The following is a 51,635-nucleotide window of genomic DNA, read 5'->3' on the forward strand; positions in this document are numbered from 1 at the left end:
ACGACTACCAGGGCGAGATCGCCGTACAGCGAAAAGCGTTGAGCGACATCGATATCACCGCCGGTAGCGCCACGCCCGGGGGCCCGGGCCTCAACCCCGTCGCCGTCGTGCTGCGGCTGCGTGAAGAACTCGACGACACCGCTACCATTACCTGCGATGTCGGCTCGGTCTACATCTACCTGGCCCGGCATCTCCGCGTCTATGAGCCGCGGCGGCTGCTGTTCTCCAACGGGCAACAGACCTTGGGCGTGGCGCTGCCCTGGGCGATGGCCGCCTGCCTGGTGCGGCCCGGAACGCCCGTGGTGTCCGTCTCCGGCGACGGCGGGTTCCTGTTCTCCGCCCAGGAACTCGCCACCGCTGCCCACCTGGGGCTGACGTTCACCCACATCGTCTTCCGGGACAACAGTTATGACATGGTCGGCTTCCAGGAACTCCTCAAGTACGACCGAAAATCGGGTGTCGAACTGAGCGACTACGACCTGGTGTCCTACGCGGCGGCCTTCGGCGCCCGCGGCTACCGGGTCAACACGTTGGACGAGTTCACCACCGCCCTGCGCCAGGCGTTGGCCGAGGACGGGCCGTCTCTGATCGACGTGCCCGTGGACTACAGCCGGAACACCGACCTTGCCGCACAGCTGCACGACGACCCCTTCGAATAGGACCATGGACACACATATCGGCGCCTACGAGCGCTTCCGCCGTTGGGCGACAACGCTTCTCACCCACCAACGCGCGGATGATGCCGAGGTGTATCAGTTCTCGACGATCAGCGCGCTGCTCGAGGGCGTGTACGACGGCGACGTCACCGTTGCCGAGATCCTGCGCCACGGCGACTTCGGCCTGGGCACCTTCAACCACCTCGACGGCGAGATGGTCGTTCTCGACGGCGTCTGTTACCGGTTGCGCGCCGACGGCACCGCCAGCCGGGCCGCGCCGACCGATCGCAGCCCCTTCGCGGCGGTCACCCGGTTCCACAGCGACTTCGAGATCGCGATCCAGGCCCGCACCGGCCGCGCTGATGTGACAGCCGCGATCGACCGTGAAATCAAAAGCGCCAACCTGATTTATGCGATCCGGATCACCGGGCACTTCGCCGAACTGCACACCCGCACCGTGATGGCGCAGCAGCCGCCCTACCCGCCGCTGACCGAGGCCACCGAAGAGCAGGCCGAGACCGTGTTCACCGACGTGTCGGGCACGGTGGTCGGATTCCGCACGCCCGACTTCGAGCAGGGCATCTCGGTCGCCGGTTATCACCTGCACTTCCTCAACAGCGAACGCACCGGCGGGGGCCACATCCTCGATTTCACACTCGAACGCGGAGAGGTCGCGGTCAGTGGGGCTTCGCAGCTGCATCTGAGCCTCCCGACCTCCGGCGACTTCCTCGGCGCGCGGCTTTCCGGCGCCGACGTCGACGAACGGATCAACAAAGCCGAGGGCCCCAAGGGCTAGCCGGTTCGGCGGAATTCATGGACTGTTCAGGTCAGCGCCAAGTCCACATTGTTGAATGCACACGCGCACCGCGTGTCCTCACGTTATGCGCGTTGTACAGGTCGCCAACTTCTATGGCCCTCGCTCCGGCGGCCTTCGCACCGCGGTGGACCGGCTGGGCGCCGAATATTGCGCCGGCGGGCACGAGGTGTTCCTGATCGTTCCCGGCCAACGCGCCGAACGCAGCCGACTGCACACCGGTGTGGTGCGAATCACCCTGCCCGCCCGGCTGATTCCCCTCACCGGCGGCTATCGCGCGGTGCTGCCCGGGCCGGTCAAGGCGCTACTGGAGGCGTTGCGGCCCGACGCCCTAGAGGTCTCCGACCGGTTGACGCTGCGGTCACTGGGGCGATGGGGGCGCGACCACGGCGCCACGACGGTCATGATTTCCCACGAACGGCTGGATCGGCTTGTGGGACAAATCCTTCCGCGCCGCGCCGCGGTGAAATTCGCCGACCTGGCCAACGCGCGCACCGCGGCCGATTACGACACGGTGGTGTGCACCACCGGTTTCGCGCGCGAGGAATTCGACCGCATCGGCGCGACGAATACCGTGACGGTCCCGCTGGGCGTGGATCTGCAGACCTTCCACCCGCGCCGGCACTCGTACCTGGTGCGGCGGCGCTGGGCCGACCCGGCCCAGCTGTTGGTGGTCCATTGCGGCCGGCTGTCGGTGGAAAAGCGGGTCGACCGCAGCATCGACGCGATTGGCGAGTTACGCCACGCCGGGGTCGATGCCCGGCTCGTCGTCGTCGGCGAGGGGCCGTTGCGGGCCAGGCTGGAGCGGCAGGCCGCGCGCCTACCGGTGGACTTCACCGGTTTCGTCTCCGATCGATACACGGTGGCCGGGCTGCTGGCGTCGGCCGACGTGACGCTGGCGCCCGGGCCGCACGAGACCTTCGGGCTGGCCGCGCTGGAGTCGCTGGCCTGCGGGACACCGGCGGTGGTTTCGCGCACCTCGGCGTTGACCGAGATCATCACCGCGGACAGCGGCGCTTCGGCGGACAACCACCCGGCCGCCATCGCGCGGGCGGTCAGCGCCATCACCAGCCGCCCCGAGCACCATCGCCGAGTCTCCGCACGACGCCGTGCCGAGGACTTCACCTGGCACCGGGCGGCGACGGGCATGCTGGCCACATTGGGGGCGCCGGCACTGCACGATGACCCCGACGACGCCGAGCACACGGCTTAACTATCCCCGGAACGCTCCGGCTTCCAGCCGACGTACGTCAGGTACAGCCCGGCGGAGGCGAGGCAACCGAACAACACCCAGATCGCCGCGGACATGCCCGAGGTGTAGATCGCATCTCCGGCCGCGTCGTAGGCGCGGGGCACGGTCAACAACAGCACGCCGCGGATCACGAAAAACCAGCCCACACCCGACACAATGACGGCCGCCAGGCTGCGCCAATACTGGTGAAACGCGATGATGAAGATCCCGCCCATCAGCAGAATCGCCCCATAAAGCCAGGGCCACATGGGATTTGCCTTGAACTCCGTGAACAGCTCCCGCATGTACGAGCCGCGGACGGCGACGGTGATCGGCACGATCGTGAGGTAGGGCCCCAGCACGCGGGCGAACATGCGGGTACGGGTCTGCGATTGCTCGGGGGTGCTCATTTGCCGCTGAACTCCTCAAAAGTCGGAGGCAGCCCACGATCCGGGCGGATACGGCGGAACCACGCCGGCGAGGGCGCCATCGGTGAGCTTGCACAGGGTGTCGGAAATCGTTCCGGCGTTGGCCAATACCTTTACGTCGCTGCCCGGCGCGACGCGCGCAATCACCGCCTGCCAGAAGTAACCGACGCCGCCGTGTTCGTACCAGACGAACCAGTCGGCGTCGCGATTGCCGGCGCGAATCAGCCGGCGGAACGGCAACGTCGGATCGCTGACAGCGTCGGTCGCGTTGAACGGCGCGCCGATGTCGGCGATGGGCGGCAGAAGCTTGGTCAGCTCGGGCGGCAGTTGGGACAGGTGCTGCACTTCTCGGACCGGTGTCGTCAACGCGCACTGGGTGTTTGGTGTCGCTTCCGCGGGCACGGCCGTCACCAGAGCCAACGCGGCTGCCAGACAACCGCTGAACAAAATATCAATGCGCGCCACGACCTGCTCCATCTGCTTGCCGCTCACCCCGACGCTACGCCACCGTTTGCTGATGAGAAACGACTTTGCGCGGCCGCTAGGCTCTGTGCTGACGATCAGGGAGGTGAATCGGTGAGAGCCCGGAACCAGGTGTTGATCACTGTCGCGGAGTTGGCGGGCCTCCTGGAGTCCGGTGATCCGGTAACCATCCTCGACGTGCGGTGGCGCCTCGACGAGCCCGACGGGCGGCCGGCCTACCTGGACGGCCACCTACCGGGCGCGGTGTACGCGTCCCTCGAAGACGAACTCAGCGATCACACGATCGCCGGACGCGGCCGTCACCCGCTACCTTCGGGAAGCGATCTCCAGGTCGCAGCCCGCCGGTGGGGAATCCGGGACGACGTGCCGGTGGTGGTTTACGACGACTGGAATCGCGCAGGTTCGGCGCGCGCCTGGTGGGTGTTGACGGCGGCCGGCCTGCCCGACGTCCGCATCCTCGACGGCGGCCTGGCCGCCTGGCGATCGGCCGGGTGCAGCCTCCAAACCGGGGAGGTGACACCGCAGCCCGGGAATGTGACTGTGCCGCACAATGATCTGTATGCCGGAGGCCGACCCACCCTGACCGTCGAGGACGCCGGTGACGGCGCCGTCACGTTGCTCGACGCGCGTGCGCCCGAACGCTTCCGCGGGGAGGTCGAACCGCTCGACCCCGCCGCCGGGCACATCCCCGGCGCCACGAACCTGCCCAGCACCGCCGTCCTGGCGGCCGACGGCACCTTCGTCGGCGTCGACGCGCTCGATCAGCTTCTGGCCGAACGCGGCGTCGACCACGCCGGCCCGTTGGGCGCCTACTGCGGGTCGGGCGTGACCGCCAGCGTCACGATCGCCGCGCTCGCGGCGCGTGGTCGGGAGGCGGCGCTGTTTCCCGGTTCGTGGTCCGAGTGGTGTTCGGACCCCGCCCGCCCCGTCACCCGCGGTCCCGAGTAACGGTCACACACCGCCCCAGCTCTGCAGGAAGGCGGCGGTCACCCGGGCGGCGTTATTCGCCGCGATCCGCTTGTAGCAGAAGAACTGAAACGGAAAGCCCGGCAGGTGAAGCGGATCGCCCGGCCCGTCCGTAATCCCCCGAATGCCCAGGAACGGGACACCGTGCGCATCGGCGACGGCCTGCGCCGCCGCGGTCTCCATGTCGGTCGCATCGAAGGCCGGGTCCGACGTCGAGACGATGTTCAGATTGCTGATCAGAGCGCTTCTGAGCCAGCGACCGGCCGCCTGCCGGAAATTGCCCGTGTACCGCAGCGACCGGTCGGGCGCGCGGCGGGGCTGGCAGCCGAAAACGTCGCCGCCGTTCGGGATACAGGGAAACGCCACGCCGTTGTTGTTGTCCCAACTGCAACCGTCGCCACCGACGACGATTCGCGGCCGGCGTCCCAGATCGATCCTCCGGGTGACGCTTTCCAATGCGACGGAGAGTTTCTCGGCCGCGGCCAGCATGCCCGGATCAACCGGGCGAAACGTCGTGCCGTCGTCCAATGTCCAGCGCGCAGGTACGGCCACGTCCGCGATGCTGGTGCGCGCCGCCCCGCCGGCGACACCCGAAAACACCACCGCGCCAATCTCGAGGCGGGCCAGGGCAGCCTCGGTGGTGTCGACGGCGTTCACCAATCCGATCCCTGTCATCGCCACGATCACCTTCTTGCCGGCGATCGAGCCGAGGTAGAAGTGCCGACGGTCGACGATCACCACCGGTTCGGGATCGAGCGTCGTGTGCGATAGCACCGCGTCTGCTTCGGCCGGAAAGGCCGACAGCACCAGCGTGCGCCCTTCGCCGTCACCCGCGACACCCACCGCACCAGTAAACGCCACGTTGACCGCGGCCGGACACGGCGGCTTTGCTGATTCCGGCCCTTCGCGCGCGGACCGGGGTTAGTCTCAGCGGCGTTGCAGGCAACCCGGGGGCGCGCCACAGAGGAGCACGTTCATGCTCGAAGTTATCGAAAGGACGCCGCCCCGCGAATCCCACAAGCCGCCGGTACTATTCGTCCACGGCGCGTGGCACGGCGCCTGGTGTTGGGACGAGCATTTCCTGGACTTCTTCGCGGACAAGGGCCACCGCGCGTTGGCGCTGAGCCTTCGCGGTCACGGAAAGAGCCCGGCTCTGAAGTCGATGCGGTTCTGTTCGATCGCGGACTTCGTCGCCGACGTCGCCACGGTCGCGGACGGCTTGCCCGAACCACCGGTGATAGTCGGCCATTCGATGGGCGGCTTCGTCGTCCAGAAGTACCTGGAGTCGCACGACGCTGCGGCGGCCGTGCTGCTGGCGTCGGTACCCCCGAACGGCATCCGCGGATTCTTGGCGCGCAGGTTCAAGCGGCACCCGTGGTACACCGCCACCGGCCTGGCAAGGACCAGGTCGCTGCGCGGTGTCGGCGGCACACCGGAATTGGCCCGCGAGACCTTCTTCTCGCAGTCGCACTCTGGAGCCGACGTGGCGCGCTATACCGCCGAACTCTGCGAGGAGTACGCCCTCAAGATCGCGCTCGACATGTTGTGGCTCGACAGACCCAGGCCACACCTGGTGAGCACACCGCTGTTGGTGTTGGGAGCCGAAGACGACGTGTGCTTCACGACGCGAGAAGTCCGGGCGACCGCGGCCGCCTACGACACCGAAGCGGAAATCTTCCCTAAGATGAGCCACGACATGATGCTCGACCCCGGGTGGCGCGCCGTCGCCGAGAGAATCCACGCCTGGCTCGAAACGTGCGTGCCCGCAAGATGACTGCGCGATGACGGGACGGCTCGACGGCAAGGTCGCGATCATCACCGGGGCCAGCACCGGGCTGGGGCCCGTGCTGGGCGCGCTGTTCGTCCGAGAGGGCGCCAAGGTGCTGCTGGCCGCGCGACGCGAAGAGCTGGTACGCGAGGCCGCCCGCGCCGCGGGGCCCGGAGCCATCGCGATGCGCGCGGATGTCACCGACGAAGATGACGTCGCGGCCATGGTGGCGCGAGCCGTCGCCGAGTTCGGCGAGGTCGACATCCTGTGCAACAACGCCGCCGCGCCCGGAGAAGACCGCTGGATCTGGGAGCAGACCCTGGACAACTGGAACGCCACGATCGCCATCGACGTCACCGCGGCGATGCTGTGCACCCGGGAAGTGCTCAACCAGTCGATGCTGGCGCGCCGCCGCGGCGTCATCCTCAACTTCTCTTCCACGGCAGGCTATTCCGGCATCGTCCGCAAGACCCACTACGTCACCGCCAAGGCATCGCTTCGGGCGTTCACCAAGACCGTCGCGCTGGAGGTCGGGCCCTACGGCATCCGGTGCAACTGCATCGTGCCCGGGGCCATCGATACCGAGCTGTGGCGGCGATGGGTGCAACGCACGGCCGACGAGCGGGGAATCGATTTCGCCACTCAGCGGGCCAAAACCGTCAACGGCGTTGCCCTGCAGGATATTTCCACACCCGAAGACGTCGCCAACCTGGCATTGTTCCTGGCCAGCGACGAAAGCCGCACCATCACCGGCCAATCCATCCCCGTCGACGCCGGAGGGTACATGCAGGGATGAGCGCCCCACGCCTCTCGGTGGCCACGCCTGTGGTGACGATGTTTCCGAAGACCAGCGGCGACTGGGAGCAAGACGCTTCCATCGACGATCTGGCGCGGATCGCCGAGGCCGCGGATCGGCTCGGCTACCACCATCTGACCTGCAGCGAACACATCGCCCTGCCCGCGGCCGAGACGCTCCGGCGCGGTACCCGCTATTGGGATCCGCTGGCCACCTTCGGCTACCTGGCCGCCCGCACTCAACGAATTCGGTTGGCCACCAATGTGCTGGTGCTCGGGTACCACCATCCGCTCGAGATCGCCAAACGCTACGGCACGCTGGACAAGGTCAGCGGCGGCCGGCTCATCCTCGGCGTCGGCGTCGGCAGCCTCAAAGAGGAATTCGAGCTCGTCGGCGCACCCTTCGACGACCGCGGACCGCGGGGTGACGACGCCCTCAAGGCGCTGCGCGCCTCGCTATCCGTGCCCGAACCCGCCTACCACGGCGAGTTTTACTCGTTCGACGGCATGGTCGTCGACCCGTGCGCGGTGCAGGACCGCGTCCCGATCTGGATCGGCGGCCGGACGCTGCGGTCGCTGCGCCGCGCCGCGACCCTGGCCGACGGTTGGGCACCCTTCAACGTGACGCTGTCCCAGGCGCGGAACTGGTTGCGCCGCTTCGATCTTCGATCCGGGTTCGAGGTCGTCCTGCCACCGTCGACAGCGCTGGACCCGATCAACGAACCGGAACAGACCCGCGACGCCATCGGCGAGGCCGCCGCGCACGGCGCCACCATCGTGCCCGCCGTCTTCCGCCACACCTCGCTGCAGCATTACCTGGACAACCTGCAGGCGCTCGCCGAGCTACACTCCCCCGGCGGCGCCGCGTGATCCGCGTCAGGGCAGGCATATTCAGCCTCACCGCCGCCGCGCCGGCCGACGACGACGGCAGCTATCTGCGCTGGCACCTGCTGGATCACATGCCGGAGCAGTATCAACTTCCCGGCATCGTGCACGGGCTGCGCTGGATCGCCGACGGCGACTATCCCCAGCACCGGCTGGCGGCCCACGGCCCGCTGGGTGAGGTCGGCAACGCGGTGCACTATCTGGTGAGCGACCCCGTCGAGCAGACCTTCGACGACTTCGTCACCCTCGGCCGCGCGCTGCGCGAAAACGGCCGGTTTCCCGTCGTCCGGTCGTCCCTGCAAGTCGCCGGCCTGCGCTTGCTGCAGTGGCAGAGCGCCCCGCAGGCGCTGGTCTCCGCCGAGGTGGTGCCGTTCCGGCCGCACCGCGGCATCGTGCTGATCGTCGAAGAACCCGTCGGCGGGCGCCGCCCGGATGAGTGGCTGCAGTGGTTGCATGCCGAGCACCACCCGGCGCTGCTCGGCGTGCCGGGCACGGCCGGCGTCTGGACCTTCGGTTCCAGCGCGGGCTGGAGCCACCTACCGCAGGGCTGGCGAACGGACCACCAATACATCACCGTCGTCTACCTCGACGACGACCCGCTGACCACGACCCGCGCCCTGGCCCCCGTCATCGAAGAGCGGTGGCGATCGGAGGCGGTACGGCCCATCTTCGCCGGACCGCTGCGCAGCATGGTCGGGTGGGAAGCCTGGCGGTAAACCCCGCGGTTGACTGGCCGCCAGAGAAATGAGACCTTCCCGAAACGAAGGGAACCTATTGTCCTCGCTGACGAAGGAGGTGAGATGACGAATCGGTATGTGCTGGCGGCCGCCGGGATCGTGCTGGCGGCTGGTTTGTCCGGCTGTTCGGGCAAGGGCGGCCAGCCGGCGTCCACCCCGAGTTCGAGTCCGGTTGCCGTGACCACGACCGTCATGATCGACGGGAACAAACACACGATGACCACGGGGGTCAACTGCGCCAGTTCGGCGGCGCAACCGAACGCGTCCCCACCCGAATCCGGGGATTTGACCACCCGCATCACCGTGCACGACGACACGGCGTCGGTGTCGCTGGCCCTGTCCGACGAGAAGCCGCCCATGGTGGACGGATTCGCAATTTCTCTCACGCTGGCCAACGGTCAGTACCAACTGCCCTACCAGTCGACCAATTCGGCCTCCCAGGTCCAGGCAACCAAGCAGGGCAAGAGCTACACGGTGACCGGGACCGGCCAGGCGACGACGCCCGGCCAAAGCGGCACGCGCCCGGTGACTTTCGGGGTGCACGTCACCTGCCCGTGACCGCGGCGCCGCGGGAGTGGTTGTCCACCGCGACCAGCTCTGCGATGCTGGCAGCTTGGACATCTTCGCGCAGTGGCAAACCGGCGGCACTGAACTGCATTGGCGGTCAACGACCGCCGCCAACGGCGGGCACGAAGTCGCGGTGTTCAGTCGCCGCTGCGGCACGCCCGGCGCCCCCGCCCTGGTCCTGGTGCACGGCTTCCCGACGTCGAGCATCGACTTTTTCGCCCTGGCCGGCGAATTGGGTTCCGAGTTCGACATCTACCTGCTGGACTTCCCCGGTTACGGCCTGTCCGACAAGCCGGCCGAGCCGTACGTCTATTCGCTCTACGACGACGCGCGGCTGCTGGTCTACGCGATCACCCAGGTGTGGAACCTGAGCGAATACCGCATGCTCACCCACGACCGCGGCAGCAGCGTCGGCATGATCGCAATGGAGATGCTGGCCGCCCTCGATCCGCCGGTCGTGCCCGTCGACCTCATCGTGACGAACGCCAACATCTACCTGCCGCTGTCCAACCTCACCGCGTTCCAGACCGCGCTGCTCGACCCCGCGACCGGCCGGCCCACCGCGGAGGCGACGACGCCGGAGCTGCTGGCGGCCGGCCTGGGGGCCAGCACCTTCATGCCAAGGCGAACGCTGGACGACCCGGAGATCGCCGCGCTGGCGAAGTGCTTTGCCCACAACGACGGAATCCGCGTGCTGCCCGACACCATCCAGTACCTGCACGAGCGTGCCGCTGACGAAACAGGTTGGCTGGAGGCACTTTCCAAGAGGCCGGTCAACACCACCGTGGTGTGGGGGCTGCACGACAACGTCGCGCCGCTGCGCGTGCCCAATCATGTCTGGCAGATGTATCTGAAGAACAAGCCCGGCCGCAACCGCTACTGGGTGGTGCCCGGTGCCGACCACTACCTGCAATGCGACGCGCCCGGCCAACTGGCCGAGATCGTCCGGCTCACGGCCCAGGGCGGGGACATCCCGCTGCAGACGCTCGGCAATCAGCCCGACGGCGCGGTCTTGGTGGACCAAAGCGCGCCCTAGCCTTGCGCCGAGCGTCACGCCAGCGTGACGGTCGAGCCCAAGCGCCACGCTGGCGTGACGCACGAAGCGATCAGGGCCGGTTGCGTCAGCCGGTGGCGACGGGCAGGCGCGCCCACCCGCGGACGCTCGCGGTATGCGCCCGCTGGGCGCTGGCGTAGTCGACTTCCCAGTCGGGCCAGCGCTTGAGGACCTCTTCGAGGGCCACGCGGCCTTCCATCCGGGCCAGCGCGGAGCCCAGGCAGAAGTGCAGGCCCTGCCCGAAACTCAGGTGGCCGCCACCGCGGTGGATGTCGTAGCGGTCCGGATCCGTGAAGCGGCGATCATCCCGATTGGCAGAACCGTTGAGCAGCAACATGTATGAGCCCTCGGGCACGACGCGACCGTAGAGCTCGGCGTCCTGCGCCACGTAGCGGGCCTGCACCGGTGACGGCGGCTCGTAGCGCAGCGTCTCCTCGACGGCGCCGGGGATCAGGGACGGGTCGGCAACCAGTTCCCGGCGCTGATCCGGGTGGTCGGACAGCAGTTGTCCCATGAAGCCGATCAGCCGGGCCGTGGTCTCGTTCCCGGCGCCGGCGATCATGGCGGTGTAGGCCAGCACCTCGGTCCGCGACAACGGCCGCCGGGTGCCGTCCGGTTCCTCGATCTCGGCCCGCAACAGGTCGGTCATCAGGTCGTCGGACGGGTGATTGGCCCGCCATTCGATGTACTCGGCGAACACGACGATGCTCTCCTCGAACAGCTTCGCGTTCACCGCGGCCGGGTCGCGCTCCTCGGACAACTCGATGTAAGCCCCGCCGCGATCGCGGATCTTGGCCTGATCCTGCTCGGGAATACCCAACAAATAACCGATGGTCCGCATCGGCATCATCGCCCCGAGATCGGCGATGAAGTCGAAGCCGCCGGAACCGACCAGCGGATCCAGCTCCCGAACACAGAACCCACGCACCAGGTCCTCCACAGCCAGCATCCGGCGCGGCGTGAAGACCCGGGACAGCAGGCGGCGGTGCAGGTCGTGTAGCGGCGGGTCTTCGAACAACAGAATGCCCGGCGGCACTTCGATATTGGCGAACAAGATGTCGGCCGTGGTTCCGCGGCCGGATCGGTACGTCTGCCAGTTCGGCAGTTCGCGCGCCACGTCGTCGTAGCGGCTCAGCGCGTAGAAGTTGTACTTCTCGTTGTAGTACAGCGGCGCCTCTTCGCGCATGCGCTTCCACACCGGGTACGGGTTGTCGTCGATGTCGGAGTCGAACGGGTCGTAGTACAAGTCGATCGTGCTGGTGCCTGCCATTTGTCAGTCCCTTCGCTCAGTCGTTTCGGTGTAGGAAGCCGTGCAGGATCGCCTGGGTGAGTTCTTCGACGATGACCTCTCGAGATGGCGGCTTGGCGCCGAAGTAGGTGGAGCGCAACGCGGCCATGCCCGCGACCATCGCCACCGTCGAGTGAGCGGGCAGGTCGGGATGGTCCGACCGCAGTCCCCGCAAATGCATGCCCTCCGCGCTGATCTCCCCGAGCGCCGTGATCGCCTGCCTGATCTCGGCGATGCCGGCGTCGGCCTTCTCCTCCTCGCTGAGTGCCTCCGACGCCATCAGCGTCAGCAGCAGGCCCTGGTGTTCGACGAACACGTCGTAGAGCTGTCCGACGAAATGCCGGGCCAGCTCTTGCTCGCCGGTCTCCTCGGGCACCACCGATTGCCAGGTCCGGCCGAACTCGGCGACGAAGTCGGTGAACGGTTGGACGAGCGCCTCGCGAAACAGTGCCGCCTTCGAACCGAAATGCCGAAACAACAGATGCTCGGTAACGCCTGCGGCCTGGGCGATTTCACGCGTGGTCGTGCTGCGGTAGTCCTGGCGGGCGAAGCGCGCCCGCGCGGCGTCGAGGAGCAGCCCCCGCGGGGCACCACGGGGGCGGCGAGTCGTCGCCGCCGGTGGGCTGCGCTTGGTGGGTGGCCGCTGGGGCACAGTTTCGCTCCTGATCCGACGGTTGACTGCCTTTAGGATAGTGTGCACTATCTAATCAGTCGAGCGTTGGAAGGGGTGCGACCGTGGGCGCCGTCATCATGCTGGGCACGTTGTTCGGGCTGATCGTCCTGATATTCGGGCTGGTGCTGCGCTTTGACCCGCAGGCACGCCGGACTCAAGGCCACGACCGGTGAGCTCCCAGATGACGCCCGTGATGCAGGCAGCCAGTGACTTCGCGCTGATCGGGGGTATCGGGTTCACCGCCCTCGGCGTGTACCTCAGCGTTCGGCGCCGCCGCCTCCACCCCCTCCTGCTGCTGTGCATCTCGGCGATCTCGTTTTCGTGGATCGAGGCGCCCTACGACTGGGCGATGTACGCACAGTTCCCGCCGGCCATCCCCCGCATGCCGGCGTGGTGGCCGCTGAACGTGACGTGGGGCGGACTGCCGTTGTTCGTTCCCGTCGGCTACATCTCCTACTTCGTGCTGCCGGCCGTTACCGGCACGGCGCTCGGGCGATGGTTGAGCGGACGGTTCGGATGGCGAAGGCCCCCAACGCTGTTGGTGGTCGGTCTTGTCGTCGGCTTCTGCTGGGCGCTGTTCTTCAACGGGTTCCTGGGCGCCAAGCTCGGCGTGTTCTACTACGGCCGCGTGATTCCCGGACTGGCGATCCGCGAGGGCACCGTGCATCAATACCCGCTGTACGACTCCCTCGCGATGGCGATCCAGATGATGGTCTTCACCTATCTCCTGGGCCGCACCGACCCGCAAGGACGAAACGTCATCGAGATGTGGGCCGAGAACAGGTCGAAGAGCCGCCTGGGCTCGTCGCTGCTGTCCGTCGTCGCTGTGATTGTCGTCGGAAACATCCTCTATGGCGCGGTTTTCGCACCACACCTCGTCACAAAGCTGGGCGGCTGGGTGACCGCGGGCCCGACGGAGCAGTTGTTCCCGGGCGTGCCGAATCAACCCAAGTAGTTCACCCAAGAGCCTGCGGCAGCACGACCTCGCCGACGCGCTCTAGATAAGGCCACGCGACGTCCGGCGGCAGGCCGCCGCACAACGGTGACAGGTTGAGCACCTGGCCGGCGCGGACCCGCGAAACAGCCTCTGGCACAGAGATAATGATGTGCGACGATCCCGTCTCGCGCAGTTCGTCGACGGTGTTGACGTGGCTGAAGCCGGCCGTGGTCTCGTCCCCGGGGTTCCAGGCGGCGTAGGTGCGCACATCGTGCAGCAGATGCTCGCCGATCTCTTTCCACGCCTGATCCACGTCGTCGGCGACGAAGACGACCGAGGGCGTGTCGCGGTCGGGAAAGAAGGTGGGCCCGGGCTGATGGCCGTGCTCGCGGCAGGCCTCCTCGTAGGCCTCCTGCATGCCTGGTGCGTTGGCGTTGCCCAGCATGCCCAGGCCGTACCTGCCGGCCCGGCGGGCCGCCGCCAACGTTCCGCCGCCCCACATCAGTCCCGGCCCGCCGGGAGTCAGCGGGCGCGGTGTCATGGTGATCCGCCGTCCGTCCTCGACGACGGTCTCACCGGCAAGCAGTCGCCGCAACAGCGCGAGTTTCTCGTCGCAGACGCGGCCACGCGTCTTGATCGGCACTCCGAAGTGCTCGAACTCCTCGGGCCGATAGCCCAAAGCCAGGATGTAGGACGCCCGCCCGTTGCTGATGATGTCGAGGACCGCCATGTCCTCGGCGAGACGCACGGTTTCGTAGAACGGAAGAATCAGGATCAGGCTCAGCGCCAGACGCTGCGTTCGCGCGGCCACCGCTGAGGCCAGCAAGAGCGGTGACGGCAGGTAGCCGTCCTCGGACCCGTGGTGCTCACAAAGCACGGCCGCCAAACCGCCGTGTTCCTCGGCCCAGGCGCACATTTCGGGTGCCGCGGAGTACAGATCGGTTGGGGGCGCTGCCCATTCAGGATCGCGCATGTCGAAACGCAGTGTGTACACGGCAGACTCCTAGGAGACCTAATCTTTGTGCTGCACGTTACACCTTCAGTCGAAGACGTAAAGCGGTAGCGGCGTGGGGATGTCCAGCGACTCAGCAGGCCCGGCGGCGCGGCGTGAACGCCGTACCGTATGTCGTTGCGGCAGAACCGGGATTGCTCAGTGCGGTGGGCCTGCCGTTGACGATCCCGCAGCACGCGTTTGTCGGCGGGTAGCTGGGGCCGGTTACTCTGCGGGCGTGACCTTCAACCCGCTCGAGGAGCTCACGCTGGAGCAACTGCGGCTCCGCACGAGCATGAAATGGCGCGCGCATCCGGCCGACGTTCTGCCGCTGTGGGTCGCCGAGATGGACGTCATGCCGGCCCCCACCGTGGCCGAGACCCTGCGGACGGCCATCGACAACGGCGACACCGGATATCCGTGCGGCACCGCGCTGGCCGAAGCGGTCAGTCAATTCGCCTCCGAGCGGTGGCAGTGGCACGACCTGGACGTCACTCACACCGCGATCGTCCCGGACGTCATGCTCGGCGCCGTCGAGCTGTTGCGTCTGGTCACCGACCGGGGCGACGCCGTCATCGTCAACCCGCCGGTGTACGCCCCCTTCTACGCGTTCGTCACGCACGACGGCCGCGAAGTCGTCGAAGCGCCACTGAACGCCGAAGGCCGAATCGATCCGGACGCGTTGGCGGACGCCTTCGCGCGCGCCCGGGCAAAGGGTGGAAACGTCGCGTACCTGTTGTGCAACCCGCACAATCCCACCGGATCGGTGCACACGGCCGACGAACTCGGGGCCGTCGCCGAGCTCGCCCGCCGGTTCGGCGTCCGGGTGGTATCGGACGAGATCCACGCGCCCGTCGTCTTGTCGGGATCGCGGTTCACCCCCTACCTCACCGTGCCCGGCGCGGAGAACGCCTTCGCCCTGACGTCCGCATCCAAGGCCTGGAGCCTGTCGGGGCTCAAGACGGCGCTCGCCATCGCCGGACCGGAGGCGGTCGCGGACCTGCGCCGGATGCCGGAAGAGGTCAGCCACGGGCCGAGCCACCTCGGCGTCATCGCCCACGCGGAAGCCTTCCGCACCGGGGGTGAGTGGCTCGACGACCTACTGCGCGGCCTGGATCGGAACCGGACGCTGCTCGGCGACCTCGTTGCAGAGCACCTGCCGAAGGTGAAATACCAATGGCCGCAAGGAACTTACCTCGCGTGGCTCGATTGCCGGGAGCTCGGCTTCACCGAAGACGCCGCCGACGGCCTCGCGGTGGTGGCCGACCTGTCCGGGCCCGCTCGGTGGTTCCTCGACCACGCCCGGGTGGCGCTCAGTTCCGGCCATGTCTTCGGCACCGGCGGCGCGGGGCACGTCCGACTGAACTTCGCGACGTCGGGGGCGATCCTCACCGAGGCCGTGTCCCGGATGGGCCGCGCCCTCGCCCACGCCCGCTAGGCCGGCATCTCCTCGGCGCCGCGGCCCAAGTTGCGGAAGCCCTCGGCGGGCCGCTTGAAGCCGAGCACGAACGGCAGTGAGCTCAACTCCAGCTTGACCGTCGCCCCGAGCCGGCGCAGGAACGTGGACTCGGCCGGTGCCAGCGAAACCTGCGACGTCGCGAGGTCGAGGTAGTGCGTCGGGGTCTCCCCGATCTCGTCGAAGACGTGGGTCAGCGGTATGCACAGTGAGCGCACCGGTTCGTCGAGGCACGCCGCGACGGGGTCGGTCATCAGCACGTATTCGACCACGGGCACCAAGTTTTTCAGCATGCGATGCACCAGGATGACATCGAAGCCCGCGAGCTCGGTGTGGCGCTTCACCCGCTGCTCGGCCACCTCACCCTGGTGGACGACGAACTTCAACGAGAGCTTGTCCAACTGCGCACAACTCGCACATTCGCAGGCCAGATCCTTTTGGAAGCGCTCACGCCGGGCGATGAACGCCTCCCGCATCCGAGATAGCCGGTCGCACACCAGCACTTTGGCGTCGCCGTCGGGCGCCCAGAAGAACGCGGCATCACCCTCGAGCTTCGCTAGCTTCAGGCCTCTGCCGGCGTCGATCACCGATTCCAGCAGACCCGCAACCGTCAACTGCGCATGGGCCAGGTGGGTGCGGTTCCACTGCATGTAGTGGGTATAGCCGCTGATGTCGGCAATGATCAGGACCGCGCGCCGAATCGCCATGAACAAACGAGTTTAATGTCCGCCCAACGCCTAGCCCAATGAAATCTCCCACTAGACGAACTCGCGTTGTCGAGAGAGGCTAACTCAAGGCGCCCGCCCACCGGAGGAGCTGAATATGCATGTGCTACGAACCCCGGACTCCCGATTCGAAAACCTGGAGGGCTATCCGTTCGTAGCGAACTACCTCGACGTGGCGGCGAGCGACACCCAGCCGCTACGGATGCACTTCCTCGATGAGGGCCCGGCCGACGGACCGCCGATCGTGCTGCTGCACGGGGAACCCACGTGGAGTTACCTCTACCGGACGATGATCCAGCCGCTGGCCGACGCAGGAAACCGCGTGCTCGCGCCCGACCTGATCGGTTTTGGTCGCTCCGACAAGCCCAGCCGGATGGAGGACTACACGTACCAGCGCCACGTCGAATGGGTGACCGCCTGGTTCGAGCGCCTGAACCTCAAGGACGTGACGCTGTTCGTCCAGGATTGGGGATCGCTGATCGGGCTGCGCATCGCCGCCGAGCACGGGGATCGCTTCGCTCGACTCGTGGTGGCGAACGGTTTCCTGCCCACCGCGGATCGCCCCACGCCGCCCGCCTTCCACGTCTGGCGGGCTTTCGCGCGCTACTCCCCCGTGCTGCCCGCCGGCCGCATCGTCTCCGTGGGGACCGTCCGCCGCGTTTCCGCCCGGGTGCGGGCCGGGTACGACGCGCCGTTTCCCGACAAGACATATCAGGCGGGGGCCCGCGCCTTCCCGCAACTGGTGCCGACATCACCGGACGATCCGGCGATCCCGGCGAATAGGGCCGCCTGGAAAGCGCTGGGCCAATGGGACAAGCCCTTCCTCGCCATCTTCGGGGCCCGGGACCCCATCCTCGGCCAAGCGGACCGGCCCTTGATCAAGCACATTCCCGGCGCCGCGGGCCAGCCGCACGCCCGCATCCGCGCCAGTCACTTCATTCAAGAAGACTCCGGACCCGAACTGGCCGAACGCATTCTGTCCTGGCAGCAGGCGCTGCGCTGACAGCGTCGGCGTCAAACCCGGCTTTTCTCAACAACTCTCGGCAGACGGCCGGTATGGCGTGGTGGTGAGTGTCGATCCGCAACATCGCCGCTCCCCTGTCGATCAGTGGTCTGGGATGCCCGCCCCTGACAGAGCCGGAACTGCGTCCTCGTCGTGTAGCAGCGACGCGGCGCCCGTCTTGAACTGGGTGAGCTTGTCGATGATCGTCTGTCCTTCTGGAGTGTGGCCCCAGATGCTGATGCCCTGGTGTGTGGTGGGTTCCCAGGTGGCCTCGTCGACGACGACCGGATTCCAACCAACTTCCCATTCGAACCCCGACGGCGTGACGGCGTAGAAGGACAGCTCCTTGTCGTTGGTGTGCTGGCCCACCCCGAGCGCCATCCGGAAGCCCAGTTGCTTGACCCGCTGGTAGGCGGCGGTCATGTCGTCGAGTTCGGCGACCTGGACGTTGACGTGCTGGACCCGGGTGCGGATAGGGTTCAGCCGCAGTCGGTTGACCGAAGCGATCGCCACGGTGTGGTGCCGCTCGTTGAACCGCAGGAAGCGAATCTTGAATCTGAGGCCGCTGATCGTCTCGTCGATGTAGTCGGACAACCGCGCGTCCAACACCGCGTCGTAGTAGCCCCGAAGCTGATGAGGCTTTGTGGTGGCGACCGCAACGTGCCCCAAACCTGCTGCGCCCGTGACGAACCCGCCACCCGCCACCATGCGCAACGGCGCCGCGCCGGGACGTGCGCGGGTGAAGACCTCCTGGGTCAGGCCGTTCGGTCCCCGAAACCGGACGAGCCGCTCCACGCCGCGCAGCGCCGCCTCCTCCTCGGTGCCCTCCGTCACGGGCACACCATGCTGGGTCACCCGCGCGAGCACGGTGTCGAAGGCGTCGTGGTCGTCCAGCTGCCAACCGACCGCGGTGACGTCCTCCGCGGGGCCGCGTTGCAGCAAGAACCGGCACTCGTTCTCGTCGAGGCGGAACCGCATGGCATCGTCGGTCGTCGCGTCGTCACAGTGCATGCCGATGGCGTCACGGCCGAATCGTCGCCAATCGCCGAACCTCTGCGTCTCGATCACCACGTAACCGAGGTGGACCCGGCCGAAAACCGACGGGCTCATCGCTCGTTCTCCAGGAAATCGATGACCAGCCGGTTGAACAGTTCGGCGCGTTCCCATTGCATCCAGTGCCCGGTGTGCGAGGTCATCACCAGGCCCGCGTTCGGCAGCGCGTTGAACAGCAGGGGGCCGCCCGACGGGCGGTTCACCTTGTCGTCGCGGCCCCATAGGACGAGCGTCGGTGTCGTCAGGCTGCGCAGCCGGCCGTCTCGGGTGAGGTCCATCCGCCACAGGGTGCGCAGCGCCGTCGGGCCGGAGGGGCGGCGCAGCGGCGGGTCCGCGACCACCTCCGGATCGATCGACGCGCGGTAGCGCAGGTCGATCAAGTCGTCGGGCACCTCGGCACCGTCGTAGACCAGATAGGTGCGGATGAACTCTGCGAGCTTCTCGCGGCTCGGGCCGTCGCCGCCGTAGTAGGACAGCAGGCTCCGCAATCCGGGTGTGGGCAGGCCCCTCGTGGTGCCGATCCCGCCCGGCCCCATCAGCACCAGCTTTCCGACGCGGTGCGGGGTGTCCAGGGCCAGCCGCAGGGCCGCCGCGCCGCCATACGAGTTACCGACGAGATGGGCGGTATCGATGCCGAGCTCGTCGAGCAGGCCGCGCATCATGTCGGCCAGGTAACCGAACGGATCGTCGTGGTCGACGCCCTTCACCGACCTGCCGTAGCCGGGCATGTCGGGAACGATAAGCCGGAAATGCGTTGCGAGGGCATCGATATTGCGCGAATAGTTCGACACTCCCGACGCACCGGGGCCACCGCCGTGCAGCATGACAACGGCCGGTCCGTTTCCCGTCTCGGAGACGAAGATGGGTTTCCCGGCGACGCTGACGGTCCGCTCGTCCAACTGCCTGGTGATCATGCGGTGACTCCGATCGGGGTGGCCGGGACGGGTGGCGTCAGGTCGGTGAAGCCTCTCGGCGGTGCCGGCAGCGAACGGCCCTCGCCGGCGGCGGCGAAGACGAATCCGTCGGGGCGCAGCACCACCGCCACCGCCTTCTTGCTGCGAAGCCACCGGGTCAGCGTGCCGTCGTCGTCGCGGATCGCACCGGCCTGCGGCGCGCCGGCCTTGATGGCCAGAACGCGAGCGCCCAGCCGCGCCCACCGATCGGCACCCGGCGGCGCCGCACCGAGATGCAGGACCGCCCAGCCCCCGCCGAGAACGTCGTCCGCCCGCAACGTCCTACCGGTGGCGTCGGTGACCCAGGGTTGCGGCAGCTGCCAACCGACCGCGGCGTGCGCCTCGGACGTGAAACACCCGTCGGGGTAGTGCGCGGGCGGAATCCAAATCAGGCTCTGCCCCGCTTTGAGCACGCCGGGGAGCCGGATCAGCGCGCGCAGTAAGTGGTTTCTCAGGAATGCCAACGACTTTCGGCGCTCGGTGATGAGACGTCCGTTGCGTACCGCCCGACGGGTGACCTCGGTGACGTGGGGTTTGCGCTCGGCCTGGTAGCTGTCGAGCAGTGCGTCGGGCGCGTGCCCGCGCGCCACCGCGGCTAGCTTCCAGCACAGGTTGGCCACGTCGCGCACGCCCGCCGACATGCCCTGGCCGATCCAGGGCGGCATGGCATGCGCCGCGTCACCGGCCAGGAAGACCCGCCCGACGCGCCAGCGGTCCGCGACGCGCACGTGGTGGCTGTAGATGACGGCACGCAGGATCTTCACCTGTTCTTCGGTGATGCCCTGCTCGTGCAGGACCTCCCACACGGCCTCATGGGTGACGAGTCGCTTCTCGTCCTCTCCGGCTCGGGCCGGGTACTCCCAGCGGTGATGCCCCAGCGGAGTCGGGCAGTCGACCGTCGGACGAGCGGGGTTGCAGTGAAAGCGCAACCGGTCGTGACCGTCCCACTCGCGGATCACCTTGGTGTCGATGACAACCCAGCGTTCGGCGTAGGTGCGTCCTTCGTATCCGACTCCGAGTTGGCCGCGGGTCGGCGACGCTCCGCCGTCCGCGGCGATCACATATGAGGCCTTCACGCGTTTGAAGGTGTCGGTGCGCAGGTCGGCGAGCATCAGTTCGGCCGTCGAGTCGCCATTGACCACGCGCAGGCATTCGTGTTCGAGCAATACCTCGACGTTGGGGTACCGGGCGACGCCCTCCCGGAGCACGTGATCGACCGCGGGCTGGTACAGGAACTGTTGCGGCGGGTGCCCGCAGCCCCGGGATGTCATGGTGGTCTCGACGAACGGCACCCCGTCGGCGTCGACCCACGCCAGCGGCCGGTCGGGCAGCATGTCCCGTTGCAGCCGGTCCGCCAAGCCGACGGACTGCCAGATCCGCATCACCTCCTCGTCGGTCGAGATCGCCCGCGCCCGCCCGTACACGTCGGGGTCGCGCTCGATGACGACGACGTTAAGCCCCATGCCACCAAGGAGATTCGCGGCGGTGGCGCCAGTGGGCCCATAGCCGATCACCGCTACGTCATAGGTCGGGTGCTCGTTCATTGCCCTCTCGCCTTCGTGTCGGGCTTGTTATGTAGTGATCGCTACGGTAATGTAGCGATCACTACAGAGTCAAGGACCTCCAGCGAGGAGTTTCAGTGGCCGCTAACGACAAGCCGCAAAAGTCGAACAGGCGCCGCCGCGTCGACGGCGAAGCGTCCAGAAACCGCATCCTGGACGCAGCCACCGAGATCGCCAGCGAACGCGGCTACGAGGGCACCAGCATCGGCCTGGTCAGCGCCAAGTGCGGCCTGCCGGCCAGTTCCATCTACTGGCACTTCAAAGACAAGGATGATCTGATCGCCGCGGTCATCGAACGCAGCTTCGCGCACTGGCTTTCGGCATGGCAGATGCCCGCCGAGGGGACCGCGCGCGAGCGCTTGGTTGCGGTGGCGATGCAGATCGCCAAGGCGCTGCTGGACTCACCCGATTTTCTGCGACTCGGCTTGATGCTCGCCCTGGAGCGACGGCCCGTCGAACCGCGCGCCCGGGCCATGTTCCTGGAGGTCCGCGACCGGGCCTTCGAGACGCTGACGCCCGCCATCCGCGATCTCGCGCCCGGGTTGACCGATGCACAGGTCGGCCAGTTGGTCACCTACGGGATCGCCGGGGCCGATGGCCTGTTCGTCGCCAAGGAGATCGGCGGGGATTCCGTCGACCTGCCGGCGCTCTTCGAGTTGCACGCGGCCGCCCTGCACGACGGCGCCCTCCGCATGGCCGCCGAGAACACCAAGTGACCCCCGTCGAGCAATGGCCGGTGGCCATCATCGGATCGGGCAACATCGGCACCGACCTCATGCTCAAGATCCTGGGTGCCGACGGCCCGCTCACCGTGGCCGCCATGGTGGGAGTCGACCGTGACTCGGACGGGCTGGCCCGGGCGCGGCGAATGGGCGTGCCGGTCACCGCCGAAGGCGTCGACGGGTTGCTGGGCATGCCGGACTTTGCCCGCATGAAGCTCGCCTTCGACGCCACCTCCGCCGACGCGCACCGCGCCAACTGGGCGGCGTTGCGAGACAGCGGGATACGAATGCTCGACCTCACGCCCGCGTCGGTCGGCCCGATGTGCGTGCCCGTGGTCAACCTTGACGACCACCTCGACACACCCAACCTCAACATGGTGACCTGCGGCGGGCAGGCAACGGTGCCGATCGTTGCCGCCGTCGCCAGGACGGGAATCGTCTCCTACGCCGAGATCGTCTCGTCGATCTCGGCGAAGTCCGCGGGCCCGGGCACCCGGGCCAACATCGACGAATTCATCGAAACCACCTCCGCCGCAGTACAAGTCGTCGGTGGTGCGCAGCGCGGCAAGGCCGTCATCATCGTCAACCCCGCCGAACCCCCGGTGCCCATGCGCAACACCGTGTACTGCCTCGTCGACGGGGACGTCGACCACCGCTCGATCGAGAACCAAATCCTCGACATGGTCGCCCGGGTCGCCGCGTACGTGCCCGGCTATCGGCTGAAGCAAGACGTGCAATTCGAGGTGTTCGGCCATGACGATCCGCTCTGCATACCTGAAACCGGCAAGTTCACCGGCACCCGTGTCACGGTGATGCTCGAGGTGGCCGGCGCCGGCGACTACCTGCCCGCCTACGCCGGGAACCTCGACATCATGACCTCCGCCGCCAAGGCCACCGCCGAGCGCCTGGCTCTGCATGCCATGCGGCCCGCCCAAACTGCCGGTGCCACAACATGACCCAACGCATCTATGTCAGCGACGTGACCCTGCGCGACGGCATGCACGCGGTGCGCCACCAGTACAGCATCGAGCAGGCCACGATCATCGCCCGGGCACTCGACGAAGCGGGGGTTGACTCGATCGAAGTCGCTCACGGTGACGGGTTGTCGGGTTCGAGCTGCGTGTACGGGTTCGGGGCGCACACGGACGACGAATGGATCGAGGCCGTCGCCGCCGCCGTCGATAACGCGAAGATCGCGACGCTGCTCCTGCCGGGTGTGGGCACCCTGCGCGACCTCAGGGACGCGCAGCGCGCCGGCGCAACCGTCGTGCGTGTCGGCACCCACTGCACCGAAGCCGACATCGCCGCCCCTTATCTCGCCGCCGCCCGCGCCCTGGGCATGGACGCCGTCGGCTTCCTGATGATGAGCCATATGACCAGTCCCGCCGGCCTGGCCGCCCAGGCCAAGCTGATGGAGGGATACGGCGCCACCTGCGTCTATGTCGTGGATTCGGGCGGCGCGATGACGATGCGCGATGTCGGTCACCGAGTCTGCGCCCTGCGCCAAACCCTTTTGCCCACAACCGAGATCGGCATCCATGCCCACCACAACCTGGCGCTGGGCGTCGCCAACTCGATCACCGCCGTCGAGCACGGCGCTTACCGCGTCGACGCCTCCCTGGCGGGCATGGGAGCGGGTGCCGGGAACGCGCCGCTGGAGGTCTTCATCGCCGCGGCCTCCCGCCTTGGCTGGAGCCATGGCTGCGATCTCCATCTTTTGCAGGACGCGGCCGACGACCTCGTCCGGCCCTTGCAAGACCGGCCCGTGCGGGTCGACCGCGAGACGTTGACCCTCGGCTACGCGGGCGTGTACTCCAGCTTTCTGCGGCACGCGGAGGCGGCCGCCACCCGGTTCAACATCGACGCCCGCACGCTGCTCGAAGAGGCCGGGCGGCGCGGGATGGTGGGCGGCCAGGAGGACATGCTCGTCGACATCGCCCTCGACCTCACCGGCGCTGATGGGCCTCAGCGCGTGACGGCCAGTACGGCTTCCGCCAGCTCGGGCCGGCAGACCACCAAATCCGGCAACTTCGGGTCTGATCGGTTGTAGGCCAGGGCTGACCCGTCGATCCGCGAGGTATGCAGACCGGCGGCTCGGGCCACGGCAACTGGGGCGGCCGAATCCCACTCGAATTGGCCGCCGGCATGCACGTAGACATCCGACAACCCCTGGATGAGCGAAGCCACCTTGGCGCCGGCGGAACCCATTTCGACCAGCACCCCGTCCAGCGCGTCGCGGACGGTCAGGGCGATGGCAGGCGGCCGGGTGCGCGACACCACGATGCGCGGCTTGCCGGGCACCGAGGGAGGCGACTCGACCTCGGGGGTAGCGAGGGTGATGCCCTGCGCCGGCAGCGCTACCGCGCCGGCAACCAGCTCGCCGGCCTCCCACAGCGCGACGTGCACGGCCCAGTCGTCGCGCCCGAGCTCGGAGAATTCCCGCGTCCCGTCGAGCGGATCCACGATCCACACGCGCTCGGAGCGCAACCGGACCGGATTGTCGATACCCTCTTCGGACAGCACGGCGTCCTCGGGCCGCTCGTCGGCGAGAGCCGCCATCAGGTAGTCATGGGATCGCTTGTCCCCCGCGGCTTTCCGCTCGCTCGCTTCCGCGCCGGCGAACTCTTCCCGGACCGAGAGCAACAGCCGGCCCGCCTCGGTGGCCAACCGTGCGGCCAGTTCGTGGTCGTCCGTCAGTTGCAGGGCCATCACAATCCTTAAGTTGGTAGCGTTGACCAACTTTACCCTGCCAAGACAACGCTGACGGGCCCCACCCCGGGTGGGAGGTTTCGGCCGTAATCTGGTGATGTGAGCGGGGGCAACGTTCCTTTATTGAGCCGGTTGCGACGCGTTCCACGGGGGCGTCTGATCGTGGTCGGCATCGTGTCGGTGGTCGCGCTGGGCGGCGTCCTCGCCTTCGTGGGGGCGAAGCTGGCCGAGGACGACCACGGCGCCGGGCCACCCAGCGCCCAGCCGCCACCACCGCAGAGCTTTGCCATCCCGGGTTGTTACAACCTGTCCGTCCCGCCGGTCGAGCGCCCGAAGCGGCTCAACGTGCTGGGCTGCGCAAGCGTAGCCGTTGCGCTGCAAGACATGTCGTGGAGCTCGTGGGGGCCGCAGGGCGCCGACGGGACCGGCACGGCCGTGTTCAAGGTCTGCGACCCGAATTGCGCAGCGGGGTATCAACTGACCGAACCGGTCGTCGTACACGCGTGGAATCCGCAACCGCCGCGGCGCGAGGCCATCTGCCAGGTCGGCTTGAACATCTTCGCCGACATGATCCTGGCCTTCCCCAAGGGCGTCCCGCCACCGAATGTGCAGAAGATGAACGCCCAATACAACGGGCAGCCGGCGGTGCACTTCGCCAACTACTCGAGCGGCGACACGCGCGGCACCCAATTCATCGGCTACACGTACTGCAACTAGCCGCTAGACGTAATGGCGGCGACCCGCCGCGCTCGCGATCGCCGCTAGACCTCGATCACCACGGCGCCGCCCTGGCCGCCGCCCGCGCACATGGCCGCGACGCCGATGCCGCCGCCCCGGCGGGCCAGCTCATAGGCCAGCGTGGTGACCATGCGCGCACCCGATGCCGCGATCGGGTGGCCGAGGCTGCAGCCGCTGCCGGAAAAGTTGACCTTCTCCTCGTCGATGCCGTACTGCCGGCACGCCGCGATCGGCACGGAAGCGAATGCCTCGTTGATCTCCCACAGCGCCACGTCGTTGACGGACAGACCGGCCCGCTGCAGCACCTTGCCGATGACCTTGACGGCCCCCAGGCCCGTGTCCCTGGGTGCGACACCCGCGGCCGCCCACGCCCGTACCGTGCCCATCACGTTCAGGTTCTCGGCGGCGGCGTAGTCACGGTCGACGAGCGCCACCGCCGCGGCGGCGTCATTGGTGCCGCTGCTGTTGCCCGCCGTGATCGAGAATCCCTCGATCTCGGGGTGCAGCACCTTGAGCCCGGCGAGCTTCTCGACGGTGGTGTCCCGGCGGGGATGCTCGTCGACGGAGAACTCGGTCACCGAACCGTCGAACTGCGTGATCTTCAGCGGGACGATCTCGTCGAGGAACTTGCCGGCGTCCATGGCCGCGATGGCGCGCTGATGGGACCGCGCGGCCCAGGCGTCCATCTCTTCACGAGTGATGCCAACCGCCTGTGCGGTATTCCAGCCGACCGTGATCGACATGTCCTTAGCTGGCGCATCGGGGGTCTCGACATGGGTCGGCGGCATCCAGCGCTCCTCGAACTTCAGCTCGGGGCCGGGGATGCGCCAGTTCGTCAGCGGCGTCATCGACAACGACTGCACCCCGCCGGCGATGAGCACGCGTTCCATCCCGGAGCCGATCTGGGCCGCGGCGTTGCCGATGGCGGTCAGGCTGCCCGCGCAGTGCCGATTCACCGACTGACCGGGAATGTCCTCCATACCGGTCGCGGTGGCCGCATACCGCGCCAGATCACCACCGCCATAATGTGATTCGGCGAAGATGATGTCGTCGATCGCGGAGGGGTCAACGCCGGATCTGCGCACCACCTCGGGAAGCACCGCGGTGATCAGCGTCTCGGGCGGTGTGTTGACGAGCGTGCCCTTGAAGGAGCGGCCGATCGCCGTCCGAACGGCTCCGACGATGACGGGTGTAGCCATGTTTTCAACCTCGACGGGTCTGGCTGCGATGGGCAGCGCGGATGTCAGCAGATAACGCGAATCGTAACAAATACCGTATGGCCAATAGTAAACGGCCTAAGTTCACCGGGCGCGGGAGGACGACGAGAGCCGACCGGTCGATGTTCTGACACAGGACACAATGGGCCCATGACAACCAGATCAGCCGCCGAGCGTGACACCACCCAGCTGGCCGCGTACCGCGTCGCTGCGATGCTCCTCGGCGTGGGGACGCTTCACTTCCTAGCGCCCAAACCGTTCGACACCATCGTTCCCGCCGAGCTGCCCGGAAACCCGCGGTTCTACACCTACGCGTCCGGTGTGGCCGAGGTGGGCGTCGGGGCGGCGTTACTGCCGCGACGCACCCGGCGATTGGCCGCGCTCGCGGCGGCCGTGTTGTTCATCGGTGTGTTCCCGGCCAACGTCAACATGTGCCGGTTGTGGTGGAACAAGCCCTGGCCGATGCGGATCGCCGCCCTGGCGCGGCTACCCCTGCAGATCCCGATGATCACCACCGCGCTCAAGATCAGCCGTAACAGCTGACTTTCACGGTGGTCACGCGTGCCACAGCCGTCCCCAGCCCGAGGGATGCTCGAAGTGCCCGGCTCTCAGCGACACTGTGCGCGTGTCGCGGCTCCACGTTCCGTCGCCCGCTGTTGTCGCTCGGAGGCGGGCAATTTGTGCGGCTCCCGGCGCGGGGACTGGTGTGGCCCCTGTGACCGATGCGGCCGACGTGATCAGACCAACCACGTTGTGCCGCAAGCGCAGTCACGCCACGGCATCGACTGAACGCCCGAGGAACGCCATCAGCCGGGCCGTCGGCGTCGCATCCGCCGGTGCGGCCTGGGCCGGACCGAAGCCACCCGGCCGCCGCAACATCTGCTCCGGCACCGACTCCACCAGCGCGCGGCTCAGCGTCAGCAGGTCCTCGGGCAGCTCGATCAGCCGCCCTTGTGAGCGATGGATGTCCCAGGCGTGCATGGCCAAGTCCGAGACGGGATAGGTCAGCGCACGATGCAACGAAACCTCGCCTTCCGGCGATGTCCGCATCCCGTCGAAGTCGGTGCCTGGCAGCGCGTCCCGTAGTCGCGTCGCCAGCTCACGAAGCCGCGCCGCCGGCTTGTCGCACATCCATTCCGACGGCTGTGAGGGGCCTCCCCAGATCTCGCCGTTCTCCACGAGCGTCACGACTTTCGCTGCGCTGCCGGTGGCGTGACCAACCAGCTCGCGCAGGCTCCAGCCCTCGAGGTTGGATGGCTGGTCCCAGCCGTCCGGTGAAATGCGGTCGACGGCCTCGATGAGGAGATCGAGCGCCTCGGTAGCCATCCCGCCGATCGTGGATGTCGTGTCGTCCATTGCGTGTATCTCCTTGCCAGAAGACAGCTTCGAATCACTGCGCGGCCGCGGTCCGTCCAACGTCTCAGCGCGATGCAGCCACACAAACTTGTTCTGTCCCGCGGCGCCTGCCAGGAAAGGCCGCACCAGGCGTGGGTAGGCCCTTATCGCTTCCGCACGCGGGATCAATTCGGGCCTTTCGAGCGCATACTGGCCGCCGTTCCATGTCAACCGGCACTTACCGGCGTCCAGCACATTCTCCAACCAGTCGACATGGGGGTACGCCGCCGCCAGCACGAAGCCATCTCCGAGCGGATAGGCGCTCAACGGCGTCACATACGTTCGGCCGCTGCGCCGGCCGACGTGCCGCAGTGCGCTCAGGTTGAAGTACAACATTCCCAGTCGGGTTCCGGCGACGGTGCGTAGATAGGGATTCCCGCGCTTGGTCAGTTGGCGCGTCCAGTCGCTGACACGTTGGATTCGCATCAGCATTCCCCAGCCGAGCAAGAGCAGATAGAGGACTGCGAAGACAGCTGCCGCGATGGCGGGCAGCACCACGAGCACACGCCACAGTCGCCGGCTGGTCATGCGGCAGCCTCCTAATGTCCTAGCAGGAAAAATTTCCGCTACCGTCGGCCGCGTACCGTCCAGAAGTCTAGGCTCGCAGCGCCGGTTACACAGGAGGTCCGCGTGGGCAAGACAGATATCGCAGCGCTTCTCGCGGTCGCCGCCGCCCTGATGGTTGGTATCGGAGACGTCATCCAGCAGCGATCCGCCCAGCAGGTCACCGATAAGCCGGTCGGCACCCTTGCGCTGTTCCGCCGGCTGCTTCGCGATCGCCAATGGTGGACCGGCAGCCTGGTGGCCGGCGCGGGGTTCGGCTTTCAGGCCGCCGCTCTGGGACTGGGTTCGGTGGTGCTCGTGCAGGCAATTTTGGTGACGTCGTTGCTGTTCGCGTTGCTCATCAGCGCTCGGGTGAACCACCGGAGAATCAGTGTGCTCCAAGGGATTTGGGCCGTATTACTGGCGGCCGCGGTGGCGGTGGTGGTAACCGTCGGCGACCCGCAGGAGGGAACGCCGCGCGGGTCGGTGCAGACGTGGACCATCGTGGCGTTGGTCATGGGTCCGGCCCTGATCCTGTGTGTCATCGGCGCGCGCATATTTCCGGGCGCGGTCGGCGCGTTGTTGCTGGGCCTCATGTCCGGCTCGCTGTGGGGATTGTTCTCGGTGTTGACCAAGGGCGTTGTCGACCAACTCGACCACGGCATCCCGGCGTTACTGCGCTTACCCGAGCTGTACGTGTGGGTGGTGGTGGCGATCGCGGCCACGGCCTGGGAACAATCGGCCTTTCGGGCCGGCCCGCTCACCGCATCGCTTCCGGCGGTCACCGTCGCCGAGCCCGTCGTCGGATCGGTGCTCGGTGTCACCGTGCTGGGCGAGACGCTGCGAACCAACGACGTCGGCCTGGTGGCACTGGGCCTGTCGGTCGCGGTGATGGCGGCGGCCACGGTGGCCCTGGCCCACAGCCAGGCCACCGGCGCCCCGCCAGCCGACGAAAAGCCCGCGGTATCAGCCTGATCCGATGCGCGAGCCGACTCGGTGCGCCGTACCGTCCGGATCGACGTAGGCGAATTCGCGCAGACCGTAGTCCGTGTCCTGCGGTGGGATCAGGCGGCCGCCGAGATCTTTCAGTGCCGCCCACTCCGCGTAGAGGGCGTCGGCGTCACTGACGTAGAAGTACACGCTGGCGGCCGTGCGCAGTGGGTCGTGCTCGTCCCATTCGGTGAGGTGAATCGACACCGATCCGCGGTCAGCGAACCCATAGCGAGCAGGACCTTCGTATGCGCGCGCGTCGAAGCCGAGTCGTCGATAGCGATCCAGGGCGGCGTCCAGATTCAGGACCGGGACGATCGGCGCTACCGATGTGAAGTTGACTGCGGACACGCATCGAACATATCCCTTGACTCCGAATGTCCTCGCGGCGGAAGGCTGTCGTCGTACGCTTCGTCCACCAATAAGTTGTCAATATGCGACGCGCCGGGGGTGCGCGAAATGCTTGAGCGGGGGCTCAGGCAGGAAGGGCCCTCGACATGCGCCAGCTGAAAACCGCGGTCGCCGTTGCCGCTGCCGGAATCCTGCTCTCCGGTTGCGGCCACAGTGGTGGCGGCACCGCCTCGCCATCCACCACGGCCACCACGGCTTCGCCGAAAGGCCCACTGACGAAAGATCAGCTGGCCAACCTGATGCTCAGCCCGAACGAGCTGGACACCGCGCTCGGCGTCACGGGTACGTATAGCGACCCGCCGAAAACCGCTCTGGCGGAAGACCCCGTCAAGCGCAGCGATTACACAGTTCCCGCCGAATGCAACTACGCCATCCGCGCGGCCCTGGCAGCCGTTTATGCCGACAGCGGGAACAGCGCGGTTTACGGCTATCACGACGTCGCGCCCGCACCGGCAGGTGCGACCGAGATGGAAAGGCCGGACGTAGACCAGTTCGTGGTGTTGTTTCCTTCGCCGGATCAGGCGACAGCCTTTTACACCGCTTCGTCTCAGCGCTGGCCGGCCTGCGCCGACCGTCAGGACACCGTTCCCGCCGAAGGCGGCCAACCCGAATTGCAGTGGAAGGTGGGGCAGGTCTCCAACGCCAACGGAGTTCTCAGCGCTCCCGTGACGGTGACCATCAACGGAAGCAGCGGGAACGTGACCATGCCCTGCCAGCGGGCACTGACGGTGCGCAGCAACGTCGTCATCGACGTCGACGCTTGTCGCAGGGACGTCGGAGATCTCGGTGTCCAAATCGCCAACCAGATCGCGGCGAAGATCGACAAGCAATAGGCGAAGCACCGGTCTGCGCGCCGGCCGAACGCCTTTGGTCGCCGCCCGTTCACCTGCCTGCAGTAGCTAGTGTTCACGCCCCCGGCGTACGATCTTGCGGCCGGTCAGCGACGACACTTGCGCCACCACCGATCCTGGCGGTAAGCCGTAGCTGCACACGATGTCGCGACCCGGTTTCGTGCAGCCTGCTCGAAGGGTCGGTCGCGGAGTGTCGAGGAGGAACGAATGAGCGGATCGGAGAGGGCGGCCGAACGCAGCGGGGAGCGACCGGTGATTCACCTGTCGCAGTTGCTGCGCGCGCCGGTGATCGCCCGCGCCGGGGAAACCGTCGGCCGGGTCGAGGACGTGATCGTCCGGCTGCGGGGCGCCGACGAGTATCCACTGGTGACCGGGATCGTTGCGGGGGTCGGCGGTCGGCGCGTGTTCATCGGCGACAAGTCCATCGATGAATACACCGCGGACCGAGTCCTGTTGACCAAGAACAAGGTTGACCTTCGCGGCTTCGAGCGCCGCAACGGCGAGGTGCTGTTGCGCGCCGACGTGTTGGGCCACCGGTTGATCGACGTGGCCAACGTGGAGCTGATTCGCGCCTACGACGTGGAGCTGGAAGATATCGGCGGCGCATGGATGCTGACGCGCGTGGACACTCGACGGCCACCGCGGCTGTTCGGGCTGATCAAGCCGTCCGGTGGGCACGCGGCCCGCGATTGGAAGGCGTTCGAACCGCTGATCGGCGACGCTCGCTCCGACGCCGTGCGGCGCCTGTCGGATCGGTTCGGTGAGTTCAAAGCCGCCGAGATCGCCGATCTTCTGGAGGAGGCGGACAAGGCCGAGGGCGGCGAGATCCTCGACCGGGTGCGCAGCGACCCCGAACTGGAAGCCGACGTGTTCGAAGAACTGGAGCCGGAGAAGGCCAGCCGACTCCTCGACGGCATGCCCGACAACGAGGTTGCCGCGCTGCTGGGCCGGATGCGGGCCGACGACGCGGCCGACGCGATCGCCGACCTGCGCCAGTCGCGACGCCGCCGCGTGCTGGACCTGATGCCGGGCCCGCAGCGCACCAAGGTCATCACCTTGATGGGCTTCAATCCCGAAAGCGCCGGCGGCCTGATGAACGTCGACTTCGTATCGTGCGCCGCGACCACGACGGCGGCCGAGGCGTTGGAGCTGATCGCGACCGCCAGCACCATACAGCCGGAGGCGCTCATCAAGGTGCATGTTCTCGACGCGGACGGACGACTCGACGGGGTGGTCTCGGTGATCACGCTGTTGCAGGCCCAGCCCGGTGAAACCCTTGAGCGGCTGATGGATTCGGACCCGGTGCGGGTCACCGCCGATGCGGACCTGACTGATGTCGCGCTGTTGATGGCCGACTTCAACCTGTACTCCATCCCGGTGGTGGACGAACAGGACCGTGTGCTCGGGGTGGTCACCGTCGACGATGTGCTCGAGGCGACCATCCCCGAAGACTGGCGTCGGCGCGAGCCGGCGCCGCGCCCCATCCGCGAGCTCGCCCCCTCCGATGCCCCCAACGCGCGCGTGCCGGGAGGTAACACGCCGTGACGGCCGGTCGCGAAGAGACGGCACCGAGCGCGGTGCTCGACACCGCGCACCTGGGTGATATCGAGGGCGCGTTCGGACGGATCAGCGTCGGCGAAACCGAGCACGCACGCACCTGGAAGACACGGTTGCTGACCCTGCTGGCGATCGTCGGTCCGGGGATCATCGTGATGGTCGGCGACAACGACGCCGGCGGCGTAGCCACCTACGCCCAGGCCGGGCAGAACTACGGCTACTCCCTGCTGTGGGTGCTGCTGCTGTTGATACCCGTGCTGATCGTCAACCAGGAAATGGTGGTCCGGCTCGGGGCGGTCACGGGCGTCGGACACGCGCGGTTGATCAACGAGCGCTTCGGCCGCGGCTGGGGTTGGTTCTCGGTGGGCGACCTGTTCTTGCTGAACTTCTTGACGATCGTCACCGAGTTCATCGGCATCAGCCTGGCCGCCCAGTACATCGGTGTCTCCAAATACGTGGTGGTGCCGGTCTCCGCGGTGGCGCTGGTCGCGATCATGGCGAGCGGAAGCTTCCGGCGCTGGGAGCGCGCCATGTTCGTCTTCATCGCCGTCACCCTGCTGCAGATCCCGATGCTGCTGATGTCCCACCCGCAGTGGGGCGAGGCAGCGAAATCCTTCGTGATACCCCGCATTTCGGGTGGCGTGAGCTCGGACGCGGTGCTGCTCATCATCGCCATCGTCGGCACCACCGTGGCGCCCTGGCAGCTGTTTTTCCAGCAGTCCAACGTCGTCGACAAGCGCATCACCCCGCGCTTCATCGGCTACGAACGCGCCGATACCGTGCTGGGCGCCTTCGTCGTCGTCATCGGTGCGGCGGCGCTGGTGATGACCGGCGAATGGGCGGCACGTTCCACGAACACCATCGGTGGTTTCACCGATGCCGGTGCCACAGCACACCTACTCGGGGAACATCGGGGGACGCTCGGCTGGATCTTTGCGATCGTGCTGATGGACGCCTCGATCATCGGCGCCGCCGCGGTGACCCTGGCCACCAGTTACGCCTTCGGTGACGTGTTCGGCCTGAAGCACTCGCTGCACCGCGGATTCGCCGATGCCAAGCAGTTTTACCTCTCCTACACCGCCATGGTGGTGTTGGCCGCCGCCATCGTCCTCATACCGGGCGCTCCGCTCGGCCTGATCACCACCGCCGTTCAGGCCCTCGCCGGGCTACTGCTGCCCAGTGCCAGCGTCTTTCTGCTGCTGCTGTGCAATGATCGGGAAGTGTTGGGACCGTGGGTCAATCGCCCCTGGCTCAACGGGGTCGCCGGGTTGATTGTGGGCACGCTGCTTTTGCTGTCCGGAATCCTGATGGCCACCACCCTGTTCCCCAAACTCGATGTCGTCGCGGTCGCCGGCTATCTAACCCTGGTCCTGATCGTCCTCGCGGCGGCGGCCGTGCCGGCGTTGCGCTGGATGGCTCGCCGGCAACCCGCAGCGCCCCCGGCGCCACTTCCGGCACGGGGAGTGGATCGCAACACCTGGCGCATGCCACCGTTGGCCCTGCTGGAGCCGGTCACCTGGTCACCGGGCACCCGTCTGGGCATGATCGCGCTGCGCGGTTATCTGATCCTCGGCGCATTGCTATTGGTGGTCAAAGCAATACAGCTCAGTCACTGACGGCTTGCCGAATTCGGCGGGCCACCTCGCCGTACCGCTCGAAACGCTCGGGATCGCCCACGGCGTTGTAAAGCACGAGCCGCGTGGCCTTACCGGCATATTTCTCCCTCAGCGCGTCGGCCAGCCCGTCCCACGTCGACTCGGTGGCAAAGACCGCGATGTGGTCGTCGCTGACCTGGGCCGCCATGCCAGCGATGTCCCCGGCCTTCTGCTTTTCCCGAATCCGGGCGGTCGTGCCCTCGAACCCGGCCTGGTCCCAGATGAACGCGTAATTCGGTGTGCTGCCGTAGAAGGCCATGCTGGCCCGCACCAGTTCGCGTTGCTTGTGGAGCTCCTCGTCGCCGTCGCCGACGATGGTCATCACCGGAACGATCACCGCGAGGTCCGACGGCGAGCGTCCCGCCTTGGCCGCCCCGTCGGCGATGTTCGGCAGCACGTGACGGGCGATGTAGCCCGGCTCGCCGAGTGGGTGCACGTGCACCCCGTCGGCCACTTCGCCCGCCATCCGCAGCATCCACGGATTGACCGCTGCGATATCGACTTTCGGATCGGGCGCCTCGATGGGACCCGGGCTCCATTGCGGGGTGATGAAGTCGAGGTCATAGAAGTCGCCGTGGTGCTCGAGCGTCCCGGATCGAAACGCCGCGAAGCACGCCTTGACGGCGAACAAGTAGTCGCGCAGCCGGGGGCCGGGCCGCTCGAACGCCACGCCGTAGCGCCGGACGACGTGCGTGCGCACCTGGGTGCCCAGGCCCAGCCGGAAGTTTCCGCCGGTCGCTTCCTGAAGCTCCCACGCCGTGGCCGCCGTGACGAAGGGGCTGCGCGGGAAGGCCACCGCTACGCCCGTGGACAGCTCGAGACCCGGAGCGGCCTGCGACGCCACGGCGGCGTTGAGGTAGGCCGTGCGCCCCGTCTCGGTGAACAGCAAGCCGGAGAATCCGCCGGATTGCGTTCGCCGGGCCAGGTCGCCGATCTGGTGTAGCGGCTGCGGGACCGTCATCGCGTCGACGTGCATTCCTCGGAGCCTACGTGGGGCCGGGCGCTGGTTGGGCCGCGGGACAACCGCGCCGGCGATATTCGCCTCTTGCTGGGCGGCCGGTTCACAGTGTTAGCTCTGTAGGCAACAGCAACCACCGCCGTTTCGCTAATAGGAGGCTTTCGAACATGCTTCGTGGATTGGTCATCGCTGGAGCAATCGCAGTGGGAATTGCCCTGGCTCCCCCGGCCCTGGCCACCCCGCCGACGACGACAACCACGACAACGACTTCACCGACGACGGGCGGCAGCGTTTACTACCCGAACTGCAAAGCGGCGTGCGCCGCCGGCGCCGCCCCGATCTACGCGGGACAGCCGGGATACCGGGCGCCGCTCGATCGTGACGGCGACGGCATCGCGTGCGAAGTCTGCCACTGAGGCTGCGGCGCTCGATGTCCGTGTCCACGGTGCGGTGGCTCGCCGTCATCGCGGTGGCCTGTGCCGGTCTCATGGCGTGCGGGTCGCAGCACGCCGCACCGCCCAACGCGTCCAGTTCGAGCGCGACGAAGTCGTCGGCGCCTCCGAGTTCGAGCGCACCGAGCTCAGTCGGCTCTCCCGCGACCACCAGCACGCCGGCGTGCGTCGGTTTATCGATATGCTCGCCACCGCCTCCGGATGCCGAGGGGAATCCGGCGTGTTACTACGCCGACGGGTGGCGCGCCGATTCCTCAGGCGCCGGGATCGAGGTGTGGTACTTCCGTGACCCGAAGGACCCGTCCCAGCCGGCCAAGATCACTGCGTTGGTGCGGAAGAAGGATGGCACCACCGAATCCCAGGACGCCGACATCGCCGCCGATCAACAAGTGCATCGGTTCGGATTCACGAGCGTGGCGGCGTCCGCGGTGCAAGAGGTCTTGCTCAGCAGCGTCGGCGGCCGCTGCTTCGTCATCGGGCCCGGCTGACGCCCGCGTGCTCAGCGCTTCGGGGGACGGTGGCTTACCGGAGCGGTAAAGCCTTGGGTGTCGTCGAAGTGAGCCCACTGCCCGTCATCGTTGACCTCCATGCGCCAGCCCAGCTCGGTGCTGCCGCCAATGGAACGAATGAACCAGGCGTGCGCGGACTCCGCGTCGGCGAAATCCTTCGTCGCGACAACCCGCCCACGTGGGTCGACGACGCGAAACTCAGCCATGGGACGTGATTATCCCTGCCAGCGGCTTTTCAATCGAGCTAATCGGCCATTTGCCGACAAAGCCGACGGCGAACAGTGTTCCCGGAGATCTGGCAAATCCCCGACTACACGGTGCGGGTCAAGCGGTCGGCGAGCAACTCGGCGAACCTGGCCGGATCGTCGAGCGCGCCGCCCTCGGCGAGAAGCGCTGTGCCATAGAGCAATTCGGCAGTCTCGGCAACCTCGGCCAGTGCGGCATCTCCGTCGGCCTTCTTCTGCGCCTCGCGGAGGCCGGTGACCAGTGGATGGTTGGGGTTCAGTTCGAGGATTCGCTTGCCGACGGGGATGTCCTGACCGGACGCACGGTAGAGGCGGGCGAGGGCAGGCGTGATGCCGAAAGCGTCGGTGATCAGGCAGGCCGGCGAGTCCGTCAGACGGCTGGAAAGCCGTACCTCCTTGACGTGTTCGCTCAACGTCTCCTTCATCCAGGTCAGCAGCTCGGCGAATTCCTTCTGCTGCTCCTCGCGCTCGGCCTCGCTCTCCTCGCCTTCGGAGCTGAGGTCCACCTCGCCCTTGGCGACCGACTGCAGCGGCTTGCCGTCGAACTCGGTCACGGTCCCCACCCAGACTTCGTCGACCGGGTCAGTGAGCAGTAGGACCTCGTAACCCTTGGCCTTGAAGGCCTCGAGGTGCGGCGACTTCAGGATCTGTTGCCGCGTCTCACCCGTAGCGAAGAAAATCTGCTCCTGGCCGTCCTTCATGCGCTCCACGTACTCGGCGAGGGTGGTGGCCTCCTCCTCGCTGTGCGTCGAGGCGAATGAGCATATCTGCAGCAGGGTCTCCCGGTTGTCGAAGTCCGACAGCAGCCCCTCTTTGACGACTCTGCCGAATTGAGTCCAGAAGGTCCGGTAGTCGTCCGGTCGCTCGGACTGCAGTTCTTTGATGGTGGAGAGAACCTTCTTGGTGAGGCGCCGACGAATCGCCTTGATCTGCCGATCTTGCTGCAGGATTTCGCGTGACACGTTGAGCGACATGTCCTGTGCGTCGACGACGCCCTTGACGAAGCGCAGGTATTCGGGCATGAGCTGGTCGCAGTCACCCATGATGAACACCCGCTTGACATACAGCTGAATCCCGGTCTGGGCGTCGCGGTTGAACAGGTCGAACGGCGCGTGGGACGGGATGAAGAGCAGGGCCTGGTATTCGAAGGTGCCCTCGGCCTTCATCGCGATGATTTCGAGCGGGTCATCCCAGGCGTGCGCGATGTGCTTGTAGAACTCCTTGTATTCCTCCTCGGAGACCTCTTCCTTCGGCCGCGCCCAGAGGGCCTTCATCGAGTTGAGGGTCTCGGTGTCGATGACGACCTCTTCACGGGTCTCTTCGGAGTCTTCCTCCACAGGAACCTGGATCCGTCGCTCGACCTCCATGCGGATCGGCCAGGCGATGAAGTCGGAGTATTTCTTGACCAGGCTGCGGATCTTCCATTCCGAGGTGTAGTCGTGCAGCTCGTCCTCGGCGTCTTCGGGCTTGAGGTGCAGCGTGACCGACGTCCCCTGCGGGGCGTTTTCGACGGCTTCGATGGTGTAGGTGCCCTCGCCGCTCGACTCCCACCGGGTGGCTTCGCTTTCGCCGGCCTTGCGGGTGAGCAGCTCAACCTTGTCGGCGACCATGAAGCTCGAGTAGAACCCGATGCCAAATTGACCGATCAGTTCCTCGGAGGCCGCCTCGTTCTGGGCCTCCTTCAATTGCTGACGCAGCTCGGCGGTGCCGGACTTCGCCAGGGTGCCGATCAGCCCCACCACCTCGTCGCGGGTCATGCCGATCCCGTTGTCACGGATGGTCAGGGTGCGTGCGTCCTTGTCCACCTCGACCTCGATGTGCAGGTCGGAGGTGTCGACGTCGAGGTCTTTGTTCCGGAAGGCTTCCAGCCGCAGCTTGTCCAGTGCGTCGGAGGCGTTCGAGATCAGCTCCCGCAGAAACGAATCCTTGTTGGAGTAGACCGAGTGGACCATCAGGTCCAGCAACTGGCGGGCCTCCGCCTGAAACTCCAACTGCTCGACACGCGCGTTCATCGACATTCCCTACATTTCTCCCAGGACATGACGTTTCAAATTTACCGAGCTTCGAGACGCAAGTGTCCGGGGGTTCGCCCGTAGCGATCACGTCGGGCCTACGCTGAGCAGATGTCTGTTGCCCAGCGCGAACGAGCCGCCCTTGTCGACACCCTGCGCGGCGTCGGACCCGATGCACCCACCCTCTGCGAGGGGTGGAAGACGCGCGACCTCGCCGCCCACCTGGTGATCCGCGAATACCGCCCCGACGCCGCTCCGGGCATCGTCATCCCGTTCTTCGCCCCGCACACCGAGAAGGTGCAGGACCAGACCGCCGAAACCGAGTGGAGCGAGCTGGTGGACAAAATCGCATCCGGCCCGCCGGTGTACTCACCGTTCAAGCTGCTCGACGCGGTGGCCAACGTCGCCGAGATGTTCATCCACCACGAGGATGTGCGTCGCGCCCAGCAAGGCTGGGCCCCCCGCGAGCTGGAGCCTGCCCTGGCCGCCAGGCTGCGACGCACCCTGCCGCTGATGGCCCGGGTCACGCTCGCCAAGGTGCCGGGCCGGGTCGCGTTGCGCACCCCCGAGGGCAAGACACTGCTCACGGCGGGACGCGGTCCGGCGGTCACCGTGACCGGTGCGCCAGAGGAGCTACTGCTGTTCGCGGTCGGGCGCTCCGCGCGAGTCGAGTTCGACGGCGACGCATCGGCGGTTCAGTCCGTCCGGGATGCGCCCAAGGGCCTGTAGTCGTTTGATCCAAACGCTTCTCGGAGCTGCTTTTTGATCACCTTGCCGAACTGATTGCGCGGCAGCGCATCAACGACGACCAGGCGCTCGGGATGTTTGTAGCGGCTCAGCCCGCGCGAATGACAATGCCGCACCAGTGATTCCAGCGACAGGTCCTCGGCCGAAGCCGGCACCACCACCGCGCATACGCGCTCACCGGTGCGCGGGTCGGGGATCCCGATGACGGCGACATCGGTGACCGCGGGATGGGTGGCCAGCACATTCTCGACTTCGAGGGCCGACACGTTCTCCGCGTTGCGGATGATCGCATCCTTGATGCGGCCGGTCACGCGGACGTTGCCGTCCAGGTCGACCAGCCCGAGATCGCCGGTGCGGAGCCAGCCGTCCTCGTCGAACGCGTCGGCGTCGAGCGTCGCGTCCGCGTACCCGAGAAAGCACTGGGGTCCCTTGAGCCGCAGCTCACCTTCCTGCCCGGCGGGCAGTTCGGCCTCGTCGCCACCGACCACCCGGACGCTGACGCCCGCTGTTGGCCTGCCGACGGTGTGGTCGAGCGACTCGGGTGCGTCGGTGAGCGAGGGTGAGGCCGCGACGGGGAATTCGGTGAGTCCCCAGGCATTGGCGATGCCGGGCAGGCCGAAGGCCTCGCGAATTTGGCGGCCCAGCTCGGCCGTGATGGGCGCGCCGCCGGCCAGGCAGCCGCGAAGGAAGGGGAACAGCGGCTGATCACCATGGGCTCGTTGGGCATCGAGGAAACCGACGAAGAACGGGGTTGCCGTGCCGAGAAAAGTCGGGTTGTGCGCCGCGATGGAAAACGGTGTGGTCGCCGGGTCGAATACCTCAAACAGCGCCAGCCGCATGCCGGTTCGCAGCGCGGCGGCCAGCATCACCGCCCCGCCGATGTGCGCTACGGGAAAGGCGATGGGATCGACGTCGCTGCTGGTGATGCCGATCGCGCTGACCAGTCCGGTTGCGCCGGCGATCACCGATGCGTCGGTATGGCGGATCCCTTTGGGCGCCGCGGTGGTTCCCGACGAGTAATAGACCCAGCGCGCGTCGTGGGCGGCAACCGGCGGCGGCCCGAGCGCATCGGTGGCCGCACGGGGCAGTCGAAGCTTGCCGTCGTCCGGCGGCGTCGCCAAATCAACGGTGATGACTTCGAAACCTCGCGTCGCGGCCAGACTCCGCGCCAGCGCGCCGTGATCGAATCCTCGCCAAATATCAGGCACGACAAGGTATTCCGAGGACAGCTGCTCAGTGATGAAGCTGACCTCGTGCTCTCGCAGTATCGGGATGATGGGATTTTGCACCGCACCGATCCGGGCCAGTGCCGCCATGACGACCAGGGTCTCGAGCGTGGTCGGCAGTTGCCAGGACACGACGGTTCCCGCGCGTATCCCACGTTCGGTGAACGCCGCGGCGGTCGCGCACGCGGCATCATGGAACTCACGGGTGGTCAGGCTGCGCCCCTTGTCGTCGGCGAGCAGTGGCCGCGGCGGGGCCTGTGCCGCGTCGGCGATCAAGGCCCAGTAAGTGGCGTCGCTTGCGGTGCTCATTCGTTCGTCGGATTGACCTGAATCGGGCGGAATCCCGAGTGGGCTATCGCGACCGAAACGCCACTGCCAATGGGCCCCTTGCGGTCGACGAGCACGGCCGACCCGGTGGCCACGCCCTCGTGGCTGTAATGCGTCAGCGAGGCCATGCCGATGTGGGGCCCTTCGGGCAGCCGGCTCAACGTAAGCGTGTAGTCGGCGTTGATGAATTGCAGACCGTTCGTGCCCCAATTGGCAAGGGAGGCAGTGATATCGGCCGCCATCGCCGCACGGGTGAAGGCACTGAGGGGTTCGCCGTCGATGAGGCAGCGTGTCTCATACAGCCAGGTGTACTTCGGGCCGGAAGTGTCGGCCCATTCGGGGTCGGGGTTTTGCAGTTCCGCGCCCCAGCCGTAGGTGCGCATGAACAGCGACGGCTGAGCGCCGTCCTCGATTGGCAGCGGCGGCATCTGCAGGTTCGGGGACCACACGTGGCCTTCGGGCTGAGGACCGCGCCGCAGAAACAGCGCGCTCCCGCGGGCGACGGGGACACCTCGCTGGGAAAGGACCGCCTCGACGAGGCGCAGCCGCCGACGATCGTGGTGCACGGTGGTCCGCACCTCGATGGGTTCCAGCGCGGCCGGCGCGGGTAGGTCGACGGTCAGACGGGCGGGTTGCAGTTGCGGGTCGTCGACCGCGCGTTCGACGGCCCAGCCCAGCAGTCCGCCGACCACGTGCCCGCTGAGCGAGGGACCCCACCCACCGCGCGCGATCGGATTTGGTACGAAACGGGTTTCATCGCGCACGAAGTACGGCGTCTGCTCCGCTGAATCAACGTCATCCGGCACGAAATTCGTTTCGGTCAATGCGCGACGCTCCGCCCAGAGTTGGGATCCCCCGTGTGAGGATGGCAACAGTTGATATTACTGTTTGGGTTCCAGTCCCCCGCGGCCGACCTGGCCGCAGGCCAATTCCCTAGCCGAGCAAGCGTGTTGGCGCCCTTAGGCGATCGCCGCACCGACCAAGTGGCCGATTGCGTAGGTGATCGATAATGCGAGACCGCCTCCGATGACATTGCGGAGGACTGCCCGGCCCTTGGGCGCCCCGCCCAAACCGGCCGATACTGCGCCCGTGAGCACCAGCGCGGCGAGTACCGCGGCCACGGTGACCGGGATTCTCCACATCGCGGGCGGCGCCAAGATCGCGACCAACGGCAGGAGGGCACCGACTGCGAACGACAGCGCCGAGGATGACGCCGCCTGCCACGGGTTGGTCAGCTCCTCAGGATTGATACCGAGTTCGACTTCGGCGTGGGCAAGGAGCGGATTGTGGTCGGTAAGTTCCTCGGCCACGGTGCGCGCGGTGGCGGCGTTCAGGCCCTTGGCCTCATACAGGGCGGCAAGCTCGTCCAGCTCGGCGGCCGGATCGTCGCGCAGTTCCTGGCGCTCCTTGTGCAACAGCGCCTTCTCGGTGTCGCGCTGGGTGCTGACCGACACGTACTCGCCCAGGGCCATCGACACGGCCCCGGCAACAAGTCCGGCGGTGCCCGCGGTCAATACCGGAGCGCGTTCCACCGTCGCGGCAGCGACTCCCACCACGATGCCCGCAGTCGAGACGATTCCATCGTTGGCGCCCAAGACCCCGGCGCGCAGCCAATTCAATTTCGATGACACCGAACCCGAATGCGGTTCGGACGGATGCGGATGCGACGGACTCGGCACGGCCGCAACGATATACATCAAAGATCCGCTCGACTAGGAAACGTAGGCTTTCCAAAGCGGCTGGGCGGTCTCCCTGCCTCGTCTCGGCCTCGTCGGGTCGCCGTATCAGGCGCACGTCGATCCACGACACATAAACGTCGGCGACGACACGCCGTTGCGGGCCGCCGTGGTTTATGTTTCGCGGTTTCCCCGTGGGTGCCGTCCACCTTTCGCACGTCGGGGTGCCCCAGAAGTTTTGCTTGGGCCACGCACAGCCGATGCATAGGGAACCTATTTATGGTCGAACTGTGTAAGGGGGATTCCGAGGATTCACTGGCAGTTAGACAGGTGAAGGACTATGAAATTCAAGCAAATACTTGGGGGGATAACCGTCGCCGGCGCCCTGAGCGCCGCGGCGTTCGGTGTGGGTGCGGGTGTCGCCAACGCCGCTCCGGGAGCGCCACAACCCGGTCCGGCCGGCAATCATGGTGGCCCGGCTCCCGGAGGTATCCATCCGCCGAACGCGCCCGGTGACCCGGGCGGACCCGGGGGGCCAGGCGGACCTCCGGGTGGGCCAGGCGGCCCCGGTCACCCGGGCGGACCTCCGGGTGGACCCGGCGGCCCGGATCATCCCGGTGGCCCCGGTGGCCCCGGTGGCCCCGGCGGCCCCGGTGGGCCCGGTGGGCCCGGTGGGCCCGGTGGACCGGATCATCCCGGTGGCCCCGGCGGCCCCGGTGGGCCCGATCATCCCGGCGGGCCCTGGCACGGAGACGCCCAGCGCGGCTACTTCCGCGGTGCCCCGTGGGGCGATGGGCCGGCACCCTGGGGACCCGGCGAGCCGCCGCGGCCCGCGTGGGACCGGCCGCTCCCCCCGCCCGGAGGGCAGTGGGGATACGGCCCGATCAACTACTGGGGCTACCAGGAGACTCCTGTGTGGGACCCCGGGTTCAATCAGTGGGGCTTCTGGTTCTTCGGGGTCTGGATTCCGCTGTAAACAGCGGTGGTAACAACGCCCGCTTCGCCACTCGGCGGGGCGGGCGTTGCGCTGTCAGTCGGTAGCTCCGCCGGCATGGATCGTCTCGGGACCCGAGCCGACGGGACTTTTGGCCTTTCGGCGGGGGCCGTCCGCCATGCCATAGGTGCCGTATGGCCCTCGTTTGACGGGTCTCGATAGCGAAACATCGAGGTCACGGTTGCGTTTCCGCAGCTGCCTGGCCTGTGTAATCGACTGAAGAGGAGGCGCGATGACCACGCCTGACTTCAAGCCCGCTATCTCGCGGCAGGCGACAGATCCGCGTGTGACCCTCTTGTACGCCGCCACGCTGGTCGTGGCCGTGGCGTCGGGAATCTGCGCATTGGTCGCTCTTGCGGCCGGCTCACCGCTTCAGTTCGGTATGGCGGCGGCGGTATTCGGCGCCAGCTGGATTGCCACCGACTTCATCGAACGGACGGTTGCGCGCGCGCAGGAGCGTTTCGCTCGGCAATGCGTCGTCACCCGGCCGGTCCCCGGCTATCGACCCTCGCGCGTCGTGTACGGCGGTGACTACGAACATTTCTCGCGACCGGCTCCGCGCGTGGTGAGCAAGCTAGCCGCCTGACGGCCGCTCAGCGCTTGGTGCCGACGGTAATCAGATCGGAGATGATCCGGGTCCAGGCAGGCCGCGGGATGCGGTGCTGATCGCTGATGACGAAACCGGCGCCTTCGAACAACGACTTCATTTCCGCCGGCGACGCATTGTGTTGCGGTTTCCACCTATTGGCCGACGATGCCTGCAGCCGCGGCTGCCGCGCACTCAGGGTCGCGACGGCCACCAACCCGCCAGGCGCCAGCACGCGGTGGAATTCGCGCAGCGCCGCCGGCTGGTCAAAGAAGTGGAACGCCGACGTGGTCACCACGGCGTCGAGCGCGCCATCGTCGAAGGGCAGCTGCTCAGCCGGGCCGCGCAACCACTGCACTCGGTCGGTTCTGGCGCGCGCCTGGGCGAGCATACCGTCGGACATGTCTACACCGTAGATCTCGTCCGGCTCCAGCTCGCGGGCGATCCGATCACTGAGAATGCCCGTGCCGCAGGCGATATCGGCGATCTTGCGGGCATGGTGGGCGCGCAACTGCGCGATCACCTCATCATGCGGCGGACGGTAAACCCACTGCTGCAGGAACGGCAGATCGTACGCCGGAGCCAAAAAACTCCAGAGCCGCGTTACCGCGTCGTTGAGTCCTCGTCGACTCGGTGCCGTCATTCGCTCAATACCGAGCTGTAGTAGACGGTGTCGGCGACGGACACCGAGTCGTTCGTCTGGGGAATCGCCGCCAGCCCGCTGTCAGCCAACAGCTCACTCATCTGGGTACCGACCGTTTCCCACCCCAGGTCCTTCAGGTAGGCGGCGACGTCGTTGCGCTCGCCCTCGAAACCCAGCTCCTCCCAATCCAGCTCGAAGCCGTGGTCGCGCCATTTGGCGGTGGCCCTGCGCATCATCTCCCGCGCTTTTTCGATGTCCTGCTGGGGCCGCTGCGGGATGGCTTCGACAGCCAGCCTGCTGCCATTGGCACTCAGCGCGGAAATGTTGTCCAGCAAGCGGTCCTGGGCGTCCGGCGGCAGGTACCCGAAGAGGCCTTCCGCGATCCATGCGGTCGGGCGGCTCTTGTCAAAGCCGGCATCCGCCAACGCCTTCGGCCAGTCACGTCGCAAATCAATGGCGACCGTGCGCAGGTCCGCCTGCGGGGCGGCGCCCAGCTTCGCCAGGGTGGTGGTCTTGAACTCGATAACCTCCGGCTGGTCGATTTCGAACACTGTCATCTCGGCGGGCCACGACAGCCGGTAGGCGCGCGCGTCGAGGCCGGACGCCAGAATCACCGCCTGACGGATCCCGGCTTGGGCCGCGTCGTGAAAGAAGGTGTCGAAGAAGCGTGTCCGGGCGGCCATCGCCAGGGGCATGTGCTCGAGTTTCCAACCGGATTCGTGGTCGTCGACGTCGGCCGCAACAAGGTCGCCGTCGACCCATCGCGTGAAGAAGTCCACGCCCACGGCGCGAACCAGCGGTTCGGCGAACCGGTCCTCGATCAGCGGATTGTCGGCCTTGGTCGCGATCGCTCGGGCCGCGGCCACCATCGTGGCCGTCGCGCCCACGCTGGTGGCCAAATCCCAAGTGTCGTTGTCTGTGCGTGGCATGCGTTAGTCCCCTCGGAGCGAAGCGATACTTAGCCACTATAACGACCGCGAGGGGCGATAAGTTCCCGAGCATTTCGCGGCAGGTCGCCGCGGATTAAGACGTCTGGCTAGCAAGCCCTACCGCGGACCGGGACCGCCAGGGCCACCCGGGCCACCCGGCCCACCGGGACCGCCCGGGCCACCGGGACCGCCCGGGCCACCGGGGCCACCGGGCCCACCCGGCCCGTTCACGGCGGGGACAAAGGGCACGCATTGATGCAAGTCCACGCTCCACACAAACCCGTCAGCGCAATTGGGGTCGGCCCGGCCGATCGCCGGCGTCGTGACCGCCGACAACATCGCCAATGCGAGAGCGAACGCGCCGAACGCCCAGACCCGTACCAGCTGCTTGAGTGTCATCTCGGTCTCCTCCCGGCCCAACATTCATTTTGCGACTCGCAACCCGTTGGCGGTGTTGTTATTCGGGAACCAATTCGAAGACCGGAATGACCCGGTCGGTGCGCTCTTGATACTCGCCAAACCCGGGAGCCCGCTCGACGACGATCCGATAGACGGAATCGCGCTCGCCGCGGGGTAATTCGCGCACAGTCGCCGGCTTGGGCGCCTGCGAGCCGATTTCCACAGTCACCCGAGGGTTGGCGCGAATGTTGTGCACCCATGCCGGGTTGCTGTCCCGGCCCGCGGCGGATCCGACGATATAAATCTTGCCGTCGACGTCAAAATAGGCGATGGGGTTCACCCGCTGCGCACCGCTGCGCGCACCGGTCGAGGTCAACAGCAGCAACGGGAAGCCCTCGAACTGTCCACCTACCTTGCCCCCGTTGCGGCGGAATTCCTCGATATTGCGCTCGTTGAATTCGCGCTCCGACTGCATCGCATCATCGACCATCACCCCATCCTGGCATGGGTATGGGGCCGCCGAGCGACCCACGATTGGTCGCAGCGAAATCGGGGTATCACCTGGGACATCCCATCGGGGGGGTATCCGCTTCCGTAGCAACGAAGTGAGCACGAGATGGTCGGCTGGCTGGACAGGCTGCAACGCCGAAACCGCGCGGCGGGTGTGGTGATCGGCGTCATTTACAAGTATCTCGACGATCAAGGCGGTTACCTGTCCGCCCTGATCACCTACTACGGGTTCGTGTCGCTGTTCCCGCTGTTGCTGCTGTTGACGACCGGCCTGGGCGTCATCCTGGCCGGACGCCCCGACCTGCAGCAACAGGTGCTGCACAGCACCTTGAGCCAATTCCCCGTCATCGGCAGTCAGCTGCATGAGCCTGCCGGGCTCAGCGGGGGAACCGCCGCCGTGGTCGTCGGGGTGCTTGGCGCGCTCTACGGCGGCCTGGGCGTCGGCCAGGCGGTGCAGAACGCGATGGACTCGGTATGGGCCGTCCCGAGGAACAAGCGTCCTGACCCGATTCGCTCGCGCCTGCGCAGCTTGATGCTGTTGTTGGTCCTTGGCTCGGCGGCCCTGGCCGCCACCGTCCTGTCCGCCGCCGGCCAAGCCACCGGGGCGCTGGGCGTATTCGGAAAGATCGGCGTCGCACTGGTCGCCGTGATGATCAACGCACTGATCTGCCTGGTGGCATTTCGCGTGACCACCGCGCGAAACCTCACCTATCGCCAAGTCCTGCCCGGAGCGCTTGCGGCAGCAGTGATCTGGCAGATCTTGCAATGGGGCGGTGCAGGATACATTCGCCACACGGTGAAGACGGCCAGCGCCACCAACAGTGTCTTCGCATTGGTGCTGGGATTGCTGGCCTTCCTTTTCCTGATCTCGTCGACGCTGGTCATCTGCGCCGAGATCAATGTCGTTCTGGTGGAAGGGCTTTACCCGCGCGCCTTGCTCACGCCCTTCACCGATGACGCGGAACTTACACCGGCCGACCGCAAGACCTACACCAAGAAGGCAAAAGCCGAGCGGGTCAAGGGCTTTCAGCGTGTTAGCGTCAGGTTCGGCGACCTCCGACGCAAGGCGACCGGCCCCCCGACCCCGTCCGTCGGCAGCCGACCCGCCGGCTAGTCAGTTACCCCGCCCGGTTTGTTGCTGCAGTTCGTCGATGAGCTCCGACGCTTGCGCCTTGGTCAAATCGTCGGGAACGTCGCGTCCTGCTTCCTGGGCCAAGGTGTGCACGTAGCTGCGCTGCGGGCCGGTCATCGGCTCGTCGCCGGTCACCCACTCGGACGTCTCCTTTTCGGGATTCTCGCCTGGCGACTGTCGGTTGTCTGTCATGTCCTTCACCTCCGCGACAAGGGATAACCATCGCACGTACGTTCGAAACATGAGGATTTGGAAGAATCGTTGCCATGTCGCGTTCCTTCGACATCTCGATCGAATCGCCCGCCAGCGTTGAGCAGATCCATACGACGTTCGGCCGCGAGGACTACTGGCTGGCCCGCCTGAAAGCCAGCAACGCTCCCACGACGCTGGATTCCCTGGTCGTTGACGCCGATGGCACCGTGACAGTTCGCGCCACCCAGCACGTTGCTCGCCAGGTGATGCCCACGCTCATTGCCAAAGCCGTCCCCGGCGAGCTGAAGATCGTCCACAGCGAGACATGGCGACCAGTCGCCGACGGCGAAGTCCGCGGTCAAATCAGCGTTGTGAGCTCCGGCGGTATTGGATCGGGCCGTGCGGAAGCGTGGATGGGGCCCGCGGGCGACGGCGCCCGGTTGCGCTTCGCCGTGGAGGTGGCGGTCAAAATCCCGCTGGTGGGCCGCAAATTCGAGAAGTCGATGGAAGCGGACCTGGCCAAGAGCATTCCCGCGTTACAGCGCTTCACCAGTACTTGGATCGCCGAAAACGCCTGACGGCCCCGACGTTGGTCAGTTTTCCGATGCCGGCGACGCGGGGTCGACGGCAACCAGTTCGGTGAGGCCGCTGATGGTGAGGATCGGCATCAGGATCGGGTGTGCGATCAGGTGGATGTGGTTGGCGTGGGCGAACAGAGCGCTGATGGCGGCGCTGTCGAGGTACTCGACGCCACTGAGATCCACAGTGAGCGGACCGCCGCCGGAGGACTCGCCGCTCGCGCTGGTAAGGGCCTGGACGAACGCGTCGATGTTGCTCAAATCTATCTCCCCCGCCGCGACCAGCATCAGCTCCCCGTCATCGCGGCGCGCGGTGTCGAGGGTGAGCGACGTGGGCATCATGTGATCCTCGCGGATAGGTGAACCGTTGTTCCGGCGGCGTCGGGGCTGATGGTGACGTCTTGCATGAGCCCTCGCATGAGAGCAATACCCCGGCCCCGGTGGGGATAACTTGCCGGTTGCGGAACCTTCCACGAGCCGGTGTCGGTAATGGTCAACTGCACCTGGTCGACCAGTGCGGTCGCGCCCAGCTTGATCGTGCCTTCCGGTTTGTCGCGGTGACCGTGCTCGATGGCGTTGGCGACGGCCTCCCCGGCGGCGACGAGCACGTTCATCGCCTGTTCCGGGTCCAGCCGGGTCCGCGTCAACCAGGTGCGCAACGCGGTTCGGGCCGGGGCGAGGTGGCTGACGTCGGCGGGGAACGTCAGCTCCAGCGGCGCGGGGTGGCGATAGAGCAGCAGGACAACATCATCCTGGTAGCCGCCGTCGGGGGCCAGGCCGAGCATGATGTCGTTCGCCAATTCATCGAGAGTGGACGCACGGCCGTCCTGCACCAGGCCCGCTGCGCGGGAGATCCCCTGCCCCAATGCGGTGCGCCGGCGTTCGACCAGCCCGTCTGTGTAGAGGAGCAGGGTCGCGCGGGCCGGAATGGTCACCCTGGCCTCGGGGCGGGACCAGTCGGCTCGTACCCCCAGCGCGATGGTGTGACCGTCATCGAGGATCTGGGTGGTGCCGTCCGCGTGGACCAGGACGGGCGGCGGGTGGCCGGCGCTGGAATAAATCAGCTCGCCGGTCTCGGGGTTGAGCACCGCGCAGACGGCGGTGGTGCACTGGGCGCCTGGCAGCCGCGCGGCGAAGCGATCCATCCCGGAGAGAGCGGCGCCGGGGCTGGGGTTTTCGAACAGCAACGCGCGGCAGGCGCTGCGCACCTGACCCATGACGGTGGCGGCGGCGAGGCCATGCCCCACACAGTCGCCGACGACCATAGCGATGCGCCCGTCGTCCAGGTCGACGATGTCGTACCAGTCACCGCCCACCTGAAGGGGCCGGCTGGCGGCCTGATAGCGGACCGTGAACCCGTGCGGGAGATCGGCAGGGCCGAGGATCGCGTGTTGCAGCGCCAGGGCGGTTTCCCGCTGCTGGTCGACCTGATGGACCCGCTGCAGCCCCTGGCCGAGCCGGCCGGCCAGCACCGTGAGCAAGGTCTGGTCCTCGAGGGTGAACGCGCGCCGCTCGGCCAGATCGATCCAGACGACGAGCACGCCCTCGGGATGCTGCAGCGCGATGCCGGCCGTCCCGGCCTCCCCCGTGCTCGCGGTGAGCAAGTCACCGTCGCGCAGCGCGCCGAGCATCTGTTGGGTGTGGGATGGCAGGTCGCCCCACTGCGCTGGCTCGCCGACCGACACGACTTGCGGCGCGCCAAAAGCGGTTCCCGCGGTGGAACCGAGCGTCGGAAAGGTGACAGCCAGCACGCGGCGGGCCCGCCACAGTCGGCGCAATTCCTCGGCGGCGGCGTTCACCGCGGCGTCGACGGTGTCAGCCTGGGCGAGTTCCTGGTTGAGCGCGTGTTCACGACCCGCCGCCAACGCCAGGGCGATAGCCGCGTGCCGGGCAAAGTCGCTGACGAGCTCGAGGTAATCGTTGCCGAACGGCGACTGCTGAGGGTCGCGGGCCACGGCGATGACGCCCAGCACCGCCCCGTCCGCGATCAGTGGCATGACGATCGCCGACCGTTCACCGACGTCGGTGAATCCCTCGATCGGATATTGGAAGGATTCGGTGATCAGCGGTAGGCCGCGCCGCGCGACACCGCCCGTAGTGGAGCCGTCCATCGGCACCTGGCGACCGATCACCTCCGAGGAGTACCGGCCCGCCGTCGCGGCCACCACCAGGGTGTCGACGTCGTCGGCAGGCAGGTCGGACTCCTTGGGAACCAGCAAGATCGCCTGTTCGGCCCCGGCCAACTCCAGCGCCCGGTTCACGATGAGTTGCAACGGCCCCGTCTGGGGGTCGCCGGACAGGAGCGCGGTGGTGATCTCGCGGCTGGCCTTCGTCCATCTGGCCGTTTCGCGTTCTCGCTCGAACAGGCGCGCGTTGTCGATGGCTGCCGCCGCGGCCGTCGCCAACGCCCGCACGGCGGCCGCCTGGGAATCGGAGAACACTCGGCCCGCGCGGTCGTCGGCGAGGTAAAGGCTCCCAAAGTCCGCGCCCCGCACGGTGATCGGCAATCCGAGCAGCGCCCGCAATGGCGGATCGTGGGCTTGCAGCTTGGCGGCCTGCGGATGCGCACTTACATCTTCGAGACGCAGACCCTCACCCACCGGCAGATCGCCGAGCCGCCGCGCCGTGCCGTCATCGATGCCCGCGCGGACGTAGGTGGCCAGGGCGCCGTCGGCAGCACGGATACCCAGGGCGGCGTAACGGCAGCCCGTCAGCTCCATCGCCCCCTTGACGATCCGGTGCAACGTCACGTCCAGGTCCAGGTCAGAGCCGATTTCGCTGATGACCCGCACCAGTTGTTCCATCTGGTCGCGGGCTTCGACCAGCTCGTCGAGCTGCTCATGAATCTGGCTCACCAGCTCACGCCGGCCCTGCCAGGTGAACGCCGATCCACCCCCTTCGTTGACCATGGATACAAACCTAACTGCTCACGCTCGTGAGCATTCCAGTGGCGGTGACTTGGGGCCTGGACGCGAGGGCTTTACTCGATCTTGACCGTGCATTGAATCTCCCCACTGACGATGGCTGATGTGAGTACGCTTCCATCGGTGGAACTGGGGGTTTTGGGACCTCTCCAGGTCCGGTTAGGCGGGGCGCCCGTCGCTATCCCGGGCGCCAAACCCCGCGCGATCCTTTCAATGCTTGGGCTGCACGGCGGTTCGGTCGTGGCGGCCGACACGCTCGTCGAGCTCCTCTGGGGCGAGGATCCGCCGCGCACCGCAGCCAAGGCCCTACAAACCCACATCTCCTCATTACGCCGCACCCTGGGCGACGGTTTCGTCCTGACGACGGGCACGGGTTGGACGCTGGCCGAGACCCAGGTTGACGCCGCGCGGTACAGCGCGAGCATCAGCTGGCCCCAACGCCGTTCGCGCAGGGGCGCATCGGCCACGGCGGCCTCGAGTTCGCCGATGATCTCCGCGGCCCGGCCGGTCGCGAGCAGCGCGTCGGCCCGGTCCTCCACCAGTGCGGCGTGGCCCTCGATCCACCGCGTTTTCTCGGAGGTGCCCCGTCGGCTCTCGGGCAGCTCGGGGATTCCGCGCCACAGGGCGAGCGCCTCCTCGAAGCGGGCCACCGCCTGGCTGGTGTCGCCGGCCGCCGCGGCGTCGCGTCCCAGTCGGGCGGCCGATTTGTACCGCGCGGCGTCAACCTGGGTCTCGGCCAGCGTCCAACCCGTGCCCGTCGTCAGGACGAAACCGTCGCCCAGG

Annotated in this window: 56 protein-coding genes and 2 pseudogenes; 30 read left to right on the forward strand and 28 right to left on the reverse strand. The window is 67.2% G+C overall.

The genetic code is table 11. The annotated features are described in order from the left end of the window. From A5711_RS15315 to A5711_RS15325, 3 genes are all read left to right on the forward strand, one after another. Positions 1-659, forward strand: a 659-nt coding sequence (locus A5711_RS15315; RefSeq protein WP_231987483.1) for a thiamine pyrophosphate-dependent enzyme, incomplete at its 5' end; no start/stop codon positions are given. 4 nt (positions 660-663) lie between these two features. After that, positions 664-1,452 carry an acetolactate decarboxylase gene (gene budA / locus A5711_RS15320; protein WP_067947894.1) on the forward strand — a complete coding sequence of 263 codons (789 nt, stop codon included), beginning with the start codon at positions 664-666 and terminating at the stop codon, positions 1,450-1,452. Between the two features lie 85 nt (positions 1,453-1,537). Next, positions 1,538-2,683 carry a glycosyltransferase gene (locus A5711_RS15325; protein WP_067947897.1) on the forward strand — a complete coding sequence of 382 codons (1,146 nt, stop codon included), beginning with the start codon at positions 1,538-1,540 and terminating at the stop codon, positions 2,681-2,683. Here A5711_RS15325 and A5711_RS15330 read toward each other — a convergent pair. Continuing rightward, a complete protein-coding gene (locus A5711_RS15330; protein WP_067947900.1) occupies positions 2,680-3,111 on the reverse strand; it encodes a hypothetical protein in 432 nt (143 codons plus the stop codon). The genes A5711_RS15325 and A5711_RS15330 overlap by 4 nt on opposite strands. A 15-nt stretch (positions 3,112-3,126) precedes the next feature. Further along, positions 3,127-3,621 carry a hypothetical protein gene (locus A5711_RS15335; RefSeq protein ID WP_231987484.1) on the reverse strand — a complete coding sequence of 165 codons (495 nt, stop codon included), beginning with the start codon at positions 3,619-3,621 and terminating at the stop codon, positions 3,127-3,129. A gap of 84 nt (positions 3,622-3,705) precedes the next feature. On the opposite strand from A5711_RS15335, the gene A5711_RS15340 reads away from it, so the two are divergent. Then, entirely contained in the window at positions 3,706-4,560 is an 855-nt protein-coding gene (locus A5711_RS15340) for a sulfurtransferase (protein ID WP_067947902.1), read from the forward strand. Between the two features lie 3 nt (positions 4,561-4,563). Here A5711_RS15340 and A5711_RS26360 read toward each other — a convergent pair whose 3' ends face one another. After that, positions 4,564-5,421: a hypothetical protein gene (locus A5711_RS26360; RefSeq protein WP_231987485.1), complete on the reverse strand. Its 858-nt coding sequence runs from the start codon at positions 5,419-5,421 to the stop codon at positions 4,564-4,566. 133 nt (positions 5,422-5,554) lie between these two features. Here A5711_RS26360 and A5711_RS15350 point away from each other — a divergent pair, with 133 nt between their 5' ends. The 6 genes from A5711_RS15350 (at position 5,555) to A5711_RS15375 (ending at position 10,366) form a co-directional block, all read left to right on the forward strand. Continuing rightward, positions 5,555-6,352 (forward strand): alpha/beta hydrolase, encoded by a 798-nt coding sequence (locus A5711_RS15350; protein ID WP_067947904.1) that lies wholly within the window; start codon positions 5,555-5,557, stop codon positions 6,350-6,352. Positions 6,353-6,359: 7 nt separating this feature from the next. Beyond that, the gene (locus tag A5711_RS15355; protein ID WP_067947907.1) at positions 6,360-7,142 is read left to right on the forward strand and encodes an SDR family NAD(P)-dependent oxidoreductase; all 783 of its coding nucleotides are present in this window, start codon (positions 6,360-6,362) and stop codon (positions 7,140-7,142) included. Beyond that, positions 7,139-8,011: an LLM class F420-dependent oxidoreductase gene (locus A5711_RS15360; RefSeq protein WP_067947909.1), complete on the forward strand. Its 873-nt coding sequence runs from the start codon at positions 7,139-7,141 to the stop codon at positions 8,009-8,011. Before A5711_RS15355 ends, A5711_RS15360 begins: the two co-directional genes overlap by 4 nt. Next, positions 8,011-8,742 (forward strand): hypothetical protein, encoded by a 732-nt coding sequence (locus A5711_RS15365; protein WP_067947986.1) that lies wholly within the window; start codon positions 8,011-8,013, stop codon positions 8,740-8,742. The genes A5711_RS15360 and A5711_RS15365 overlap by 1 nt, the downstream gene beginning before the upstream one ends. A gap of 84 nt (positions 8,743-8,826) precedes the next feature. After that, on the forward strand, positions 8,827-9,321 hold the full coding sequence (locus A5711_RS15370) for a lipoprotein LpqH (protein ID WP_067947911.1): 495 nt from the start codon (positions 8,827-8,829) through the stop codon (positions 9,319-9,321). Positions 9,322-9,376: 55 nt separating this feature from the next. Then, positions 9,377-10,366 carry an alpha/beta fold hydrolase gene (locus A5711_RS15375; RefSeq protein ID WP_067947913.1) on the forward strand — a complete coding sequence of 330 codons (990 nt, stop codon included), beginning with the start codon at positions 9,377-9,379 and terminating at the stop codon, positions 10,364-10,366. A gap of 85 nt (positions 10,367-10,451) precedes the next feature. Here A5711_RS15375 and A5711_RS15380 read toward each other — a convergent pair whose 3' ends face one another. Both A5711_RS15380 and A5711_RS15385 read right to left on the reverse strand, forming a co-directional pair. Beyond that, entirely contained in the window at positions 10,452-11,654 is a 1,203-nt protein-coding gene (locus A5711_RS15380) for a cytochrome P450 (protein ID WP_067947915.1), read from the reverse strand. 16 nt (positions 11,655-11,670) lie between these two features. Then, positions 11,671-12,324 (reverse strand): TetR/AcrR family transcriptional regulator, encoded by a 654-nt coding sequence (locus A5711_RS15385; RefSeq protein ID WP_067947917.1) that lies wholly within the window; start codon positions 12,322-12,324, stop codon positions 11,671-11,673. 190 nt (positions 12,325-12,514) lie between these two features. On the opposite strand from A5711_RS15385, the gene A5711_RS15390 reads away from it, so the two are divergent. Beyond that, positions 12,515-13,300 carry a spirocyclase AveC family protein gene (locus A5711_RS15390; RefSeq protein WP_067947919.1) on the forward strand — a complete coding sequence of 262 codons (786 nt, stop codon included), beginning with the start codon at positions 12,515-12,517 and terminating at the stop codon, positions 13,298-13,300. A 1-nt stretch (position 13,301) separates the two neighbouring features. Here A5711_RS15390 and A5711_RS15395 read toward each other — a convergent pair whose 3' ends face one another. Next, positions 13,302-14,276 (reverse strand): LLM class flavin-dependent oxidoreductase, encoded by a 975-nt coding sequence (locus tag A5711_RS15395; RefSeq protein ID WP_067947921.1) that lies wholly within the window; start codon positions 14,274-14,276, stop codon positions 13,302-13,304. 292 nt (positions 14,277-14,568) lie between these two features. Between A5711_RS15395 and A5711_RS15400 the strand changes: the two genes are divergently transcribed. Continuing rightward, positions 14,569-15,711 carry a MalY/PatB family protein gene (locus A5711_RS15400; protein WP_369829943.1) on the forward strand — a complete coding sequence of 381 codons (1,143 nt, stop codon included), beginning with the start codon at positions 14,569-14,571 and terminating at the stop codon, positions 15,709-15,711. Here the strand turns inward: A5711_RS15400 and A5711_RS15405 are convergent. Continuing rightward, entirely contained in the window at positions 15,708-16,436 is a 729-nt protein-coding gene (locus tag A5711_RS15405) for a DUF2652 domain-containing protein (protein WP_067947926.1), read from the reverse strand. The two genes, A5711_RS15400 and A5711_RS15405, sit on opposite strands and share 4 nt — an antisense overlap. Positions 16,437-16,551: 115 nt before the next feature. Here A5711_RS15405 and A5711_RS15410 point away from each other — a divergent pair, with 115 nt between their 5' ends. Further along, entirely contained in the window at positions 16,552-17,457 is a 906-nt protein-coding gene (locus A5711_RS15410; RefSeq protein WP_067947928.1) for a haloalkane dehalogenase, read from the forward strand. Between the two features lie 102 nt (positions 17,458-17,559). Here A5711_RS15410 and A5711_RS15415 read toward each other — a convergent pair whose 3' ends face one another. The 3 genes from A5711_RS15415 to A5711_RS15425 are packed head-to-tail and all read right to left on the reverse strand — an operon-like array spanning position 17,560 to position 21,007. Continuing rightward, complete coding sequence (locus A5711_RS15415; protein WP_067947930.1) at positions 17,560-18,567, reverse strand: VOC family protein; 1,008 nt, start codon at positions 18,565-18,567, stop codon at positions 17,560-17,562. Next, complete coding sequence (locus tag A5711_RS15420) at positions 18,564-19,424, reverse strand: alpha/beta fold hydrolase (RefSeq protein ID WP_067947933.1); 861 nt, start codon at positions 19,422-19,424, stop codon at positions 18,564-18,566. The genes A5711_RS15415 and A5711_RS15420 overlap by 4 nt, the downstream gene beginning before the upstream one ends. Next, entirely contained in the window at positions 19,421-21,007 is a 1,587-nt protein-coding gene (locus tag A5711_RS15425; RefSeq protein ID WP_067947935.1) for a bifunctional 3-(3-hydroxy-phenyl)propionate/3-hydroxycinnamic acid hydroxylase, read from the reverse strand. The genes A5711_RS15420 and A5711_RS15425 overlap by 4 nt, the downstream gene beginning before the upstream one ends. Positions 21,008-21,102: 95 nt before the next feature. On the opposite strand from A5711_RS15425, the gene A5711_RS15430 reads away from it, so the two are divergent. The 3 genes from A5711_RS15430 to dmpG are packed head-to-tail and all read left to right on the forward strand — an operon-like array spanning position 21,103 to position 23,797. Further along, a complete protein-coding gene (locus tag A5711_RS15430) occupies positions 21,103-21,741 on the forward strand; it encodes a TetR/AcrR family transcriptional regulator (protein WP_067947937.1) in 639 nt (212 codons plus the stop codon). A gap of 20 nt (positions 21,742-21,761) precedes the next feature. Continuing rightward, the gene (locus tag A5711_RS15435) at positions 21,762-22,703 is read left to right on the forward strand and encodes an acetaldehyde dehydrogenase (acetylating) (RefSeq protein WP_067947988.1); all 942 of its coding nucleotides are present in this window, start codon (positions 21,762-21,764) and stop codon (positions 22,701-22,703) included. Beyond that, on the forward strand, positions 22,700-23,797 hold the full coding sequence (dmpG, locus tag A5711_RS15440) for a 4-hydroxy-2-oxovalerate aldolase (protein WP_082975747.1): 1,098 nt from the start codon (positions 22,700-22,702) through the stop codon (positions 23,795-23,797). The genes A5711_RS15435 and dmpG overlap by 4 nt, the downstream gene beginning before the upstream one ends. On the opposite strand, the gene A5711_RS15445 is transcribed toward dmpG, so the two are convergent. Continuing rightward, a complete protein-coding gene (locus A5711_RS15445; protein ID WP_067947939.1) occupies positions 23,713-24,456 on the reverse strand; it encodes a 3'(2'),5'-bisphosphate nucleotidase CysQ in 744 nt (247 codons plus the stop codon). The genes dmpG and A5711_RS15445 overlap by 85 nt on opposite strands. Positions 24,457-24,618: 162 nt before the next feature. Between A5711_RS15445 and A5711_RS15450 the strand changes: the two genes are divergently transcribed. Continuing rightward, on the forward strand, positions 24,619-25,173 hold the full coding sequence (locus A5711_RS15450) for a hypothetical protein (RefSeq protein WP_197500894.1): 555 nt from the start codon (positions 24,619-24,621) through the stop codon (positions 25,171-25,173). A 44-nt stretch (positions 25,174-25,217) separates the two neighbouring features. Here the strand turns inward: A5711_RS15450 and A5711_RS15455 are convergent, their stop codons facing one another. Further along, positions 25,218-26,393 (reverse strand): thiolase family protein, encoded by a 1,176-nt coding sequence (locus A5711_RS15455; RefSeq protein WP_067947941.1) that lies wholly within the window; start codon positions 26,391-26,393, stop codon positions 25,218-25,220. A 168-nt stretch (positions 26,394-26,561) separates the two neighbouring features. Between A5711_RS15455 and A5711_RS15460 the strand changes: the two genes are divergently transcribed. Further along, on the forward strand, positions 26,562-26,954 hold the full coding sequence (locus A5711_RS15460; protein WP_067947943.1) for a hypothetical protein: 393 nt from the start codon (positions 26,562-26,564) through the stop codon (positions 26,952-26,954). 225 nt (positions 26,955-27,179) lie between these two features. Here A5711_RS15460 and A5711_RS27635 read toward each other — a convergent pair whose 3' ends face one another. Further along, complete coding sequence (locus A5711_RS27635; protein ID WP_231987487.1) at positions 27,180-28,310, reverse strand: TIGR03086 family metal-binding protein; 1,131 nt, start codon at positions 28,308-28,310, stop codon at positions 27,180-27,182. 126 nt (positions 28,311-28,436) lie between these two features. Between A5711_RS27635 and A5711_RS15470 the strand changes: the two genes are divergently transcribed. Then, positions 28,437-29,324, forward strand: coding sequence for a DMT family transporter (locus tag A5711_RS15470; RefSeq protein WP_067947945.1), 888 nt, complete (start codon positions 28,437-28,439; stop codon positions 29,322-29,324). On the opposite strand, the gene A5711_RS15475 is transcribed toward A5711_RS15470, so the two are convergent. Further along, on the reverse strand, positions 29,316-29,690 hold the full coding sequence (locus tag A5711_RS15475; protein WP_067947947.1) for a VOC family protein: 375 nt from the start codon (positions 29,688-29,690) through the stop codon (positions 29,316-29,318). The two genes, A5711_RS15470 and A5711_RS15475, sit on opposite strands and share 9 nt — an antisense overlap. A 146-nt stretch (positions 29,691-29,836) precedes the next feature. On the opposite strand from A5711_RS15475, the gene A5711_RS15480 reads away from it, so the two are divergent. From A5711_RS15480 to A5711_RS15490, 3 genes are all read left to right on the forward strand, one after another. After that, positions 29,837-30,583, forward strand: coding sequence for a sensor domain-containing protein (locus tag A5711_RS15480; RefSeq protein WP_067947948.1), 747 nt, complete (start codon positions 29,837-29,839; stop codon positions 30,581-30,583). Between the two features lie 225 nt (positions 30,584-30,808). Beyond that, the gene (locus tag A5711_RS15485) at positions 30,809-32,146 is read left to right on the forward strand and encodes a magnesium transporter MgtE N-terminal domain-containing protein (protein WP_067947950.1); all 1,338 of its coding nucleotides are present in this window, start codon (positions 30,809-30,811) and stop codon (positions 32,144-32,146) included. Further along, the gene (locus tag A5711_RS15490) at positions 32,143-33,774 is read left to right on the forward strand and encodes an Nramp family divalent metal transporter (RefSeq protein WP_067947951.1); all 1,632 of its coding nucleotides are present in this window, start codon (positions 32,143-32,145) and stop codon (positions 33,772-33,774) included. Before A5711_RS15485 ends, A5711_RS15490 begins: the two co-directional genes overlap by 4 nt. Here the strand turns inward: A5711_RS15490 and A5711_RS15495 are convergent. Further along, entirely contained in the window at positions 33,764-34,789 is a 1,026-nt protein-coding gene (locus A5711_RS15495; protein WP_067947953.1) for a TIGR03617 family F420-dependent LLM class oxidoreductase, read from the reverse strand. The genes A5711_RS15490 and A5711_RS15495 overlap by 11 nt on opposite strands. 149 nt (positions 34,790-34,938) lie before the next feature. Here A5711_RS15495 and A5711_RS28055 point away from each other — a divergent pair, with 149 nt between their 5' ends. Continuing rightward, the gene (locus tag A5711_RS28055) at positions 34,939-35,187 is read left to right on the forward strand and encodes an excalibur calcium-binding domain-containing protein (RefSeq protein WP_369806106.1); all 249 of its coding nucleotides are present in this window, start codon (positions 34,939-34,941) and stop codon (positions 35,185-35,187) included. Positions 35,188-35,201: 14 nt separating this feature from the next. Next, the gene (locus tag A5711_RS15505; RefSeq protein WP_231987488.1) at positions 35,202-35,711 is read left to right on the forward strand and encodes a hypothetical protein; all 510 of its coding nucleotides are present in this window, start codon (positions 35,202-35,204) and stop codon (positions 35,709-35,711) included. An 11-nt stretch (positions 35,712-35,722) separates the two neighbouring features. Here A5711_RS15505 and A5711_RS15510 read toward each other — a convergent pair whose 3' ends face one another. Then, complete coding sequence (locus A5711_RS15510; RefSeq protein WP_067947957.1) at positions 35,723-35,938, reverse strand: hypothetical protein; 216 nt, start codon at positions 35,936-35,938, stop codon at positions 35,723-35,725. A 104-nt stretch (positions 35,939-36,042) separates the two neighbouring features. After that, positions 36,043-37,989, reverse strand: a complete 1,947-nt coding sequence (htpG, locus tag A5711_RS15515; protein WP_067947995.1) for a molecular chaperone HtpG — start codon at positions 37,987-37,989, stop codon at positions 36,043-36,045. A 111-nt stretch (positions 37,990-38,100) separates the two neighbouring features. Here htpG and A5711_RS15520 point away from each other — a divergent pair, with 111 nt between their 5' ends. After that, positions 38,101-38,718, forward strand: a complete 618-nt coding sequence (locus A5711_RS15520) for a TIGR03085 family metal-binding protein (protein ID WP_067947959.1) — start codon at positions 38,101-38,103, stop codon at positions 38,716-38,718. Here A5711_RS15520 and A5711_RS15525 read toward each other — a convergent pair. The 3 genes from A5711_RS15525 to A5711_RS15535 form a co-directional block, all read right to left on the reverse strand. Further along, on the reverse strand, positions 38,685-40,271 hold the full coding sequence (locus A5711_RS15525) for a class I adenylate-forming enzyme family protein (protein WP_067947961.1): 1,587 nt from the start codon (positions 40,269-40,271) through the stop codon (positions 38,685-38,687). The genes A5711_RS15520 and A5711_RS15525 overlap by 34 nt on opposite strands. Continuing rightward, positions 40,268-41,113: an acyl-CoA thioesterase domain-containing protein gene (locus tag A5711_RS15530; RefSeq protein ID WP_067947963.1), complete on the reverse strand. Its 846-nt coding sequence runs from the start codon at positions 41,111-41,113 to the stop codon at positions 40,268-40,270. The genes A5711_RS15525 and A5711_RS15530 overlap by 4 nt, the downstream gene beginning before the upstream one ends. 135 nt (positions 41,114-41,248) lie before the next feature. Next, positions 41,249-41,986 (reverse strand): VIT family protein, encoded by a 738-nt coding sequence (locus A5711_RS15535; RefSeq protein WP_067947965.1) that lies wholly within the window; start codon positions 41,984-41,986, stop codon positions 41,249-41,251. A 319-nt stretch (positions 41,987-42,305) separates the two neighbouring features. On the opposite strand from A5711_RS15535, the gene A5711_RS27640 reads away from it, so the two are divergent. Then, positions 42,306-42,941, forward strand: coding sequence for a chitin-binding protein (locus A5711_RS27640; RefSeq protein WP_231987489.1), 636 nt, complete (start codon positions 42,306-42,308; stop codon positions 42,939-42,941). A 250-nt stretch (positions 42,942-43,191) separates the two neighbouring features. Then, positions 43,192-43,545 carry a hypothetical protein gene (locus tag A5711_RS15545; RefSeq protein WP_067947969.1) on the forward strand — a complete coding sequence of 118 codons (354 nt, stop codon included), beginning with the start codon at positions 43,192-43,194 and terminating at the stop codon, positions 43,543-43,545. 7 nt (positions 43,546-43,552) lie between these two features. Here A5711_RS15545 and A5711_RS15550 read toward each other — a convergent pair whose 3' ends face one another. The 4 genes from A5711_RS15550 to A5711_RS15560 all read right to left on the reverse strand — a co-directional run bounded on the left by A5711_RS15550 (position 43,553) and on the right by A5711_RS15560 (position 46,006). Beyond that, positions 43,553-44,188: a class I SAM-dependent methyltransferase gene (locus A5711_RS15550; RefSeq protein ID WP_067947971.1), complete on the reverse strand. Its 636-nt coding sequence runs from the start codon at positions 44,186-44,188 to the stop codon at positions 43,553-43,555. Next, on the reverse strand, positions 44,185-45,117 hold the full coding sequence (locus A5711_RS15555; RefSeq protein WP_067947973.1) for an SAM-dependent methyltransferase: 933 nt from the start codon (positions 45,115-45,117) through the stop codon (positions 44,185-44,187). The genes A5711_RS15550 and A5711_RS15555 overlap by 4 nt, the downstream gene beginning before the upstream one ends. 117 nt (positions 45,118-45,234) lie before the next feature. Next, positions 45,235-45,516 (reverse strand): hypothetical protein, encoded by a 282-nt coding sequence (locus tag A5711_RS27645; RefSeq protein ID WP_231986854.1) that lies wholly within the window; start codon positions 45,514-45,516, stop codon positions 45,235-45,237. Between the two features lie 58 nt (positions 45,517-45,574). Further along, the gene (locus A5711_RS15560) at positions 45,575-46,006 is read right to left on the reverse strand and encodes a nitroreductase family deazaflavin-dependent oxidoreductase (RefSeq protein WP_067947975.1); all 432 of its coding nucleotides are present in this window, start codon (positions 46,004-46,006) and stop codon (positions 45,575-45,577) included. Between the two features lie 126 nt (positions 46,007-46,132). On the opposite strand from A5711_RS15560, the gene A5711_RS15565 reads away from it, so the two are divergent. After that, positions 46,133-47,140 carry a YihY/virulence factor BrkB family protein gene (locus A5711_RS15565; RefSeq protein ID WP_067947977.1) on the forward strand — a complete coding sequence of 336 codons (1,008 nt, stop codon included), beginning with the start codon at positions 46,133-46,135 and terminating at the stop codon, positions 47,138-47,140. On the opposite strand, the gene A5711_RS15570 is transcribed toward A5711_RS15565, so the two are convergent. Continuing rightward, entirely contained in the window at positions 47,141-47,350 is a 210-nt protein-coding gene (locus tag A5711_RS15570) for a DUF3072 domain-containing protein (RefSeq protein WP_067947997.1), read from the reverse strand. It lies immediately after the preceding gene. Positions 47,351-47,424: 74 nt separating this feature from the next. Between A5711_RS15570 and A5711_RS15575 the strand changes: the two genes are divergently transcribed. Continuing rightward, entirely contained in the window at positions 47,425-47,928 is a 504-nt protein-coding gene (locus A5711_RS15575; RefSeq protein ID WP_067947979.1) for a DUF2505 domain-containing protein, read from the forward strand. 15 nt (positions 47,929-47,943) lie between these two features. Here A5711_RS15575 and A5711_RS15580 read toward each other — a convergent pair whose 3' ends face one another. Together A5711_RS15580 and A5711_RS15585 are read right to left on the reverse strand one after the other, a co-directional pair. Next, a complete protein-coding gene (locus tag A5711_RS15580) occupies positions 47,944-48,267 on the reverse strand; it encodes an STAS domain-containing protein (protein WP_067947999.1) in 324 nt (107 codons plus the stop codon). Beyond that, positions 48,267-50,837, reverse strand: coding sequence for a SpoIIE family protein phosphatase (locus A5711_RS15585; protein WP_067947981.1), 2,571 nt, complete (start codon positions 50,835-50,837; stop codon positions 48,267-48,269). Before A5711_RS15585 ends, A5711_RS15580 begins: the two co-directional genes overlap by 1 nt. A gap of 228 nt (positions 50,838-51,065) precedes the next feature. Here A5711_RS15585 and A5711_RS28060 point away from each other — a divergent pair. Further along, positions 51,066-51,140, forward strand: a pseudogene (locus tag A5711_RS28060) (hypothetical protein); the annotation flags it as partial. A 116-nt stretch (positions 51,141-51,256) separates the two neighbouring features. On the opposite strand, the pseudogene A5711_RS28065 reads toward A5711_RS28060, so the two are convergent. Next, positions 51,257-51,635 (reverse strand): annotated as a pseudogene (locus A5711_RS28065) (AfsR/SARP family transcriptional regulator); the annotation flags it as partial.

It is taken from the genome of Mycobacterium sp. E2238, assembly GCF_001672665.1.
Taxonomy (GTDB): domain Bacteria; phylum Actinomycetota; class Actinomycetes; order Mycobacteriales; family Mycobacteriaceae; genus Mycobacterium.

Coding starts and splice junctions, on each gene's coding strand:
- A5711_RS15580 (WP_067947999.1), bottom strand. CDS start 48,267: ATGCCCACGTCGCTCACCCTCGACACCGCGCGCCGCGATGACGGGGAG.
- A5711_RS15370 (WP_067947911.1), top strand. CDS start 8,827: ATGACGAATCGGTATGTGCTGGCGGCCGCCGGGATCGTGCTGGCGGCT.
- budA (WP_067947894.1), top strand. CDS start 664: ATGGACACACATATCGGCGCCTACGAGCGCTTCCGCCGTTGGGCGACA.
- A5711_RS15485 (WP_067947950.1), top strand. CDS start 30,809: ATGAGCGGATCGGAGAGGGCGGCCGAACGCAGCGGGGAGCGACCGGTG.
- A5711_RS15510 (WP_067947957.1), bottom strand. CDS start 35,938: ATGGCTGAGTTTCGCGTCGTCGACCCACGTGGGCGGGTTGTCGCGACG.
- A5711_RS15535 (WP_067947965.1), bottom strand. CDS start 41,986: ATGTATATCGTTGCGGCCGTGCCGAGTCCGTCGCATCCGCATCCGTCC.
- A5711_RS15420 (WP_067947933.1), bottom strand. CDS start 19,424: ATGATCACCAGGCAGTTGGACGAGCGGACCGTCAGCGTCGCCGGGAAA.
- A5711_RS15565 (WP_067947977.1), top strand. CDS start 46,133: ATGGTCGGCTGGCTGGACAGGCTGCAACGCCGAAACCGCGCGGCGGGT.
- A5711_RS15405 (WP_067947926.1), bottom strand. CDS start 16,436: ATGGCGATTCGGCGCGCGGTCCTGATCATTGCCGACATCAGCGGCTAT.
- A5711_RS15495 (WP_067947953.1), bottom strand. CDS start 34,789: ATGCACGTCGACGCGATGACGGTCCCGCAGCCGCTACACCAGATCGGC.
- A5711_RS15360 (WP_067947909.1), top strand. CDS start 7,139: ATGAGCGCCCCACGCCTCTCGGTGGCCACGCCTGTGGTGACGATGTTT.
- A5711_RS15575 (WP_067947979.1), top strand. CDS start 47,425: ATGTCGCGTTCCTTCGACATCTCGATCGAATCGCCCGCCAGCGTTGAG.
- A5711_RS15525 (WP_067947961.1), bottom strand. CDS start 40,271: ATGAGCACCGCAAGCGACGCCACTTACTGGGCCTTGATCGCCGACGCG.
- A5711_RS15410 (WP_067947928.1), top strand. CDS start 16,552: ATGCATGTGCTACGAACCCCGGACTCCCGATTCGAAAACCTGGAGGGC.
- A5711_RS28055 (WP_369806106.1), top strand. CDS start 34,939: ATGCTTCGTGGATTGGTCATCGCTGGAGCAATCGCAGTGGGAATTGCC.
- A5711_RS15350 (WP_067947904.1), top strand. CDS start 5,555: ATGCTCGAAGTTATCGAAAGGACGCCGCCCCGCGAATCCCACAAGCCG.
- A5711_RS15570 (WP_067947997.1), bottom strand. CDS start 47,350: ATGACAGACAACCGACAGTCGCCAGGCGAGAATCCCGAAAAGGAGACG.
- A5711_RS15425 (WP_067947935.1), bottom strand. CDS start 21,007: ATGAACGAGCACCCGACCTATGACGTAGCGGTGATCGGCTATGGGCCC.
- A5711_RS15445 (WP_067947939.1), bottom strand. CDS start 24,456: ATGGCCCTGCAACTGACGGACGACCACGAACTGGCCGCACGGTTGGCC.
- A5711_RS15520 (WP_067947959.1), top strand. CDS start 38,101: ATGTCTGTTGCCCAGCGCGAACGAGCCGCCCTTGTCGACACCCTGCGC.
- A5711_RS15560 (WP_067947975.1), bottom strand. CDS start 46,006: ATGGTCGATGATGCGATGCAGTCGGAGCGCGAATTCAACGAGCGCAAT.
- A5711_RS15355 (WP_067947907.1), top strand. CDS start 6,360: ATGACGGGACGGCTCGACGGCAAGGTCGCGATCATCACCGGGGCCAGC.
- dmpG (WP_082975747.1), top strand. CDS start 22,700: ATGACCCAACGCATCTATGTCAGCGACGTGACCCTGCGCGACGGCATG.
- A5711_RS15585 (WP_067947981.1), bottom strand. CDS start 50,837: ATGGTCAACGAAGGGGGTGGATCGGCGTTCACCTGGCAGGGCCGGCGT.
- htpG (WP_067947995.1), bottom strand. CDS start 37,989: ATGAACGCGCGTGTCGAGCAGTTGGAGTTTCAGGCGGAGGCCCGCCAG.
- A5711_RS27640 (WP_231987489.1), top strand. CDS start 42,306: ATGAAATTCAAGCAAATACTTGGGGGGATAACCGTCGCCGGCGCCCTG.
- A5711_RS15415 (WP_067947930.1), bottom strand. CDS start 18,567: ATGAGCCCGTCGGTTTTCGGCCGGGTCCACCTCGGTTACGTGGTGATC.
- A5711_RS15460 (WP_067947943.1), top strand. CDS start 26,562: ATGACAACCAGATCAGCCGCCGAGCGTGACACCACCCAGCTGGCCGCG.
- A5711_RS15550 (WP_067947971.1), bottom strand. CDS start 44,188: ATGACGGCACCGAGTCGACGAGGACTCAACGACGCGGTAACGCGGCTC.
- A5711_RS15480 (WP_067947948.1), top strand. CDS start 29,837: ATGCGCCAGCTGAAAACCGCGGTCGCCGTTGCCGCTGCCGGAATCCTG.
- A5711_RS15545 (WP_067947969.1), top strand. CDS start 43,192: ATGACCACGCCTGACTTCAAGCCCGCTATCTCGCGGCAGGCGACAGAT.
- A5711_RS15330 (WP_067947900.1), bottom strand. CDS start 3,111: ATGAGCACCCCCGAGCAATCGCAGACCCGTACCCGCATGTTCGCCCGC.
- A5711_RS15455 (WP_067947941.1), bottom strand. CDS start 26,393: ATGGCTACACCCGTCATCGTCGGAGCCGTTCGGACGGCGATCGGCCGC.
- A5711_RS15325 (WP_067947897.1), top strand. CDS start 1,538: ATGCGCGTTGTACAGGTCGCCAACTTCTATGGCCCTCGCTCCGGCGGC.
- A5711_RS15400 (WP_369829943.1), top strand. CDS start 14,569: ATGAAATGGCGCGCGCATCCGGCCGACGTTCTGCCGCTGTGGGTCGCC.
- A5711_RS15380 (WP_067947915.1), bottom strand. CDS start 11,654: ATGGCAGGCACCAGCACGATCGACTTGTACTACGACCCGTTCGACTCC.
- A5711_RS15505 (WP_231987488.1), top strand. CDS start 35,202: ATGTCCGTGTCCACGGTGCGGTGGCTCGCCGTCATCGCGGTGGCCTGT.
- A5711_RS15555 (WP_067947973.1), bottom strand. CDS start 45,117: ATGCCACGCACAGACAACGACACTTGGGATTTGGCCACCAGCGTGGGC.
- A5711_RS27645 (WP_231986854.1), bottom strand. CDS start 45,516: ATGACACTCAAGCAGCTGGTACGGGTCTGGGCGTTCGGCGCGTTCGCT.